General features: G+C 71.3%; 60 protein-coding genes, 1 tRNA gene and 1 pseudogene (1 of these 62 cut by a window edge). 30 read left to right on the forward strand and 32 right to left on the reverse strand.

Features of this window, described 5'->3' with window-relative positions:
• Positions 1–128: 128 nt before the first annotated feature.
• A complete protein-coding gene (locus AZE13_RS12750) occupies positions 129–1,484 on the reverse strand; it encodes a dipeptidase (protein ID WP_066930507.1) in 1,356 nt (451 codons plus the stop codon).
• A gap of 180 nt (positions 1,485–1,664) precedes the next feature.
• Between AZE13_RS12750 and AZE13_RS12755 the strand changes: the two genes are divergently transcribed.
• Positions 1,665–2,870 (forward strand): geranylgeranyl reductase family protein, encoded by a 1,206-nt coding sequence (locus tag AZE13_RS12755; RefSeq protein WP_066930508.1) that lies wholly within the window; start codon positions 1,665–1,667, stop codon positions 2,868–2,870.
• Between the two features lie 23 nt (positions 2,871–2,893).
• Here AZE13_RS12755 and AZE13_RS12760 read toward each other — a convergent pair whose 3' ends face one another.
• Entirely contained in the window at positions 2,894–3,661 is a 768-nt protein-coding gene (locus AZE13_RS12760; RefSeq protein ID WP_066930509.1) for a maleylpyruvate isomerase family mycothiol-dependent enzyme, read from the reverse strand.
• 156 nt (positions 3,662–3,817) lie between these two features.
• Here AZE13_RS12760 and AZE13_RS12765 point away from each other — a divergent pair, with 156 nt between their 5' ends.
• Positions 3,818–5,038 (forward strand): ROK family protein, encoded by a 1,221-nt coding sequence (locus AZE13_RS12765; RefSeq protein ID WP_066930510.1) that lies wholly within the window; start codon positions 3,818–3,820, stop codon positions 5,036–5,038.
• 106 nt (positions 5,039–5,144) lie between these two features.
• Here the strand turns inward: AZE13_RS12765 and AZE13_RS12770 are convergent, their stop codons facing one another.
• From AZE13_RS12770 to AZE13_RS12790, 5 genes are all read right to left on the reverse strand, one after another.
• Entirely contained in the window at positions 5,145–6,065 is a 921-nt protein-coding gene (locus AZE13_RS12770) for a phosphotriesterase (protein WP_066930649.1), read from the reverse strand.
• A 38-nt stretch (positions 6,066–6,103) separates the two neighbouring features.
• Positions 6,104–6,691: a DUF4865 family protein gene (locus tag AZE13_RS12775; RefSeq protein WP_066930511.1), complete on the reverse strand. Its 588-nt coding sequence runs from the start codon at positions 6,689–6,691 to the stop codon at positions 6,104–6,106.
• Positions 6,692–6,769: 78 nt separating this feature from the next.
• Positions 6,770–7,456, reverse strand: coding sequence for a TetR/AcrR family transcriptional regulator (locus AZE13_RS12780; RefSeq protein WP_079123960.1), 687 nt, complete (start codon positions 7,454–7,456; stop codon positions 6,770–6,772).
• A gap of 84 nt (positions 7,457–7,540) precedes the next feature.
• Positions 7,541–8,038: an ATP-binding protein gene (locus tag AZE13_RS12785; RefSeq protein WP_066930651.1), complete on the reverse strand. Its 498-nt coding sequence runs from the start codon at positions 8,036–8,038 to the stop codon at positions 7,541–7,543.
• 182 nt (positions 8,039–8,220) lie between these two features.
• Entirely contained in the window at positions 8,221–8,508 is a 288-nt protein-coding gene (locus tag AZE13_RS12790; protein ID WP_066930512.1) for a hypothetical protein, read from the reverse strand.
• Positions 8,509–8,892: 384 nt separating this feature from the next.
• On the opposite strand from AZE13_RS12790, the gene AZE13_RS12795 reads away from it, so the two are divergent.
• A complete protein-coding gene (locus AZE13_RS12795; RefSeq protein ID WP_066930652.1) occupies positions 8,893–9,990 on the forward strand; it encodes a PLP-dependent cysteine synthase family protein in 1,098 nt (365 codons plus the stop codon).
• 6 nt (positions 9,991–9,996) lie between these two features.
• Here the strand turns inward: AZE13_RS12795 and AZE13_RS12800 are convergent, their stop codons facing one another.
• Positions 9,997–10,866, reverse strand: coding sequence for a DeoR/GlpR family DNA-binding transcription regulator (locus tag AZE13_RS12800; RefSeq protein WP_066930513.1), 870 nt, complete (start codon positions 10,864–10,866; stop codon positions 9,997–9,999).
• Between the two features lie 437 nt (positions 10,867–11,303).
• On the opposite strand from AZE13_RS12800, the gene AZE13_RS12805 reads away from it, so the two are divergent.
• Positions 11,304–13,604, forward strand: coding sequence for a hypothetical protein (locus AZE13_RS12805; RefSeq protein ID WP_258527780.1), 2,301 nt, complete (start codon positions 11,304–11,306; stop codon positions 13,602–13,604).
• Here AZE13_RS12805 and AZE13_RS12810 read toward each other — a convergent pair.
• Positions 13,574–16,021 carry a right-handed parallel beta-helix repeat-containing protein gene (locus AZE13_RS12810; RefSeq protein WP_107288323.1) on the reverse strand — a complete coding sequence of 816 codons (2,448 nt, stop codon included), beginning with the start codon at positions 16,019–16,021 and terminating at the stop codon, positions 13,574–13,576. The two genes, AZE13_RS12805 and AZE13_RS12810, sit on opposite strands and share 31 nt — an antisense overlap.
• A 53-nt stretch (positions 16,022–16,074) precedes the next feature.
• On the opposite strand from AZE13_RS12810, the gene AZE13_RS35580 reads away from it, so the two are divergent.
• Both AZE13_RS35580 and AZE13_RS12820 read left to right on the forward strand, forming a co-directional pair.
• Positions 16,075–17,631 carry a recombinase family protein gene (locus tag AZE13_RS35580; protein WP_107288324.1) on the forward strand — a complete coding sequence of 519 codons (1,557 nt, stop codon included), beginning with the start codon at positions 16,075–16,077 and terminating at the stop codon, positions 17,629–17,631.
• 386 nt (positions 17,632–18,017) lie between these two features.
• A tRNA-OTHER gene (locus AZE13_RS12820) sits at positions 18,018–18,089 on the forward strand.
• A 1-nt stretch (position 18,090) separates the two neighbouring features.
• Here AZE13_RS12820 and AZE13_RS12825 read toward each other — a convergent pair.
• Both AZE13_RS12825 and AZE13_RS36315 read right to left on the reverse strand, forming a co-directional pair.
• Positions 18,091–18,366, reverse strand: coding sequence for a recombinase family protein (locus AZE13_RS12825; protein ID WP_066930515.1), 276 nt, complete (start codon positions 18,364–18,366; stop codon positions 18,091–18,093).
• A 397-nt stretch (positions 18,367–18,763) separates the two neighbouring features.
• On the reverse strand, positions 18,764–18,964 hold the full coding sequence (locus AZE13_RS36315; RefSeq protein ID WP_147264651.1) for a hypothetical protein: 201 nt from the start codon (positions 18,962–18,964) through the stop codon (positions 18,764–18,766).
• 763 nt (positions 18,965–19,727) lie between these two features.
• Here AZE13_RS36315 and AZE13_RS12835 point away from each other — a divergent pair.
• Entirely contained in the window at positions 19,728–20,159 is a 432-nt protein-coding gene (locus AZE13_RS12835; RefSeq protein ID WP_066930517.1) for a hypothetical protein, read from the forward strand.
• A gap of 100 nt (positions 20,160–20,259) precedes the next feature.
• On the opposite strand, the gene AZE13_RS36860 is transcribed toward AZE13_RS12835, so the two are convergent.
• Positions 20,260–20,433 carry a hypothetical protein gene (locus AZE13_RS36860; protein WP_181690333.1) on the reverse strand — a complete coding sequence of 58 codons (174 nt, stop codon included), beginning with the start codon at positions 20,431–20,433 and terminating at the stop codon, positions 20,260–20,262.
• Between the two features lie 224 nt (positions 20,434–20,657).
• Here AZE13_RS36860 and AZE13_RS39245 point away from each other — a divergent pair.
• Positions 20,658–20,753: pseudogene (locus AZE13_RS39245) on the forward strand (hypothetical protein); the annotation flags it as partial.
• Between the two features lie 14 nt (positions 20,754–20,767).
• Here the strand turns inward: AZE13_RS39245 and AZE13_RS38010 are convergent.
• Positions 20,768–20,908, reverse strand: coding sequence for a hypothetical protein (locus AZE13_RS38010; protein WP_258527765.1), 141 nt, complete (start codon positions 20,906–20,908; stop codon positions 20,768–20,770).
• A 38-nt stretch (positions 20,909–20,946) separates the two neighbouring features.
• Between AZE13_RS38010 and AZE13_RS12840 the strand changes: the two genes are divergently transcribed.
• From AZE13_RS12840 to AZE13_RS12845, 4 genes are all read left to right on the forward strand, one after another.
• Positions 20,947–21,384 carry a hypothetical protein gene (locus AZE13_RS12840; RefSeq protein WP_066930518.1) on the forward strand — a complete coding sequence of 146 codons (438 nt, stop codon included), beginning with the start codon at positions 20,947–20,949 and terminating at the stop codon, positions 21,382–21,384.
• 74 nt (positions 21,385–21,458) lie between these two features.
• Positions 21,459–21,668, forward strand: coding sequence for an HNH endonuclease (locus AZE13_RS39250; RefSeq protein ID WP_398780144.1), 210 nt, complete (start codon positions 21,459–21,461; stop codon positions 21,666–21,668).
• Positions 21,656–21,784, forward strand: coding sequence for a hypothetical protein (locus AZE13_RS38015; RefSeq protein ID WP_258527766.1), 129 nt, complete (start codon positions 21,656–21,658; stop codon positions 21,782–21,784). Before AZE13_RS39250 ends, AZE13_RS38015 begins: the two co-directional genes overlap by 13 nt.
• 56 nt (positions 21,785–21,840) lie before the next feature.
• On the forward strand, positions 21,841–22,311 hold the full coding sequence (locus AZE13_RS12845) for a hypothetical protein (RefSeq protein ID WP_066930519.1): 471 nt from the start codon (positions 21,841–21,843) through the stop codon (positions 22,309–22,311).
• 108 nt (positions 22,312–22,419) lie between these two features.
• Here AZE13_RS12845 and AZE13_RS12850 read toward each other — a convergent pair whose 3' ends face one another.
• A complete protein-coding gene (locus AZE13_RS12850; RefSeq protein WP_066930520.1) occupies positions 22,420–22,611 on the reverse strand; it encodes a DUF397 domain-containing protein in 192 nt (63 codons plus the stop codon).
• On the reverse strand, positions 22,608–23,456 hold the full coding sequence (locus tag AZE13_RS12855) for a DUF5753 domain-containing protein (RefSeq protein WP_066930521.1): 849 nt from the start codon (positions 23,454–23,456) through the stop codon (positions 22,608–22,610). Before AZE13_RS12855 ends, AZE13_RS12850 begins: the two co-directional genes overlap by 4 nt.
• A gap of 1,199 nt (positions 23,457–24,655) precedes the next feature.
• On the opposite strand from AZE13_RS12855, the gene tgmA reads away from it, so the two are divergent.
• From tgmA to AZE13_RS36865, 4 genes are all read left to right on the forward strand, one after another.
• On the forward strand, positions 24,656–24,916 hold the full coding sequence (tgmA, locus tag AZE13_RS12860; protein WP_066930522.1) for a putative ATP-grasp-modified RiPP: 261 nt from the start codon (positions 24,656–24,658) through the stop codon (positions 24,914–24,916).
• Positions 24,916–25,878 (forward strand): ATP-grasp ribosomal peptide maturase, encoded by a 963-nt coding sequence (gene tgmB, locus AZE13_RS12865; protein WP_066930523.1) that lies wholly within the window; start codon positions 24,916–24,918, stop codon positions 25,876–25,878. The genes tgmA and tgmB overlap by 1 nt, the downstream gene beginning before the upstream one ends.
• A complete protein-coding gene (tgmC, locus tag AZE13_RS12870) occupies positions 25,875–27,113 on the forward strand; it encodes an ATP-grasp peptide maturase system methyltransferase (protein WP_066930524.1) in 1,239 nt (412 codons plus the stop codon). Before tgmB ends, tgmC begins: the two co-directional genes overlap by 4 nt.
• A gap of 100 nt (positions 27,114–27,213) precedes the next feature.
• Complete coding sequence (locus AZE13_RS36865) at positions 27,214–27,387, forward strand: hypothetical protein (RefSeq protein WP_181690335.1); 174 nt, start codon at positions 27,214–27,216, stop codon at positions 27,385–27,387.
• A 148-nt stretch (positions 27,388–27,535) separates the two neighbouring features.
• Here AZE13_RS36865 and AZE13_RS36320 read toward each other — a convergent pair whose 3' ends face one another.
• From AZE13_RS36320 to AZE13_RS12905, 9 genes are all read right to left on the reverse strand, one after another.
• Positions 27,536–28,132: a hypothetical protein gene (locus tag AZE13_RS36320; RefSeq protein ID WP_147264653.1), complete on the reverse strand. Its 597-nt coding sequence runs from the start codon at positions 28,130–28,132 to the stop codon at positions 27,536–27,538.
• Positions 28,133–28,155: 23 nt separating this feature from the next.
• Positions 28,156–28,515 (reverse strand): hypothetical protein, encoded by a 360-nt coding sequence (locus AZE13_RS36325; RefSeq protein ID WP_147264654.1) that lies wholly within the window; start codon positions 28,513–28,515, stop codon positions 28,156–28,158.
• 933 nt (positions 28,516–29,448) lie between these two features.
• On the reverse strand, positions 29,449–29,700 hold the full coding sequence (locus AZE13_RS12875; RefSeq protein ID WP_066930525.1) for a hypothetical protein: 252 nt from the start codon (positions 29,698–29,700) through the stop codon (positions 29,449–29,451).
• An 854-nt stretch (positions 29,701–30,554) separates the two neighbouring features.
• Positions 30,555–31,157, reverse strand: coding sequence for a hypothetical protein (locus tag AZE13_RS12880; protein WP_066930526.1), 603 nt, complete (start codon positions 31,155–31,157; stop codon positions 30,555–30,557).
• Between the two features lie 49 nt (positions 31,158–31,206).
• Positions 31,207–31,698: an ATP-binding protein gene (locus AZE13_RS12885; RefSeq protein WP_066930527.1), complete on the reverse strand. Its 492-nt coding sequence runs from the start codon at positions 31,696–31,698 to the stop codon at positions 31,207–31,209.
• Complete coding sequence (locus AZE13_RS12890; RefSeq protein ID WP_066930528.1) at positions 31,692–32,582, reverse strand: MEDS domain-containing protein; 891 nt, start codon at positions 32,580–32,582, stop codon at positions 31,692–31,694. The genes AZE13_RS12885 and AZE13_RS12890 overlap by 7 nt, the downstream gene beginning before the upstream one ends.
• A gap of 97 nt (positions 32,583–32,679) precedes the next feature.
• Entirely contained in the window at positions 32,680–33,507 is an 828-nt protein-coding gene (locus AZE13_RS12895; protein WP_066930529.1) for an MOSC domain-containing protein, read from the reverse strand.
• Positions 33,508–33,622: 115 nt separating this feature from the next.
• Positions 33,623–34,084: a DUF6643 family protein gene (locus tag AZE13_RS12900; protein ID WP_066930530.1), complete on the reverse strand. Its 462-nt coding sequence runs from the start codon at positions 34,082–34,084 to the stop codon at positions 33,623–33,625.
• A 425-nt stretch (positions 34,085–34,509) separates the two neighbouring features.
• Positions 34,510–35,673: a glycosyltransferase gene (locus AZE13_RS12905; protein WP_066930531.1), complete on the reverse strand. Its 1,164-nt coding sequence runs from the start codon at positions 35,671–35,673 to the stop codon at positions 34,510–34,512.
• A 185-nt stretch (positions 35,674–35,858) separates the two neighbouring features.
• On the opposite strand from AZE13_RS12905, the gene AZE13_RS12910 reads away from it, so the two are divergent.
• The 3 genes from AZE13_RS12910 (at position 35,859) to AZE13_RS12920 (ending at position 38,146) form a co-directional block, all read left to right on the forward strand.
• Positions 35,859–36,656 carry a glutamate racemase gene (locus AZE13_RS12910; RefSeq protein WP_066930532.1) on the forward strand — a complete coding sequence of 266 codons (798 nt, stop codon included), beginning with the start codon at positions 35,859–35,861 and terminating at the stop codon, positions 36,654–36,656.
• Between the two features lie 173 nt (positions 36,657–36,829).
• Entirely contained in the window at positions 36,830–37,462 is a 633-nt protein-coding gene (locus AZE13_RS12915) for a hypothetical protein (protein WP_066930655.1), read from the forward strand.
• Between the two features lie 162 nt (positions 37,463–37,624).
• A complete protein-coding gene (locus AZE13_RS12920) occupies positions 37,625–38,146 on the forward strand; it encodes an NUDIX hydrolase (RefSeq protein ID WP_066930533.1) in 522 nt (173 codons plus the stop codon).
• Positions 38,147–38,208: 62 nt separating this feature from the next.
• Here AZE13_RS12920 and AZE13_RS12925 read toward each other — a convergent pair whose 3' ends face one another.
• Positions 38,209–38,751 carry a hypothetical protein gene (locus AZE13_RS12925; protein ID WP_066930534.1) on the reverse strand — a complete coding sequence of 181 codons (543 nt, stop codon included), beginning with the start codon at positions 38,749–38,751 and terminating at the stop codon, positions 38,209–38,211.
• A gap of 386 nt (positions 38,752–39,137) precedes the next feature.
• Here AZE13_RS12925 and AZE13_RS39255 point away from each other — a divergent pair, with 386 nt between their 5' ends.
• Complete coding sequence (locus AZE13_RS39255) at positions 39,138–39,215, forward strand: 50S ribosomal protein bL37 (RefSeq protein WP_370594982.1); 78 nt, start codon at positions 39,138–39,140, stop codon at positions 39,213–39,215.
• Positions 39,216–39,364: 149 nt separating this feature from the next.
• On the forward strand, positions 39,365–39,688 hold the full coding sequence (locus AZE13_RS12930; protein WP_066930535.1) for a putative quinol monooxygenase: 324 nt from the start codon (positions 39,365–39,367) through the stop codon (positions 39,686–39,688).
• A gap of 87 nt (positions 39,689–39,775) precedes the next feature.
• On the opposite strand, the gene AZE13_RS12935 is transcribed toward AZE13_RS12930, so the two are convergent.
• The gene (locus AZE13_RS12935) at positions 39,776–41,158 is read right to left on the reverse strand and encodes a phosphoribosyltransferase family protein (RefSeq protein ID WP_066930656.1); all 1,383 of its coding nucleotides are present in this window, start codon (positions 41,156–41,158) and stop codon (positions 39,776–39,778) included.
• Between the two features lie 160 nt (positions 41,159–41,318).
• Here AZE13_RS12935 and AZE13_RS12940 point away from each other — a divergent pair, with 160 nt between their 5' ends.
• Positions 41,319–42,149 (forward strand): HAD-IIA family hydrolase, encoded by an 831-nt coding sequence (locus tag AZE13_RS12940; protein ID WP_066930536.1) that lies wholly within the window; start codon positions 41,319–41,321, stop codon positions 42,147–42,149.
• Positions 42,150–42,199: 50 nt separating this feature from the next.
• Here AZE13_RS12940 and AZE13_RS12945 read toward each other — a convergent pair whose 3' ends face one another.
• On the reverse strand, positions 42,200–42,940 hold the full coding sequence (locus AZE13_RS12945) for a histone deacetylase (protein WP_181690336.1): 741 nt from the start codon (positions 42,938–42,940) through the stop codon (positions 42,200–42,202).
• 64 nt (positions 42,941–43,004) lie between these two features.
• Here AZE13_RS12945 and AZE13_RS12950 point away from each other — a divergent pair, with 64 nt between their 5' ends.
• From AZE13_RS12950 to AZE13_RS12960, 3 genes are all read left to right on the forward strand, one after another.
• Positions 43,005–44,618 carry an ATP-dependent DNA ligase gene (locus AZE13_RS12950; RefSeq protein ID WP_079123937.1) on the forward strand — a complete coding sequence of 538 codons (1,614 nt, stop codon included), beginning with the start codon at positions 43,005–43,007 and terminating at the stop codon, positions 44,616–44,618.
• Between the two features lie 3 nt (positions 44,619–44,621).
• On the forward strand, positions 44,622–45,119 hold the full coding sequence (locus tag AZE13_RS12955; RefSeq protein ID WP_066930537.1) for an NUDIX domain-containing protein: 498 nt from the start codon (positions 44,622–44,624) through the stop codon (positions 45,117–45,119).
• A gap of 121 nt (positions 45,120–45,240) precedes the next feature.
• Positions 45,241–45,648, forward strand: a complete 408-nt coding sequence (locus AZE13_RS12960) for an STAS domain-containing protein (protein ID WP_066930538.1) — start codon at positions 45,241–45,243, stop codon at positions 45,646–45,648.
• A gap of 42 nt (positions 45,649–45,690) precedes the next feature.
• Here the strand turns inward: AZE13_RS12960 and AZE13_RS12965 are convergent, their stop codons facing one another.
• Positions 45,691–46,443 (reverse strand): hypothetical protein, encoded by a 753-nt coding sequence (locus AZE13_RS12965; protein ID WP_079123938.1) that lies wholly within the window; start codon positions 46,441–46,443, stop codon positions 45,691–45,693.
• A 2-nt stretch (positions 46,444–46,445) separates the two neighbouring features.
• Positions 46,446–47,135 (reverse strand): RNA polymerase sigma factor, encoded by a 690-nt coding sequence (locus AZE13_RS12970; RefSeq protein ID WP_066930539.1) that lies wholly within the window; start codon positions 47,133–47,135, stop codon positions 46,446–46,448.
• Between the two features lie 509 nt (positions 47,136–47,644).
• Here AZE13_RS12970 and AZE13_RS12975 point away from each other — a divergent pair.
• Positions 47,645–48,469, forward strand: a complete 825-nt coding sequence (locus AZE13_RS12975; protein ID WP_066930659.1) for an SAM-dependent methyltransferase — start codon at positions 47,645–47,647, stop codon at positions 48,467–48,469.
• A gap of 23 nt (positions 48,470–48,492) precedes the next feature.
• Here the strand turns inward: AZE13_RS12975 and AZE13_RS12980 are convergent, their stop codons facing one another.
• The 3 genes from AZE13_RS12980 to dhaK form a co-directional block, all read right to left on the reverse strand.
• A complete protein-coding gene (locus tag AZE13_RS12980) occupies positions 48,493–48,942 on the reverse strand; it encodes a PTS-dependent dihydroxyacetone kinase phosphotransferase subunit DhaM (RefSeq protein WP_066930540.1) in 450 nt (149 codons plus the stop codon).
• On the reverse strand, positions 48,939–49,535 hold the full coding sequence (gene dhaL / locus AZE13_RS12985) for a dihydroxyacetone kinase subunit DhaL (RefSeq protein WP_066930660.1): 597 nt from the start codon (positions 49,533–49,535) through the stop codon (positions 48,939–48,941). Before dhaL ends, AZE13_RS12980 begins: the two co-directional genes overlap by 4 nt.
• Before the next feature lie 94 nt (positions 49,536–49,629).
• Positions 49,630–50,622 (reverse strand): dihydroxyacetone kinase subunit DhaK, encoded by a 993-nt coding sequence (dhaK, locus tag AZE13_RS12990; RefSeq protein WP_066930541.1) that lies wholly within the window; start codon positions 50,620–50,622, stop codon positions 49,630–49,632.
• Positions 50,623–50,921: 299 nt separating this feature from the next.
• Here dhaK and AZE13_RS12995 point away from each other — a divergent pair, with 299 nt between their 5' ends.
• From AZE13_RS12995 to AZE13_RS13010, 4 genes are all read left to right on the forward strand, one after another.
• A complete protein-coding gene (locus tag AZE13_RS12995; RefSeq protein WP_258527767.1) occupies positions 50,922–51,995 on the forward strand; it encodes an iron-containing redox enzyme family protein in 1,074 nt (357 codons plus the stop codon).
• Between the two features lie 92 nt (positions 51,996–52,087).
• Positions 52,088–53,221, forward strand: a complete 1,134-nt coding sequence (locus AZE13_RS13000) for an EamA family transporter (protein ID WP_181690337.1) — start codon at positions 52,088–52,090, stop codon at positions 53,219–53,221.
• Positions 53,218–53,481, forward strand: a complete 264-nt coding sequence (locus AZE13_RS13005) for an acyl carrier protein (RefSeq protein ID WP_066930543.1) — start codon at positions 53,218–53,220, stop codon at positions 53,479–53,481. The genes AZE13_RS13000 and AZE13_RS13005 overlap by 4 nt, the downstream gene beginning before the upstream one ends.
• Positions 53,478–54,905: the 5' portion of an amino acid adenylation domain-containing protein gene (locus tag AZE13_RS13010; RefSeq protein ID WP_066930544.1), read on the forward strand. The gene runs 66 nt beyond the window's last position; 1,428 of the gene's 1,494 nt are visible here — the first part of the coding sequence; it begins with the start codon at positions 53,478–53,480; its stop codon lies beyond the right edge, outside the window. The genes AZE13_RS13005 and AZE13_RS13010 overlap by 4 nt, the downstream gene beginning before the upstream one ends.

Below are 54,905 nucleotides of genomic sequence, written 5' to 3' on the forward strand. Positions count from 1 at the left end.
ATCCCCGGGAGGGGCCGCTCCGCAGGACGTCAGTCCGGAGGAGCGGACCCGCGCCCGACCAACCCACGCCCGCCGCAGGCGCAACGGCGAAACGGAGGTACGGCGGGAAACCCGACAAACGGAGGGGCCTAAAGACCCGCAAACCTCCGGAGGAACACCGCTTCGGCGAGCGACAGCCGCTCCAGCTCCCGCGGTGAGACGCTCTCGTTGACCGCGTGGATCTGGGCCTCCGGCTCGCTCAGGCCGATCAGCAGGATCTCCGCGTCCGGGTAGAGCCCGGCCAGCGTGTTGCACAGCGGGATGGAGCCGCCCATACCGGCCGTCTGCATCTCCTCGCCGTCGTAGGCCTCCTGGAGCGCGGCCGCCATCGACGCGTAGGCCGGGCTGTTGGTGTCCGCGCGGAACGGCTGGCCCTGACCGACCTGCTCGACGGTGACCCGTGCGCCCCACGGAGCGGCGTTCTCCAGATGCGCGGACAGCAGCTTGGTCGCCGCCGCGGCGTCGGTGCCCGGCGGCACCCGCAGGCTCACCAGTGCCCGCGCACCGGCTTGTACGGACGGCGTCGCGCCGATCACCGGCGGGCAGTCGATGCCGATGACGGTGACCGCGGGCCGGGCCCAGACGCGGTCCGCCACCGAGCCGTCGCCGATCAGCCCGACGCCGTCCAGGACCCTTGCGTCCTTCCGGAACTCCTCCTCCGGGTACTGCAGGCCCTCCCAGGTGGCGTCCGCGGCCAGCCCGTTCACGGTCGTCGAACCGTCCGCGGCGCGCAGCGAGTCCAGGATCCGGATCAGCGCCGCCAGTGCGTCCGGGGCCGCGCCGCCGAACTGGCCGGAGTGCAGATTGCCCTCCAGGGTGTCGACCTGGACCCGCACCAGCGTCATTCCGCGCAGGGTCGAGGTCACCGTCGGCAGCCCGGCCCGGAAGTTGCCGGTGTCGCCGATGACGATCGCGTCGGCCGCGAGCAGCTCAGGGTGCGCTTCGGCGTACCGCTCCAGGCCGCCGGTGCCCTGTTCCTCCGAGCCCTCCACGATCACCTTGACGTTCACCGGTATGCCGCCGTGCTCCTTCAGGGCGCGCAGCGCCGTCAGGTGCATGATCAGGCCGCCCTTGCAGTCCGCGGTACCGCGGCCGTACCAGCGGCCGTCGCGCTCGGTCAGCTCGAACGGCGGGGAGTCCCAGGCGGCCTCGTCCAGCGGCGGCTGCACGTCGTAGTGCGCGTACAGCAGTACCGTCGGGGCACCGGCCGGGCCGGGCAGGAAGCCGTACACCGACTGTGTGCCGTCCGGGGTGTCCAGCAGGGCCACGTCCTGGAAGCCGTCCGCCCGCAGGGCGTCGACGATCCAGCGGGCGGCCGCCTCGCACTCGCTCCTGGGGAACTGGGCCGGGTCGGCCACCGACTTGAAGGCCACCAGCTCGGCCAGCTCGGTCCTGGCGCGGGCCTGCAGTGCGGCGACGGTGTGCGCGAGCGGGCTGTCAGACATGGAACGCTCCTTGTGGGCGCGGCGTTGTGACGGTACGGCCGTCCCGCCTCGTGAGCCGGACGGCCGGACGGAGGGCGTGGCTCCCGGCCTCCGAATCTTCCCACAGGCCGTCCGCGCGGCGGCGGCCCGTAGGATGCGGGCGGTACGCCAAGCCGGTCTCGAACGGGAGCAGAAGCACAGGTGAGCAGCGAGCGGGCAACGGAGGACAACCAGCGGGTGTGGGACGTCGTGGTGGTGGGCGCGGGGCCGGCGGGCGCCTCGGCCGCGCATGCCGCGGCCTGTACGGGGCGTCGGGTACTGCTGCTGGAGAAGGCGGAGCTGCCCCGCTACAAGACCTGTGGCGGCGGCATCATCGGCCCCTCGCGGGACGCGCTGCCGCCCGGTTTCGAGCTGCCGCTGCGCGACCGGGTGCATGCCGTGACGTTCTCGCTGAACGGACGGCTCACCCGTACCCGCCGCTCCAGGAGCATGCTCTTCGGGCTGATCAACCGCCCCGAGTTCGACGCCCGGCTGGTCGAGTCGGCCAAGGACGCGGGCGCCACGGTCCGGACCGGCGTCACGGTCTCCCGGGTGGAGCAGCACGGCACCGAGGTCCCCGACCGGCGCACGGTCGCGGTCGTCCTGGGCGACGGCGAGGTGGTGCTGGCCCGCGCCGTGGTGGGGGCGGACGGCAGTGCGGGACGGATAGGGGCCCACGTCGGCGTCAAGCTCGACCAGGTCGACCTCGGGCTGGAGGCGGAGATCCCGGTGCCGCCGCCGGTCGCCGAGGACTGGGCGGGCCGGGTGCTCATCGACTGGGGACCGATCCCCGGCAGCTACGGCTGGGTCTTCCCCAAGGGGGACACCCTCACCGTCGGCGTCATCTCGGCGCGCGGCGAGGGCGCGGCGACCAAGCGTTATCTGCAGGACTTCATCGGGCGGCTGGGCCTGGCCGGATTCGAGCCGAGCATCTCGTCCGGGCATCTGACGCGCTGCCGTGCCGATGATTCGCCGCTGTCCCGTGGCCGGGTGCTGGTGTGCGGCGACGCCGCGGGGCTGCTGGAGCCCTGGACGCGGGAGGGGATCTCCTTCGCACTGCGCTCCGGGCGGCTCGCCGGGGAGTGGGCGGTCCGCGTCGCGGAGGCGCACGACGCGGTGGACGCCCGACGTCAGGCCCGCCAATACGCCTCCGCCATCAAGGCCGGCCTCGGTGTGGAGATGGGGGTGGGCCGCCGGATGCTCAAGGCGTTCTCCCGCCGTCCCGGACTGCTGCACGCCGCGGTGACGACCCTCCGTCCGGCCTGGCGGGCCTTCGCGAAGATCACCAGCGGTACGACCACGCTCGCGGAGATCGTGCGCACCAACGCGCTGGCACGGCGGACGCTGGAGACGCTGGACCGGGCCTGAGCCCGGCGCCGGGGGCCGGTGGCCTACACGCCTCCGCGCTCCCGCCACAGCTGGGCCAGTGTCCCGTCGCCGGTGACCGTGATCGCGTCCAAGGGGAGGCGGTTCCACAGGGCGAGGTAGAGCTCCTCGGCCGGGCCTTCGAAGGTGCAGTCGGCCGGCTTGCCGGCTTCCGCCGCGGAAGCGTTGCCGCCGGTGCCGGTGCGGACCGCGTGCGGTGGGGCGGGGGAGAGGTGGACGGTCCACTCCGCGCCGGGGGCGTCCGTCGCCCGCACCCGGAGCGTCCGGGGAACGTCCGTGCGCAGGCCGCTGCGGTCGAGGTGGTGAAAGCCCGTCAGGAGTTCGTCCACGCCGTCGGCGGCGAAGGCGGAGGGGAGTGGGGTGAGCGGGGTGCCGGCCGCCTGCTGGGCGTCCGCGCGGTGTATCGAGGTCTCGTGTGCCTGTCGGCGTGCCCAGAAGGCCAGCGGGGACGGGCTGGGCCAGAACGACCAGGCCCGCAGGTCCTGCGGGGCGGAGTGCAGCGCCAGGACGAGGTGGTGATGGCCTTCGCGGAGCCAGCCGGCCAGTTCCTCGTCGGCGAGATCGGGCGCCTCGGCGGAGCGGCTGGGCTGCTGCGCCTCCTGCGTCACGATCTCCGTCGCCCAGCGGTGGACTCGTCCGACATGGCGGATCAGATCCCGCATCCGCCATTCCGGACAGGCCGGCACGGGGGCGTCCGGCCCCGCCTCCTCGGCGGCGTCGGCGAGCAGGCCGCCGTCGAGGCGCAGCGTTTCGATGAACTCAGTGATCTCCATGCCGTCGAGTGTGCCAGCCGCCACTGACAATCGCCTCTGCGGTCACGGCCGTTGGCCGTCGCCCGGCATCGTACGCGGTGCGGTCCTCCGCCGGCGTCGCGTCACGTTGCCGGACAGGTGTTTTGTTCAGTGGCGACACAAAGTCAGAATAGGGGGGTGACCCAGACTCGGACAACCAGGTTGGAGCGAGGCCGCAGCGCCCTCGGCCCCGCACTGGAACTCGTACACACCGGACGTGCGCCCACCCGCGCCGTCCTGACCTCCGAACTCGGCGTGACCCGTGCGACCGCGGGCGCGGTGGCCGCCGAGCTCGAGTCCCTCGGCCTGATCACCGTCGACTCCCGGCCCACCGCCTCGGCCGGCTCCCAGGGGCGCCCCTCCCACCGGCTGTCCGTCGACGCGAACGGGCCCGTGGTGCTCGCCGCACAGATCCACGCCGACGGTTTCCGAGTCGCGCTGGTCGGTCTCGGGGGCCGCATCGTCGCCACGAGGAGCGGCTGCGAACCCACCCCCGCCGACCCGGCCGATGCCCTCGCCGACGTGGTCGCGGCCGGGTCGGACCTGTTGCGCGAGACCGGACGGCGCTGCCTCGGCGCCGGCCTCGCGGTGCCCTCCGCGGTCGCCGAACCCGACGGGGAGGCCCTCAACCCGCTGCATCTCGCCTGGCCTTCGGGCGCGCCCGTACGCGCCCTCTTCCTGCGCGCACTCGCCGACGCCGGCATCCCCGGCGTCACCGAGGCGATCGGTTTCACCGGCAACGATGTCAACCTCATGGCTCTCGCCGAACACCGGCACGGCGCCGGCCGGGGCGCCCGCGATCTGCTCTGCGTGGCCTCCGGCCACCGGGGCGTCGGCGGGGCGCTGGTGCTCGACGGCAGGCTGCACAGCGGCAGTTCCGGCCTGGCGCTGGAGGTCGGCCATCTGACCGTCCACCCCGAAGGCGCGCCCTGCCACTGCGGCAGCCGCGGCTGTCTGGACGTCGAGGCCGACCCGTTGGCGTTCCTCGTCGCGGCCGGGCGCGCACCGGGCCCCGAGGGCTCGCTGCTCCAGCAGGCCGCCGATCTGCTCCGGGACGAAGGCGCCGACCCGGGTGTACGCGCCGCGGCCGACCTGCTCATCGACCGCCTCGGCCTCGGCATCGCCGGACTCGTCAATATTCTCAACCCCGACCGGATCATCCTCGGCGGGCTGCACCGCGCCCTGCTGGAGGCCGACCCGGAGCGGCTGCGCGCGGTGGTCGCCGACCGCAGCCTGTGGGGGCGCAGCGGCGGTGTGCCCATACTGCCGTGCAGCCTCGACCACAACAGCCTGGTCGGCGCCGGAGAGCTGGCCTGGCAGCCGGTGCTGGACGATCCGTTGGTGGTGCTGGAGCGGTAGCCCTGGGTGGCCGATTGGCCTCGGAGGCCCTGTGCGCCGGCCGCCCGGCCCTGGAGGCCCTGTGCGCCGGCCGCCCGGCCTCGGAAGCCCGGCGCGGCTGCCTGGCCTACGGACGGGAATCCGGCCACACGGCGGCGAACGCCCTCGCCGGATTGGTGGTCAGAAACCGTGTCACCAGCTCGGCGCCCAGGGTGAGTTCGAGCCGCCGCCGGTGGCCGCGCAGCAGATGAGGCATCCCGGGGCCGCCGTTGACCGACCGGGCGTCGGCCGTCGTGGTGTCCCCGCCGAGCAGGATCCGGTCCTCGAAGCCCGCTTCGGCGAGCGCGGCCAGCGCGTCGGGCAGCCGCCAGTCGGTCGCGTGATGCGCCCGGGAGGGCCCGTCGAAGGCCAGATAGGCGCCTGCCTCGGCGGCCGCCCGGTGTACCACGGGGTCCGGCGAGCGGTTGAGGTGGCCCAGGATCACCCGGTCCGGCGGTACCGCCAACTCCCCGCAGAGCAGGCCGAGTACGTCCAGGGCGCCGGTGCCCAGCTCCAGGTGGACGCCGATGACCGCGCCGGTCGCACGCTGGGCCTCGGCGGCCGCGGCCATCGTGTGACGGGCGTGCCGGTCCAGGCCGTGGAACCCTCCGGCGACCTTGATCATCCCGGCGTGGGGGCCGGTGCCGCCGATCCCCTCGGTCAGCTCGGCGACGAACCGCGCGGCGGGATCCGGACGGAGGCGGTCCAGTACCTCCGGCGCGTAGTGCACCGCCTGGTGCAGTCCGGTGGCGGCGACGATCGCCACCCCCGACTCCCGTGCCAGCCGCGGGAGTTCGGTCGCGCCCCGCCCCATACCGTACGGCGTCCACTGGACGACGGCGGCGCCGCCGGCCGCGCGGAAGGCGGCCAGCTCGGCCGCCGCGGCCGCGGGGTCGGCCAGCTCCTGGCCCGGCAGCCGGGGGCTGCGGAGGAATAGGTGGTCGTGTGCGTCGCAGACGCCGAGGGCGGCCGGCGGAATGTCGCCGAGGACCGTGCGGACGGTGGCCACGGCGGGGCGGCCGGTGCGCCCCCGGGCGGAGGCCGCCGTCACCACTGCCGCTCCGTGGCAGTCCGCCCCGCACCGGGGGCGGACAGATGCAGCACCTGGAAGCGGTCGCCCGCGGAGCGCGGCGCGGCACCGTCCGCCCAGAGGGTGAAGTGGACCAGTTCCCAGCGCCGCGGGTCGAGGCCCAGGGCGGTGGTGTGCACTCCGTCCGCCGTGGCCAGCGCTTCGTGCCCGGCCACCGCGTCCGCGACCGCGGTGGCCACGTCGGCGCCCTCGCGGAGGGTCTCGGTCCGCCGGGTGAAGGTGCGGGGCGGCGCCCCGGCGGCCGGTCCGGACCGGTGGTACAGCCCCTGCCAGTGCTGTACGGCCGGCCGCCCGAAGTCGCGGACCAGACCGCGGAATCCGTCACCGAGAAGGAAGCGGTTCATGGCCGTCGGATCGGCCCACAGGTAGAACGGCGCATATTGGTTGACGGGGGAGCCGTCGGTCCCGCGCTCGCGGATTCCGTACGCCTTGAGGCCGAGCCCCTCGAAGTCGTCCAGCAGGTGGCCCTTGGACCGCACGCGGTGTCGGATGATCCGCATGTCGTAGTCGGCGGGCAGGGTGAGGGCGTACTGCATGGCGTGCATGGGGAACTCCGTAGGGCGGTGACGGGGACGGTGCCGGCGGCGGGGATGGTGGAGGCCGGTCGGCGGTGGTGGCGGCGGTCAGTCGGCGGGGGTGGTGGCGGGGCGGTCCGCGGTCGACTGCGCGGAGAGCAGCGCCAGTACGCCCTGGACGGCCGCGTCGAACGGCGCGGGGTCATCGGCCGCGCGGGCCAGTACGTAGCCGCCCTGGACCACGGCCGTGACGGTCGCGGCGGTCGCCGCCGGAGCCAGCTCCCCGGACAGCTCGCCGCCCCGCTGTCCCTCGGTGAGGATGTCGGTGATCCGCCCGCGCAGCCAGTCGAACATCTCGTCCAGCGGTGCCCGCAGTGCGGCGTTCCGCACCACATCGCGGTCCTGCGTCATCCGCCCGATGGGGCAGCCGCGCAACGCCTGCCGTTCGCGCAGCAGATAGGCCGCGATCCGGTCGTACGCCGTACCGGGCGTCGCCAGGCACTCCTCGGCGGCGGCCGTCAGCTCCTCCGCGGTGCGCCGGATCGCCGCCAGGGCGAGGCCGGACTTGCCCGAGAAGTGGTGGTACATGCTGCCCTGGCCGACGCCGGCGCGCTCCAGGATCGCCTTGGGGCTGGTGCCGACGTAGCCCCGCTCCCACAGGAGTTCCTGGGTGCTCCGCACCAGCCGTTCCCGAGTGCCGAGCGATTCCGGAACGTCCCGCGGTTCCGGGGCGTCGAGTGGTTCCGGTACGTCGTCGTGCCGTTCATGCCTGCCGGACTTCTCCTCCGTGCTCATGATCGCACTGTACATACCAGTAGTTACAGTGATCAAGGAGAGTGGCTGAGGAGGGCGATCAAGGGGAGCGGTCAGGGGGAGCGGTCAAGGAGGGGGTGCGCCGGTCGCCCCGACGGCCGCCGTGCGGACGTCCTCCAGCGGCGGTGGGTCCCAGTGGGTGTGCACCGCGGGAACTCCCCCGGGGGTGGCGGTCAGGGCCGGGAGGGTGAACCACACGGCCTTGCCGGTGCTCTCCGGGCGCACGCCCCAGCTCTCGCTGAGTGCCGCGATCAACGCCAGGCCGCGGCCGCAGGTCTCCCAGTCGTCGGCGGCCCGCAGCCGTGGCAGCCGCGGATCCTCGTCATGCACCGAGACCGTCAACTGGTCGAGCAGCGCGCACAGTTCGACGGTGCAGTACTTGCTGGGGCGGGCGTGCCGGTGCACATTGGCGAGAAGTTCGGTCACGCCCAGTGCGGCCGGGTCCACCAGGGCGTCGAGGTGCCAGTGCCGCAGCTGCGCCGAGACGATTCTTCGCACCTGCCCGATGCGAGCCGGAGCGGCCTGGAGCTCCACCGTGCAGTACCTGCTGGGCTGCCTGATCACGACCACGACTCCCTGCTGAGGCCGGGCGCCCCTCCGTGCCGGCAGGGGCGAAGATCGGATCCAGCGATGCCGACGTGCCGCATACACCGCAGTGTCACCGCTGGTGAACCCTCAGTGATACGAGTCCAGGGTCGGCCAGGCGGTGTGCTCCCGCAACCGCACCGGCCCGGCGGGGGAAGGCCTCAGGCGTGTGGTGGACGCGCCGCCTCGACGGCCTTGAGGAAGAGCTCCGGGGCGCCGAGGGTGAGCGAATAGCGGTGCCCGTTGAGCGTGGCCATGGCCCGGTCCCGCGCCGCGAACAGCGGCCGGTGGGCCTGCACTGCTTGCAGTGGGGCACTGTCGATCTCCGTGCCGTAGCTGGTCAGCAGGGCCAGCCGGCCGTCCCTGATGACGACCTGACCGGCGCGGGTCAGGGACCTCAGCCAGCGTTCGATCCGTACGCCGGTCGCGTTGAACTCCGGCTCCGCCATGGCCGGTACCTCCTCGGTGAGACGGGCAGCTGCCCTTCACCGCCCCGTGGCCCCGTCGCCCCTTGTCGGACTCCACCACCCCGTGCGGGACTCCGCCGCCCCTTGGGGGAAGTGTGCCGTCACCCGTGCCCGATGCACCAGTGCCGTCGGCGTCCGGTGGGGGCGCCGGAGGGCGCAACGAGCGCTCCCCAGGGCCTCCTTGGGGTCTCCCAAAGTGATGTTTATGCAGGTGAGAAGGGTGCGGAGGGTGGTTATAGTCGGAATCGGCCCGGCGATTCGCACGGGCTTTCCCACCACCCGAGGAGAGCACCCGTGAGCACCGCACAGCAGCCGCAGAGCCGGCCCGGCCGCGAGGCCGCGGCCGAGGCCCCGGCCCCCGTCCCGATGCCGACCGCCGACGTCGACCGTTCGGATCCGGACTACCGGAGCTGGCTGAAAGAAGCCGTACGCAAGGTCCAGGCGGACGCCAACCGCACCGCCGACACCCACCTCCTGCGCTTCCCGCTGCCCGAGGAGTGGGGCATCGACCTCTACCTGAAGGACGAGTCGACGCACCCCACCGGCAGCCTCAAGCACCGCCTCGCCCGGTCGCTCTTCCTCTACGGGCTGTGCAACGGCTGGATCCGTCCCGGGAAGCCCGTCATCGAGTCCTCCAGCGGCTCCACGGCCGTCTCCGAGGCGTACTTCGCCTCCCTCATCGGGGTGCCGTTCATCGCGGTGATGCCGGCCACCACCAGCCGGGAGAAGACCCGCCTGATCGAGTTCCACGGCGGCAGCTGTCACCTCGTCGAGGACCCGCGGACCGTCTACGAGGTCTCCGCCCGGCTCGCCGCCGAGTCCGGCGGGCACTACATGGACCAGTTCACCTACGCCGAGCGGGCCACGGACTGGCGCGGCAACAACAACATCGCCGAGTCGATCTACCAGCAGCTGCGGCTGGAGCGCTACCCCGAGCCGGCCTGGATCGTGGCCACCGCGGGCACCGGCGGCACCTCCGCGACCATCGCCCGCTACGTCCACTACATGCAGTACGACACCCGGATCTGCGTCCCCGACCCGGAGAACTCCTGCTTCTTCGACGGCTGGCTCACCGGCGACACCACGACCCACTGCACCACCGCCTCCCGTATCGAGGGCATCGGGCGGCCCCGTATGGAGCCGAGCTTCGTGCCCGGTGCCATAGACCGGATGATGAAGGTCCCGGACGCGGCCAGCGTCGCCGCCGTACGCGCCCTGGAGACGGCGATCGGCCGCAAGGCGGGCGGCTCGACCGGTACCGGCCTGTGGAGCGCGTTGAAGATCGTCTCGGAGATGGTCGCCGAGGGGCGTACGGGATCCGTCGTCACCCTCCTGTGCGACCCCGGTGACCGCTACCTCGACAAGTACTACTCCGACGACTGGCTGGCCGCCCAGGGCCTGGACATCGGCCCCTACGCACGCACCATCGAGGAGTTCCTGGCGACCGGCTCCTGGCCGTCCTGACCGGCGTCAGCTCTCCGGGTCCGCCGGCCGCTCGCCCGCCACCACCAGCTCCGGCGGCAGCTCCACGAACTCCGCGCGCGCCTCGGCCGGCAGCCCCGCGTCCGTCACCAGCACATCGACCTCGTCCAGCGTCGCGAACGAACTCAGCCCGACCGTGCCCCACTTGGTGTGGTCGGCGACCACCACCACCCGCCGCGCCGACCGTACGAAGTGCCGGTTGGTCTCCGCCTCCGCCAGATTCGGCGTGGACAGCCCCGCCTCCACCGATATCCCGTGCACCCCGAGGAACAGCACATCGAAGTGCAGCGACCGGATCGCGGCATCCGCCACCGGTCCCACCAGAGTGTCCGACGGTGTCCGCACACCGCCCGTCAGCACCACCGTCGCGCTCCCCGTGCCCGGCCCCGGTCCCGCACCCGCACCCGGCCCGGGGCCGCCGCCGGCCGCCGCCCGCTGCGCCGTGTAGAACACCTCGGCGACCCGTACGGAATTCGTCACCACCGTCAGGTCCGGTACGTCCAGAAGCCGCTGCGCCAGCGCGTACGCGGTCGTACCGCCCGCCAGCGCGATCGCGCTGCCCGGGGCCGCCATCGCGGCCGCCGCCCTGGCGATGTCCTCCTTCGCGCTCAGCTCCAGCGCCGACTTCGCCTCGAATCCCGGCTCGTGCGCGCTCGGCTCGCCCACCGGCACCGCGCCGCCGTGCACCTTCTCCACCATGCCCTGCCGGGCCAGTGCGTCCAGATCACGGCGGACCGTCATGTCCGACACGTTCAGCTTGCGGGTGAGCTCATTGACGCGCGCTCCGCCGCGGCGCCTGACCTCGTCGAGAATCAGGGCCCGCCGCTGCTCCGCGAGGAGGTTCTGGTTGTCGCTCACCCCGGCCCGTCCCTTCCGCCCGGCTCGTCTTTCGGGTCGTACACGCCGGCTCACACCCGCGATCACTGGTTCCCTCATCCTCGCACGAGGCACTGACAGGGACGCCGTCCCGTCGGCCCGCCATGCCGGGAAGCATGACGACACCGACCATCCATCCGCCCGGAACGGTGGCTGCCGCCCCGGTCCGCACGAGAGAATCCCCGGGGCACCGCACCGCACGGTGCCGTACAGAACTCGGGGGAAAACCAGTGGAGATCGTGGAACCGACGCCGTATGCCCGCTCAAGGGGCCGTGAGGTGACGGGAGATGGGGCGACGGCCCCGTCGTCCGGTGAGCCGGGCGGAACGGGCTCACCACCAGGAGCGGCACCGGACGCCGTACCGCGGCTGTCGCTGGAGCTGCTGGTGCACGGCGTCGGCGGCGCCACCGCGCAGGAGATGCTCGGCGATCCTCGCGTCCAGCTGATCACCGGCGACGACACCGCCGCCTGCTACCGCCGTACCGACGACGCGGACGCGGAGGAGCGGCCCGAGGACTACCGCGCGGAGCCGGTCCGCGAGGCCTACTGCTGGTCCAACCTCACCTCGGGCAACGGCGCCCGCGCCCTGTGGCTGATCCTGCTGCCCTTCATGGTCGCCAACCTCGCCCACTGGATGCGCCCGGCCGCACCGCCCGGCCACTGGGCGCAGCGGATCTACGACCTGCTGGTCCGGATGATCGCGCTCACCCTCACCGTCCTGCTCGCCGCCGCGTCCTGCGAGGTCGCCCTCGACCTCACGGCCTGGCAGTGCGCCGGCACCACCGCCTGCGCGACCGGCAAATCCTGGCTGGTCTTCCTCAGCCCGGACCACGACGGCTGGTGGAGCGCCCCCGGCCGCCGTCTCGCGCTCGCCTCCGTGATGCCGCTGCTCGTCATCGGCTTCCTGTGGTGGCTCTCGCACCGCACCTGGAGCGCGTACGAATCCGCCTCCCCGCCGCCCCGGCAGCCCGGCAGCTCCCGCTACACCCCGCACGCCGAACGCACCGCGCTCAGCCTGGAGGGCTTCTGGTACGGCCGCCGGCTGGTCGCCCGGCTGCGTGCCGCGCACAGCACGGCGGGGGTCCTGACCATCGCGGCGGTACTGCTCGCGGCCGGCGCGAAGATCGACGGCGGCGAGCGGAGCGGCGCGGGCGAGGGCGGCGGGGGAGTCCTCGCGGCGGCGGGCCCGGTGCTGAGCGCCGTGGTGATCGTGCTGGCCGCCGCCACGGTCGGCGTCGTCTGGCGGACCGCGCGCAGCGAGGCCGCACCGGACGACACCTCCGACCGGCTCGTCGTGCGGGCCCTCCCGTACGCCGCGCTCGGGGTGCTGGCCCTGACGGTCGTGCACCTCGGCTGGGTGCGTCCGGGATCCCGCAGCGACGGCCCGCTGCCCGGCGCCGCCGCGTTCGGCGGGATCGCGGTCCTCCAGGGCCTGCTGGTCCTGGCGCTGGCGGTGACCGCCTGGGTGCTGCAGCGCACCGTCCGCCACGACGGCCGCACCGCGCTGCGCGGCATGGGCGGACCAGCCGTCGCCCTGCTGGCCTGCGCGGTCGGCGGCGTGCTCTCCGGGGGAGCGGCCCAGCGCTTCGCGGACTGGATCGACGGCGGCGCGACGCCGGGCCAGGCGCATGCGCCGATTCCCGGTCCGCCGGTCCTGCTGTCCTGGCAGGCGTCCGTCCTGCCGGTGCTGCTGGTCGTGGTGGCGGGCGTCGCGGCGCTCGCCGCCGTCCGCGTGGTGGTCGTCCGGCGGCGGGTCGCCAAGGACGTCCCCGGGCTGTTCGACCCGGGTGAGCGCCCCGACGAGCGCCGTACGCGGCGGATCGCCGGCACCATCGCCTGCGCCGGGCTCACCGACGCGGCGCCCGTGCTGGTCGCGGCCGTCTCCGTGGTTACCCTCGTCCTCGGCGCGGGCGCGGTGGCCGGCGCCTGGCTCACCGAACGGGCGCCCGGCCGTGCCACGGCCGGCGGACCGCCCGTCGTGCACACCGCCGCCGGCACCGCGGAGTCCCTCGGCTCCTGGCTGATGGGCGCCGGCGTCCTGCTGCTGCTCGCCCTCGGCCGGCGCGCCTACCGCGACCACTCCGCCCGTCGCACCGTCGGCATCCTCTGGGACGTCGGCACGTTCTGGCCGCGCGCCGCGCACCCCTTCGCGCCGCCCTGCTACGCCGAGCGCGCCGTCCCCGACCTCACCTGGCGGATGGCCACCTGGACCGAGCGCTTCGACGGCCGTCTGGTGATCTCCGGGCACTCCCAGGGCAGTGTGCTGGCGGCCGCCGCCGTCTGGCAGCTGGACCTGGTCACCCGCAGCCGGGTCGCGCTGCTGACGTACGGCAGCCCCCTGGAGCGCCTCTACGGACGCTGGTTCCCCGCCTACTTCGGGCCGCCCGCGCTCACTGGACTCCACCGTGAGATGGACGACTGGCGCAATCTGTGGCGGTTCACCGACCCCATCGGCGGCCCGATCCGCCTCACCTGCGAGGACGGGCGGCGGATCGACGAGGGCCCGCTGCGCGACCCGCTGGCCTTCGGCCGCAGCCTGCGGCACCCGCTGCCCGCGCAGATCCTGGGCCATGGCGACTACCAGGCCGACCCGGTCTTCGAGGCGGTCCGGGCCGAGCTGGTCGCCCGGCTCGGACCGGTCCCGGGGCGGGGCCGGTCCGCTGTCGCGGCGTCGGGCGGCCTTCCCCTTCAGGGGAGTTCGGGGAGGTCGTCGGCGTAGAGCAGGGACAGGTCGTCGGTGCTCGGGTCGGCCAGCTGCGCGACCCGGCCCGCGTGCCGCTCGACCATCGCCTCGAACGTCTGCCGCGCGGTGCGGCCGTTGCCGAAGGAGGGGCCCTTGGGGAGCGCGGTGAAGTACTTCAGCAGTGCCTCACCGGCCCCCTCGGCGAGGCGGTACTCGTGCTCCTCGCCCTGCTGCTCGACGATCCGCAGCAGCTCCTCGGGAGCGTAGTCGCCGAAGGTGATGGTCCGTGAGAAACGCGACGCCACACCGGGGTTGACGGCGAGGAAGCGCTCCATCTCCGCGGTGTAGCCCGCCACGATCACCACCACCGCGTCCCGGTGGTCCTCCATCAGCTTCACGAGGGTGTCGATGGCCTCCTTGCCGAAGTCCCGGCCGGAGTCCTCCGGGGAGAGGGCGTACGCCTCGTCGATGAAGAGCACGCCACCCCGCGCCCGGTCGAACGCCTCCTGGGTGCGGATCGCGGTGGACCCGATGTGCTCGCCCACCAGGTCCACCCGCGACACCTCGACCAGATGCCCGCGCTCCAACACCCCGAGGGAGGCCAGGATTTCGCCGTAGAGCCGGGCCACGGTGGTCTTGCCGGTACCGGGGGAGCCGGTGAAGACGAGGTGACGGCGTACGGACGCGGCCTTCAGGCCCGCCTCCTGGCGCCGGCGGCCCACCTCGATCATGTTGATCAGGCTGCGCACCTCACGCTTGACGCTCTCCAGCCCCACGAGGGTGTCCAGCTCGCCCAGCACCTCGGCGGACGGCCGGCCGGCGGCCGCCGGCTCCGCGTCCGCCGTCGCCGCCGCGGGCGCCGGTGGCGGGCTCTGCACCGGGCTCTGCACCGGGACACTGCCCAGCAGCCCGGCCGTCTGTACCGCCGGCCGGCCGGCGGCGGCCGGTGCCCCGGCGACCGGTTCCCGGACGGCGCGGCTCTCGTCACTGGTGCAGTCCCGGACCGCCGGCCCGTCGCCGTACCCGGTGCCGCCGTCGGCGAACTCGTAGCCGCCGCGCGCACACCGCTCCGTACGGCACCGCGTCAGCGTCGTACGGCACCCGTCGATGATGTGGAAGCCGAAGCCGGAGCTTCCGGTGACCCGGCAGCCGTGGAAGGTGCCACGTCCCTCTGCCGAGACGTAGAACCCGGCCTCGGCCGGTGCGCTGACCGTGCAGCCCTCGATGGTGGGGTCGGCGCCCTTGGTGACGATCACGCCGGTCTGCGCCCCGTCGATGGCGCAGTTGGCGAGCGTGCCGCCGCTGCCGTGGTCGCGGAACCAGGCGCCGGTCGTCGCGTCCCGGATCCGGCAGTCGTCGATCTGTACGGTCGCCCCGTCGCTCACCGACACCGCGGTGTTGCGGACGTCCGCGAGGTCGCAGTCGACGACATCGGCCCGGGAGCCGCGGTCCAGCACGAACAGCGCGTCCGGGACGTCGTGCACCCGGGTCGAGTCCAGCACGGCGGTGGCGCCGTCGCTGACCCACACCGCGGGGTAGTCGCCCGTACTGTCGTGGATCTCGCACTGGTTGGCGTCCACCCGGGTGCCCGGGTCCCAGACCGACAGCCCGTTGCGCCCGAAGTGCCGCACCGTACTGCGGGTCAGCGTCAGCACCGACCGCGACCGCAGGTCGATCGCGTTCTCCGGTACGTCGTGGATGTCGCAGTCGGCCAGGGTGAGCACCGCGTCGGTGTCCAGGGTGATGCCGTCGGCGGAGGTGCGGTGCACCGTGCAGTCCGTGAGGTGGGCGGTGGCCCGGGCCGCCACCTGGATGCCCGCGCCCTTGATCTCGTACAGCTCGCAGCCGGTGGCCTCGACCGCGCTGCCCTCGCCGTTGACCGACAGACCGGCCCCCGAGGCGTGGTGGATCCGGCAGCTCTCCAGCCGCGGATGCCCCCCGCCGCGCACCGCCACGCCGACCTGCCCGGCGGCCAGCACCTCGCACTCCTCGAACAGCCCGCCGGAACCGTCCAGGACGCTGACGCCGACGCCGCCGGCGTTGTCGACCGTGCAGCGCCGCACCGTCGGCCGGGCCCCGCCCCGCACCTCGATACCGGACGCGGAGCGCGTCACCACCCGCAGGCCGGTCAGCTCCGGGGCGCCGTCCTCCACCAGCAGCGCGGGCGAGGCCGAATCCGTCGCCTCCAGGTGCAGGTCGTGCACGGACGCCGAGGCCCGTATCGTCAGCGCCACCCCGTCCGCCGGGGCGATCCGCACTGCGCCCCGCGCCCCGTCCGCACCGCGCAGCGTCACCGCGCGCTGGAGCACCAGGTTCTCGCGGTACGTACCGGCCGCGACGGTCAGCACATCACCGTCCCCGGCGGCCTCCAGGGCGGCGGCGAGCGAGCTGTACTCCCCCGTACGCCGCCGCCAGCGCGACGTTCCGGAGTGCGTCACCTGGACGGAACCCACACCCTTGGACCGTACGGATTGCGGACCGTTTCCGCTGGTCAGAGGATTGAAAGATGAGTGACGCTCGCCCACTGGTGGACCTCCTCCTTCGGAAAAGCAAGATCGTTCGGGAGGGAGAACAGGCCCTCAGCTTGCGTGCACAAGAGGATAGGGGGCGGCGATGGGCCGACGAGAACGGCTATCAGGTGCGCAGGGTTTGGAAGGAGAACCTTTCAGCCTGGTCTGACGTGGAACGCCCGCAGTACGACGCCGCCATGGCTGCCGTCCTCGGCGGTGAGACCAATGCGTTGTGGTGTGCTTTCCTGGACCGGTTCAGCCGCAAGGGCGCCGAAGCTGTTGTCCCCATCCTGGGAACCGCCCGTGTCATCTTCGACTACGAGCGTCTGGACAGCTCGAACGAGCGTGACCGGCGCTGGATTATTCAGCGGGCGGAAGACGCGTACGAGTACAGCCAGCGTCTTAGCCACAACGTACGCACCACCAAGGATCGCCAGCGACGAGAGGGCCGATGGCTGTCCGCTGCACCCTTCGGCTTGGAGATCAACGACCCAAAGGATCGGAAGATACGCCCGGCGGAGCGCTGGGGCGTCATCGAAGACGTGTTCTATCAGATAGCCGGAGGCAAGGCCGCCCGCGCGCTGGCCCGCGAGTACAACAGCGCAGGCATGCGCACGGCCACAGGAAAGGACTTCACCGCTGGCACGGTCCGAGACATCGTGGACAACCCCGTGTACGAGGGTTGGCAAGTCGGCAGCGGCGGCAAGAGCCAGAAGCGGCGGCAGGCGTACCGAGATGAAAAGGGCCAGAAGGTCAGCGTTGCTGAAGATATGGCCCGCATGATCCCCGCTGACGTGGCGGAGCGGGCGCGCAGAGTTCTGCACGGTCACCAGTTGCCGGAAGGGTTCCGCCCCGGCCGAACTCTGCACCTCCTTACGGACCTTGTGCGCTGCGCTGGTTGCGGCTCCGCCATGACAGCGTCGGGGCAGTCCATGGCGTGCTCCCGGAACATGCACGGCGGAGTGTGCCCGGCCCCGGCGAGCGTCAAGCGAACGACCCTGGAGCAGTACGTGGCGGGGGAGTGGCAGGACCGTATTGGCGGGTTGGAGATGGGCGACCCGCTCGTGGTCGCTGTGGCGCAGCGCTGGCAGGCCCTCAACGCCCCGGAGGAGACGGAGGAGGCGCGAGAGGCCGTGGCGGCTGTGAAGGCTGCTGAGGCGGCCATTCAGCGGCTTGTCGAGGACCGGCAAGCGGGCCTGTACGACGGCGCGGCAGGCAAGCACTACCCACGTCTGCTGAAACAGGCTGAGGCGGACCTAGCGGCAGCTCAGGAGAGGCAAGCGAAGTTTGCCGGGCCGAGGATCGATCTGACGATGTTCGACGACTGGATGGTGTTCCAGGATAGGTGGGAGGCGTCCGACCTGTCCGCCAAGCGTGACCTACTGCGCCTTGCCATCGACCGCGTAACGGTCACCAAGGCTCGGGCCAGGGGCACAAGTTCGTGGGCAAGGAGCGAGTCTCTATCGAGTGGGCAGAGCCCGAGCAGGCCGCATAGACGACGGAGAAGGCGCAGAAGGTCGAGGAATTCACCGAAGCTGCGTAGCGCCGAATGATGCCCAAGGGCCCGCCCCATCTCCCAGGGGTGGGCCCTCTTGCGTTGTCCCGCCGGGCCCGCCGGGGGTGTGGCTCCCTCACGTTGTGTTCCTGCCGGCCTAGCGGAGTGTGACGGTTGGGGGCAGAAAAAGTGTCCTGGGAACCTTCTTTTTCTGTGTGAGGAATGTAGAGAAAGAAGGAACGTAGGACACTTTTTGTGCCCCCAGAGGGCGGAGCCCAGCCGGTGGCGAACGAGGCTGTCACGGGCCCCAGTTAATGCATATAGAGGCAGGTCCCGCGCTTCGGACTCCAGCGTCTGACGTGGAGGCGAGAGCGCCGCGCCTGCCCAGCTCCTCCCGCGCGCCCCGCTCTCTCCTCCGGGATGCCGCGCGGGGGTTGAGCGCCTGGTCCCGTAGCTCAGTGGTCAGAGCGCCCGATTTCGATCGGGTGGCCGCCGGTTCGAATCCGGCCGGGGTCGCTTACGGCTCCAGGGTTTCCACCTGGACGCCCAGGTCCGCGAGGGATGCGCGGATGAATTCGTGGGTGCGTACGTCTCGGGTCAGGTAAGGCCACGAGAGGACGCGCACGGCGTCCCCGGCCTTGACCGTCTCCACCAGCTCCCGCCATCCGTCCCCCGGGGCGTCGGTGGAAATCCGGAAGTCGGAGAAGACGGTGGAGCACCCGGAGGCGTAGAGCTTCTCCGTCTGATCATCGATCTTGTGAGTCACGGCGCGCGCGTAGCCGTACACGGTCATGCCCCCAACGTACCGGCACCCACTGACAGAACATGTTCCGTCTGTGGGGGTTGTGTGGCCTGGCATGGCAGTGACCGGCGTTCGCGTCTACCGAATGACTGGCCCGTGAGGCGCCTGTCCGTGTTGAAGCGGGACGGTTTCCAGTGCGTGGCCTTTCCGTGGGACACGGGGGCGCGGTGCACGGCGCCGGCCACGGACGTGGACCACATCCTTCCGGGCGACGACCACGACCCGGTGAACCTTCAGGCGCTGTGTCGTTGGCATCACGCCCGGAAGTCCAGCGCGGAGGGTGCGGCGGCCAGGGGGCGGCGTCCGTCGCGTAGGCGGCCGGAGAGGCCGCACCCTGGACAGTTGTGATGTATGGGCTCTGCTGGTGTGAACTGTGCCTGGCGGCTGGTCAGTGCCCTTGCTGTTCTTTCTCGTCCAACTTCTGATTCAGCGCGCGGGTTAGTTCAGGCGCCATTTCGGCGGAAAAGGCTTCGGCTGAATTCCCGCTCAACTTGGAAATTTCGGTGTCCTTAATGGCGCGCATCCGTGATGCGAACGCACTCGTAAGGGGGCTCGTAACGTCCTCTTCTGTGAGTCTGGCTCCGCTCATGATTGGCCTCCTTTTGCCTGGCCGCCCGTTGCGGCCCTGTGGTTTCAGCATGCACAGTGTGGGGCGGTTGGCATGCCCGTTAGCACCGTGGTTGGCCCGATCGGCTGATGGCTGTGATGGTGGCCTTGGGGGGCGGCCACACGGCGGAGACATGTGTCTAGGCGGAGGCCAGCGGAGCGGCGTCCGGGTGACTTGGCCTGATGTGTCACGGTCCCCAGTTCATGGGGAAGGTGCGGGGCTGACTACCCTGGGGAGGGCCCTCGGTCTGGCCGGGCCGGAACATCGAAGCGTGATAGCGGCTCGGAACCTGTACGGGTTCCAAGGTCGTCAGGGGCCTGCGCGCTCCACCTGCGGGAGCCCTGACCAGGCGCGACCGGAAGTAGCAGGGCGTTACGTTGTAACTTCCTCCAAAATTCGCACCATAATGTGCGAATTCTTTTGTGCTACGTTACGGCGCCATGGAGCTGACGTCATCGATGTTTCCGATGTCTGGGTTTATTGCTGTTCTGACTGCTGTCGTCATCACGGCAATTGCCAACCCTGACCCTCGGGTGAGAGATCGCGCTCTTGCCGTCTTAAAGGTAATGTTCGGAGGGCGCCTCTGATTATTCCTCTGTTTACCGAGCCCCGGTTAATTTGATCGGGGCTTTGGTATGCCCGCTCCTATTAGACGTCCGAAAGCCCCTGCCCCTGGTGCAGGGCCCTCGGGGGCCCATAGCTGACCTCGGGCGGACCCCGCGTGCGCAATGTCATTGGAGGTGCCATGCCGGGCCCTGTCCCGAAGCGAAGCGACCAGCGCCGAAGGCGCAATCAGCCGGACGGCCCGGCCCTGGTGAAGGCGGAGGCCGGCAAGGCTCTGACGATTCCACGGGCGTCCGGCGACTGGCACCCCATTGCGAAGCGGTGGTTTCAGTCGCTGAAGGACTCGGGCCAGGCCCAGTTCTACGAGCAAAGCGACTGGCTCACGGCGGTGTACGTGGCGGAGGCCATGAGCCGGAATCTGGGCCAGTCGAAGTTCTCCGCCCAGCTCTTCCAGTCGGTCATGTCCGCGATGACGGATCTCCTGACCACGGAGGGCGCCCGGCGGCGGGCGCGTGTGGAGCTGGAGCGGGAGGCCGGTGGAGAGGACCCGGCGGAGGTGGCCCGGGTGACGCTCATGGAGACGTACCGCAAGGTTGCTGGCAACCGGGACTGAGCCTGGACATAGGCCAAGCAGCGGCGTGCCGTGTGTGGCTTGTCGCTCTTGCGGGGCGGTGGCGTGTGTCTGTCACTGCTTGGCTGGGTTGGGAGGTGGGCTATTGCTGCTGCTCGTCGCTCTGCTTGCTCTTCCCAGAGGCCTGATCAGCGATGTCGGTGAGTGCATCGTTGAGGTTCTTGCCGTCTTCGATGAAGGCGTCGTCCAATGACCGTTCGCGGCTGCTGCGGGTCTTGTCCTCGTCGTTGTTCTCGTTTTCTCTGTTCCGTGGCATGGAGCTCTCCATTTCGTGACGTGCTGGACTCTTGTCCAGGGCGCCACAGCAGTATGGGAGTTGCCAAGTCGACCTACTCCGTCCGAGGGGTCACCGCACCTACCTCGCTGACGTGATTCCTGGGGGAGGTGGAGTGCACCGATGGTCCTCACGCTGGAGCCAATTCGTACGTGGCCGGACACAGTGCCGCCGGAGAGTCGCACTTTGGGGTGGGAAGTCCTTGAATGGACTTCCCGCTACCTGTTGCAGCCAGACGGCCCAGAGGCCGGGTGGCGGCTCTGGAGGCCCTGCACCGATACGACTCTGACGGCGGAGCGAAGTTCTCCACCTACGCCTACACCCGGATCAAGGGCGCTATTTGGGACGGCTCCACCAGCCGCTCCGGCCCGGCCGTATCGGCGGACGCCGTGATGACCTTCAAAAAGTGCATCGGCATCGTCGGCGGTGACATGGAGGCCGCGGAGTACCTGGTCACCCTCCCGCCATCACCGCCTGAGCGCCGGCACCGCACACATGGTCCGTCTGGCCCTGGAGGGCACGGAGTCCCTGGATGCCCCGTACTCCACCAGGCGCGAGTCCGGCTCCCTTGCTGAGTCCGTGGTGGACCCCAACAGCTGTGGCGTCCCGGACGACTTGGTGGAGCCCTCCGACATGGCCCGCCAGGAGCTGGAGCGGAAGTGCGCCCTGGCGCACGCCCTTCTAGAGACGCTGCACGGCAACGCGGAGCGCATCGTCCGCATGGTCTACGGGTTCGACCCGGAACCCCACCTGTTCAACGGCTACGACGCCGACGGCCTCCCGATACCCGACCACTCCGCCATAGCGGAGGCCCTGGGCGTCACCGTGGCCACCTCTCGCCAGACGCTGAAGAGGGCCCTGGACCGGCTCCGCGTGGCCGTCCAGGAACTGGTCCTGGAGGGCGCGGAGCCGGACATGGAACTGGCCGCGTGAGCCGACGCCGAAGGCGTCTTCCCCTCCCCGTCAGCCGGGCCCCCCGGCGACCCCGCCCCGCGCCGTACGACCGCGTGGAGATCCTGGCCCGCTGGGCCGGGTGCGCCTACTGCGACGGCCCGGCGGAGGAGCTGGACCACGTGCTCCCTTTCGCGCGGGGCGGGCGGGACGTGGCGGCCAACGTCGTGGCCGCCTGCCGGAACTGCAACGCAAGCAAGTACACCCACACCCTGGCCTGCTGGGCCACAACCGGAGGACACGCCCCGTGCGTATGCGATTCATGACCCTGGAGGACGCCACGCTGGCCGGGGCATCCATGACCGACCTCGGCCAGGACCTGGACCTGGAGATCGACGCGGACGACCGGGCCCCCTGGCGCCTCGACGACACCGACGAATGATCACGCCCGGTAGATGCCGGCGGACCAGATAGCAACGATCCCTGGAGGCACCACAGATGGCTGAAGAGTTCGAGTGTGACTACGACGGCGGGACGCGCGCCACGGTGCAGGCGGACCCGGACGGTTACGTGGAGGTGGAGGTCCAGCGCCTGGACGACGGGCACGAACCCCCGGCGTACCTGTACCTGACCCCGGAGGCCGCCCGCCGGTTCGCACGTACGATCGCCCTGGCGTCCATCACGGCGGAGGGAGAACAGGCCCCGAAGATGCCGACCACTGCCACCTCCGACACCTTCGAGCCGGCCCCCGCGCCGTGCCCCGAGGGCAACGGGGGTTGCTCCGCGGAATGCGCCGAGCGGTCCGAGTGCCACCGGGCAGCCGTGGCGGATCTGTTCCGCCCCGTCGAACCGCCTGCCCGGGGCGGCGGGCGGGATAGGGAGGCGCTGTTCCTCGCAGCCCGGGGGCTGGCCGGTCCGGCGGCCGGCTTGGACGACGTGCTGAAAGTGGCCGCCTACTTGGCAGCCTGAGAGAACGGCCCCGTTACCGTCCTTCGGTAACGGGGCCGTCCTGTCGGGGCAGAGCAGAAAGCCCCGCCGCTCCGAAGGTGTGTGGAGTGGCGGGGCCCCTAGGGAGGATTACGCATCAACGCTGGCCGTGCCCTTGATGAACGTGGACCAGGCGAACGGCGTCACCCTGATCACGGGGCTGGCGTCGCTCAGTTTACTGTCACGGACGAGGACGCTGGGCTGGTTGTCGGCGACCTCGATGCACGCATCGTTCTGGCCTCCGCTATAGGAGGACTTGCGCCAGTTGGGAACAGTGCTCATTTGAACCTCTTCAGTGCTTCGTTCAGTCGGTCGGTAGTCGCCTCAACCGTCAACGCGCTGTCGGCGAGGCGATCATAGACTCTCTGGCACCGTAGGACGCTTTCGGTGTCTTCTGTGTAGCTACCCGTGCTATAGCCCTCTGAGTAGGCGCACCGGCTACCGTTTGGCATCGTCAGGACTGCGATCATGGTTCCGAGCACATGCCCGGCAGCGTCGAACGGCAGCACCCGAAGGCTAATGTTCGGCTTCTCCTGGTCCGTGAGCAGGCGTTCGAGCTGCTGCTTGGAGCACTTGAGCAACGCCGACTCGTCGAGCACAACGGACAGCCAGAGAGGGTCCGGGCGCTGCCATACCTTCTGCCTCTCCATTCGCTGTTCTACGTATCGCTCTATATCCGTAGGGTCTCCCGCCTGCCCTGACAGCAGCAGTGCGCGAGCGTAGTCCGGAGTCTGGAGCAGACCAGGCACGATGTACCCGGCCGTGTGGATCATCTTCGCCTTCTGCTGACGTGCCAGGTAGGTCTTCGCGTAGTCGCGAACGGTGTCCTGCTCCAGGATGCACACCAGTGCCGTCAGGGACTCTCGGGGTAGATCCAGGACGGTCTCCAGATGGCCCGCCAAGTCCCTCTCCGGCGGCACTTCTCCTGTCTCTACCTCCGAGATCCGCCTCTGACTGGTGAACACCCTCCCGGCTAGGTAGGTCTGGGACCACTCTTCGTGCTCCCCCTTGGTCCCGGCCTTCGCGGCGCGGGCGGCCCGAGCCTTCGTTACGCGGGCGTCCCTGACCATGGCGCCGATGTACTGCTCCAGCCCCTGGGTTCGATCCACTTCCCGGATGCGTGGCATATGCCCTTTACTCCGATCGCATGCGGATACTCAACTCCTAGTCACAGTACCGCTACTGGAGGACTGTGAGGGGTCAAAGCAGACCAACGAGGAGAGCAGGACCTATGGCTGCCCCCATGCTCAGAACGCCGCACCAGGCCGCACTAGACCTCAGTCGACGCCTGGACGATGCGCTGCACCTGGCGGGGCTTACCACCGAGCCGTCCATCGCAGCGCGCGACGAGATCGAGGGGCTCAAGATCGTCCGCATCCGGCCCGCCGCACTATCAACCGATCAGGCTGGTGGAAGTACTCGGCGGCCGGGTGTGGTGGACCGACACCTACGAAGTGGCGAGGGCACTGGACGTTGCACTCCGCGCCGCAGGCATCATCGCGAATCCGTCGCGTGTGGTGTGAGGAACGTCGGGCAATCGGATCATCCCGCCGTGGTTCTCATTTGGTCAGACCGAACATCTGGTGAAGAAGCTCGTTCAGGGGGCACAGCCGTGAGCGGCTACCAGGAGAAGCCCGTAGAACTTCCCTGGCCATACAGTGATCTGGCCCCTGAGCCTGTCTCCGGCTGCCCTCGGTGCGCCGAACTTGGCCAGATGCGGTACGAGGCGCGAAAGCGCAAAGAGTCCGCCGTTGCTGCCGTCTCCAGCGCGATGATCCGCAACCACGAACGGGGACACCGTGTCTGAGCGGCAGGTGGTCAACGTGGAGGAAGAGCGGGCCAGCGATCCGCCGGTGATCCCGCACGCAGTACCCGCTGTGCGTTACGTCCCCGCCTCCGAGGCTGTACCGCCATGCTCGGTCCCCTGCTGGGTGTGCGTGGAAAGGGGCCGGCAGTGAGTACGACGGTGTACGTCGCCGTGGGGGAGGGCCGCTACCACAAGACGCCGAAGTGCGAGGAGATCACCAAAGCACCCGTGGTCGTCGTTACGCAGACCAAGGCGCAGAAGGTCAACAAAAAGCCCTGCTTGCGGTGCTTCAGGCACCCCCTTAGCCCCCGACTGGATCACGGTCGGGTGCGCCCTTGGGCCGAAGTCCCCCGCGCTGGCTCTAGAGCGCTGGGCGGTCGTCCGGTTCTTGGGCGGGGCCGGGCGACCGCCACAAACTCCCGCGCCAGTGGCCGGATCTTGGCTCTGGAGCGGGCCAGCAATCCCAGTAGGAAAGAACGCTGAAGCGCTCACAGCGCCTCACAACCGGAAGGGAAGACTATGCAGACCACTGCAACGGAAACCCCGCGCATCCCCTGGGGAATCGGTCGGATGCGCCCCTACCCCAGCGTTCACCGACCCGGATACACCACTGCCGAACTGGACCCCGCTACTCAGGTCACCGTGTTCCGTGACGAGCGCGGCGGCGTCGTGGAGATGGGCAAGCACGGCACCTCCAAGGGAACCGAGACCAGCCCGCAGTCCACCAACCAGGACAGCCGCAACGACACCGACCACGACCAGGACGACGAGCAGGACTGATGAGCGACGCTGAACCGGTCGCGGTCGTTACCGAAGTGGACGACGTAACCGCCGACATGGTGATCACCGAACTGAACAAGCGCGGTGTCCCCGTCGTGCGATTCGACCCCTCCGACATGGGCGACCGTCTAACGCTCTCGGCCCGGTTCGGCGCCGGTCCGGCCACCCCGGCCGGCATGCTTCGTACCCCCTCCAGAATCGCCAACCTGGAGGGGGTACGGGCCATGTACTGGCGCCGCCCCACCTGGCCCCACTTCGATCACCTAGACGCCCAGGACGCCCGGTACGCGGAGGCCCACGTCCGTCACGGTCTCGGCGGGACGCTGTACGCCCTGCCGAACTGCCGCTACGTAAACCACCCCCTGAGCAACCGCGCCGCCGAACACAAACCCCTCCAACTGGCCGTGGCTCAACGCCTCGGCCTTACGGTTCCGCCCACCCTGATCTCCAACGACCTGGCCACCATCCGGGCCTTCATCACCGAACACGCCCCAGTGATCTTCAAAACGCTTCGCTGGACCCCCTACCGCCGGAGCGACGGCGTGGGCCTGACCACCTGGACCGAACCCGTCTCCGCCGCCGACGTGGACGACAGCGTGACCGTGGTCCCGCACCTCTTCCAGGCACAGGTCCCCAAAGTGGCGGACGTGCGGGTGGTCGTGGTCGGACAGCGGGTGTTCGCCGTCCGCATCGACTCCGACCTGTTGGACTGGCGCGCGGACTACAGCGCCTTGACCTACACCCCCATGACGCTCCCCTCCGACGTGGAAAAGGCCCTGACCACACACCTGGACCACTTCGGCTTAGCCTCCGGCAGCTACGACCTGTGCCTCACCCGTGACGGTGACCTCCACTGGCTGGAGCTGAACCCGAACGGCCAATGGGGTTGGCTCGAAGACGAGACCGGGCTACCTATCGCTGCCGCTTTCGCTGACCTCCTGGAGCAAGGAGCCACACCGTGACCCGTCCCGATCCCACCGCCCTCCGCCACGGACTGGCGGACCACCTGGAACAAGGGGGCAACCTCAAGACCGCCGCGTGGCGCAAGGCGGTCGAACAAGTACCCCGGGAACATTTCCTCCGCTCCTTCTTCAAGGCCGCCCCCGGTCCTGACGGCCACCTCCTCTACACACCCATCAGCCAGGACACCGACGAGGACGAGTGGCTGACCCTCGTCTACCAGAACGAAACGTGGGTGACCCAGCTGGACGGCCACGTGACCGCCGACACGGCAGACGGCCCGCTGACCGGCTTCCCCACCTCCTCCTCCACAATGCCCGCAACTGTGGTGGGGATGAGTGAAGCCCTGGACGTAGAAGACGACATGACCGTCTTGGAAATCGGCACCGGGACCGGCTACTCCACGGCCCTACTGTGCCACCGTCTGGGGGAGGACAACGTCACCAGCGTGGAAGTGGACCCCGAGGTGGCCCGGCGGGCGGACGATGCCCTGGAGGCCACCGGATACTCCACCTGGACCGTCACCGGGGACGGCCTCCTGGGCCACCCCCGACGGGCCCCGTACGACCGCACCATTGCCACCTGCGCACTCCGCCGCATCCCCTATGCCTGGGTCAGGCAGACCAAACCCGGCGGCATCATCCTGGCCACCATCGGCCCCAGCGCCTGGTCCTACGGCACCGGTCTGGCCAAACTCACCGTGAAAGACGATGGCACGGCGGAGGGCCGCATCATCGGCCGTACCTCCTTCATGCCGGCCCGCGCCGAGGCCGTCGTCCCCCTGTCCGGCGACCTGGCCGCCCGCGCCGCCTACGCCGACACCGAGCGGAAGACCAGCCTGTCCCCTGACACGCTGAACGACTGGATGCCGGCCTTCCTGGCCCAGCTCGCCGCCCCTGGCGCCCAACTACTCCGCGCCGTCAGCGACAGCCGAGAGACGGTCTACCTGTTCGACACCGGACGGGAGGCGTTCGCGGCCCTCACCGCCGACGGGGACCAGTGGAACGTGCGCCAGGGCGGCCCGGTCGCCATCTGGGACGCCATCGAAGATGCGGTAACCGCCTGGCGAAAGGCAGGGGAGCCCGACATCACCTCTGTCCGCATGGCGATCACGCCGGAGGCACACGCCTACTGGATCGGCGGCCAACAGATCACCAACGACCAACGGTCGTACTGGCTCGGAGCGAAAGAACCAGCCCTTCGCTGGAAGCACCGCCACCCCCCGCTAACCGCCTAAACCATCGGTCCAGACTGCCGCGTCCGTCTGCCGTTCCCCCGTGGCAGGCGGGCGGGGCACTCTGCACCCGTTGTCAGACCCCCCACCTATCCTCCGCAGCATGAACGACGCACCCGGCGCCAAGATCAACCAACGCATGTACGAACTACGCGCCGAAGGGCTCACCGTGCCCGAGATCACCGCCCGCCTGGAAGCCGAGGGCTACCGCGTACCGGGCAACACGCTGCCGAAGGACCCCCGAGAACACCCGGCCGGCGACCGGCCAGCCTCATAACCTCACCATGGCCCCGACCGTGCACCTCCCCGTGGCGTGTGGGCGGGGCTTTCCACTCATCGAGGTGAGACTTCAACGATGACTGGCCCTCGCTAGCGGCGGGGGCCAGTCACCATTTAGAGCAGCTCTAAGCCTTGGGTGTCCAAGCTCAGAGCTGCTTCATGATCCTCTTGCGGGCAGCATCCGAACCGGTCACCACGACCAATGACTCAGGGTCAGAATGGCGCTTCTTGGTCGAAACATGGCCTTGCTGTCCAGACGTTGAGGCCTCTTCTCCGGGCGTAAATTCTACGACCATCGCCTTCTCGCTACAGTACAGCGAGGCACGTGAGCGAGAACTTTCTGAACCCGCGCCCGAAGCAAAGTTGTACGGCCCGGCAGCGTAGCGCTGACTGCCCTCTGAGACATTCTTCGGCCATGCCGAAACAAGGTTGATCAATGGCCGCTGTGAGGTCTTCGCGTCGACCACCAGGAGTCCGCAGGAACTTCCTTGGGTATACACAATCATGCGATAGCGTTCCGTGCTAACTTCCCCTAGCGCTCGGGGCGTTGGACGCGTATCAAACGTTTCAGCTCCAGAGAGCGGGTCACCGTCAAGATTGATCGGCTTGAGTTGATCGAGCGGTGTGAACTGGTCCACCGGAGAAGGGGTGACAGGAGCATCGCCCTCGCCGTTTGCAGTACAGGAGACGCAGGCAATAGAGAGAGCGGCCCCAATGGCTAGCTTCCGGATTACTTGCGCCATGGGGCCACTCCTTTGAATTTAGGCTACTTCGCCCACTGGTTGAAACATACGCCAACCGGCTTCAGTGCCGTAATATTTCCCATGAAAATGCCGAGAGCGTCCGACACACGAGCACTGTACCTGTTGTAGAGGGGGTATGCCTCAACATACCCCCTCTTCCCTGCGGGAACCTCGAAACGCGTTTCGTTCTTCACAGTGTAGGACTTCGTTACGTTAAAGCCCATACCCGCGTTGACGTACTTTGCGTCGATACTGAGGCTTTTGTCCCACGATGCCGATACGCCCTTCTCAACCGTCAGCACTAGCGTGGTCTTGCCCTGGCCGCTCGTCTTCGACAGTACCGTGGTGCCGCAAACCTCGCCCAAGTACAGGCGGTTCGTCACGTGGTAGGGGGGAGGGTTGGGTCCGCCGTAGAGCTGAATGCCATTGTCGCTCGGGGAGGTGCTCGCCGAGGGGTCAGCGTAATCAGCGTTGCGCTTTACTATGGTGTGAGGGCCAGGATTAAAAAAATTTACCTGAGGCCTCGACCCCAGGATTCCCGTCCTTGCCTTGTGCTGCTGCTGGGGTAGTTGAAGTAATTCCAGCTCCCAGCGCACTGATAGCGAGCGCGCCAACGAGCGCGCCAAGCTTCGCTGTGCGGTTCATGCATTCCCCCCAAGGGTTCGCTTTTAGCACTCCGGTCTTGAGTGCGCATAGCCATGAACTTAATTAGCTTCTACGTTCGCTGCCACTGGATATGTTCGATTCGGGTCAGATCTGGCGTGACGGATGGTCGCTCCGACGTTTCGGCGCAAAACGTCAGTGGTGTGGCGAACTGCTTCATCGCCTCGACTTGGTTCCACAACCGAATCAATGCCAGCGGGGCCCTCAAAGTCACATAAAGTGGGGCAAATTGAGGTGCTGCCGTTCCTCCTGCGTATTGAAACGGCTACCACGGGTAGGGATGAGGGCTCACTGGACACGCCGAGCGGGCCAGCACGCCGGAGTGGCTTGAAATTGCGTCGGAATGCTCTGAGCTGTCCATGTGGTGTGTCCGTCCTTGACCTTCTAGGGCGGCCGCTGATACGCGCAGCGGACACTGGCTGTCCAGACGCCCACGACATCAGCCCGGCCGGAGGGGGGCGACATCACGGCGTTAGGAACTGGCGGCGGAGTCTCGCCCGTCCCGGACATGCGAATGATCGAGCTTCTTCCGCAACTCATCCGCGCCCACCTAGAACGCGCCGGTGATCCTTGGATTAAGGCCCGCGCCGATCACCTGGTGGGCAAGGTGTTTGTTCAGTGCTAGACGATGCACCCCAACAATCTGCGGAAGCTCATGGGTTAGATCTCGGCCCCTCGACATCCCTCCGGCTGGACACTGCAGCCCGCGCGATCACCGACAAGGACAGCTCCCGCTCCTCGTTCACCACCAGCCAGCCCTTATCAAGAAGAGACTGGAGAACTGGACGCACCTCTTCGCCCAGCTCCTCCGCCAGGTCATCATCCGTGGGGGAACGGCCGGCCCGGAGGGCGGCGGCCACGTGGAATACGACCGCTTCCTCCTCAGTGGTGATGTTGAAGTTCATGGTGCGAAGGTATGCGCGCCCCTGGTCTGCGGCGCCCTCAAACCCTGGGCGCCCTCTCCTCCTACTCATCCGAGACGGCCGCCGGCCCGACGCAGGAGGCGAAAGGGGATTGGCTGCCAGGCCTAACAGCGGGTGTCCGGGGCAAGGAAACAGGGCCGCAGCTGAGCGAACCTCTGTAGATCGTTTTGCGCAGAATGTCCACCTTGGGTAAGGATGGCGAATCTTTGGCTCACCCTTAGGGAGGAATTTGCTTATGCGCCTCGGATGTAGCGTTGCTGGCGTTGTTACGGCTGTTGTCCTCAGCGTGCTCGTCGTGATGGGTCTAGCCGTGGGGGCTGGTCTGCTGATGTTCGCTGGCGCCGAATGAAGGGCCCTGCGGGCGCCCTGTGAACGGCCTGTACTGACGCCTTGTCCGGCGGTGGAGTTTCACCCGACCCAGATATGCCCACAAACATCCTCCTGCGGAACCTGGTGCCGCCCGCTCGTTCTCCTCATCCGCGATGCCCGGCCCGGTGACGGAAGGCCGGACGCGGCCACCCCCGCTCCCGAGGGCAGCCACCCCAGCGGCAGCCCCGTCCGTGCGTCTCTGCCGGCGCATGGCGGGGCTTCCTGCTGCTGACCTGCGGGTTTCAGGGCTTACCAGGGTGTAGGGTCCACCTGGACCGGGCCCTGTGCCATGGCGATGTCGTGCCCCCACCTCGTGCGGCTGTTGTCCGCCCGGTAACCGTCCGTCCGCGGATGTCCGCGGCCGGGTCCTCCAGGCCCCAGCCGAGAGGCTGGCGCCACCACCGTAGCGCGCCCGGCGGGGGCGAGTTGACACGGTCAGCACCTGGTCAGCAGCGGAGGGCCGGCGCTCAATTCCCGGCGTCCGCCCGGCCCCAGTCCTGGCCCGCGCGCTCCCACGCCAGATCCCAGCCGCGGAAGCGGCGCACCATCAGGTGACCGACGACCAGCCGCCGCCCGCCCTCGATCAGCCCGCCGGCCGCCACCGCGGTGCCCAGACCGGCCAGCGCCGCATGCGTACCGGCCGTACCGGCGTCCATCGGCCGCGGCATCACCCGGCCACGGTCGTCCGTCCAGATCCGGAACCGCTCACCGGGCTCCACCGGACGCGGCGCCGGGATCCGCCCGACATGCGCGGTGCCGTCCGCGCCCGTCCACCGGCCGATGACCCGGAGCCGCGCATCGCGGTGCGAGGCGGTCTCCGGATCGGGGTCGAGTGGGGCCCGGGAGACCGGCCGGTCGACCGTGACCCACACCTGATGCCGCTGCTCGAGCTGTGCCCGTACGGTCTGCAGCAGCGCGTCGTGTGCCGCCCGGCCGACGAACCAGCCCACCGAGGGCGCTCCGAGGGCGATCAGGAGCGCGGTGGCGAGCCCCACCCAGGCTTCGATCCGGTCGGTCCGGCGGAGCAGTGGATTGTGCCGCCGGCGCCATGCGTCGCGTACCGCCCGCATCGTCGCCCCCCTCCCGCGTTCCCGCTCCCGCTCCGCGTCGTGTCATACCTCATCGCGGGTGCTCCGGGCGAGAGGTACGCAGGGGGAACACCCGTACCGCCAGGGTGACCTCGGCGCCCGCCGTCCCGGTGTCCGTCCGCGGAGCCCCCGGGGCGACCGCGAACCGGTCCGCCAGCCGGCGCGCCAGCCACAGCCCCCGGCCGTTCGCGCCGCGCTCCAGGTCCGGCGGCAGCTCGGGGATCACCGCCGCGCTGAACCCGGGGCCCGTATCGCTGATCCGGCACTCCAGTTCATCGCAGACCCGGCGCAGCTCCAGACGCCCGGAACCGCCGCCGTGCCGGACGGCGTTGCCCGCGATCTCGTCCACCGCCAGGACGAACTCGCCCCGCCGTGGCGCGGACAGGCCCTCGCGGGCCGCGCACTCCTCGACCAGGAGCCGCAGCTGGGGCAGCAGACGGGCGGTGAAACGCCGCTGCAGCAGCCGGCGGCCGGGCTCCTCGGCCGGCTCCCCGGAAGGGCCCGCCGGATCGGGGTTCACCACGGGCGAGCCACCTCCGTCAGCACCAGCAGCGGTACCGTCCCACCGCCCAGCCGTCGCAGCAACCCGTGGTGTTCAGGGGCGCAGCGCACCTCGACACGGTCGTGGCCGGCCGCCCGGCGGGCCAGCGTGAGCAGGCTGACGGCGCAGCCCACCGACAGGAAGTGCAGCCGGGTCAGATCCACCGTCAGCCGCCGGGCCGGTGCCGTGTGCGCCAGCGCGATCCGCAGCGCGGTGGTGAACGCGTCGCGGTTCGCGGCGTCCGCCTCGCCGATGAGGCGCAGTGTGCCGTCCGGGTCGCGTACCGTCCGCAGACTGCCCAGGCGCTCCAGCAGCGTACGGGGGTGCGCCCGTTCCATGGCGGCGACCACCGCGCGGTCGAAACGGCGGCGGTCGTAGGCGCAGATCTCCGTGTACGGCCGGCCGGCGAAGAGGGCGTGCGCGGAGGTCTCGCGGGCCATCATCGCCTCGACGGCGGTGCCGAGCGCGGCCACCCAGCCCATGTCGATGAACGCCCGCAGCCCGGCGTACCCCTCGGCCACGGCCCGGTCCGTCTCCTGGCTCAGCCGGGCCAGCTGCCGGGCGGCGGTGAACTCCGCGTCCGGCCGGACCACCTCGCGCATACTGCTGACGACCAGCTGGCCGCGCTCGCGCGCCGACACCGTGCTGTGACTGGGGAAGTCGATCCTGGCCAGCACCTCGTCCGCCGGTACCTCGGGGCACGGCAGGACCAGCACCTTCTCGCCCCGCGCCAGCCCGAGCCGGACGAACGCCGTGGCGGTCTCCCAACGCACCTCGTCGTCGCCGTAACTCACGAAGGCGTGGTCCCCGGGCCCCAGCTGCTGGACAGGGATGAGCGGGCCGTCCCCGGCGTCCCTCGCAGGCATCGACACGCGGCCTCTGTCTCCCGTCGCCGTGCCGCGCCGACGACCGGCGTCGTCGCGACCACCCCCGACACAGGCCCCAGGGGGCTGCGCCGACCCGTCAGCCGAGTATCTCGAACGGGTCGCCGATACGGATCGTGCCGGTGGTGCGAGGTATCAGATTCTGGCCGAAGACCAGCCGGTCACCGAAGCGGCGATGGCGGGCCAGGGTCCGCAGCGGCTCCTTGCCGCGCTCGGCGGTGTACTGGTCGGTGGTCGTGACCACGCAGCGCGCGCTGGGCTTGACCACGGCGAACTCCACCTCGCCGATACGGACCCGCCGCCAGCCGTCCTCTGCCCAGGGAGCCGTGCCGTCCACCACCACATTGGGCCGGAAACGGTTCATCGGCAGGGGGCCCTCGTCGGCGTGGTCGCCCTGTGCGACAAGGGAGTTGAGGGCGTCCAGCGACGAGGCGGCGGTCAGCAGCAGCGGGAAGCCGTCGGCGAAGCCGACCGTGTCACCGGGCCGTGCGTACTCCGGGTCGACCGGCCGGCGCTTCTCCGGCGCGTCGAGGTGGACCAGCCGGCACTCCACGCCCAGGAACCCGCTGAACCACTCGGCGGCCGCCGCGCCCGCGGGCACGGCCTCGACGACGTCCTTCCAGACCTCGACCGGGACGGTCCGGCCGCCGCTCCCGGGCACCTCGACCGTCAGCGGCGGCATGCCGGGCGCGGTGACCCGGAGGACACCGTCCGGCAGCTCCTCGGCGCGCGCCAAGGCGAGAGTCGGCTGCTGACGTTGGGTGAGCTGTCCGTTCTCGGCATCGACCAGCAGCCACCGTCGGTCCCCGGCGAGCCCCCACGGCTCCACGACCGCCTCGCCGGGATCGGACCCCGCCAGAGATTTGACCGGATAGCGGTGGAGGGACCGGAGCGCAGGTTTCGGCATGCGGTCCATCCTGCCAGCCGCCTCGGACAGTTGACCGATGGTCCGGGGCCGTTCCCGGTCCGTACCCGGTCGGCGCCCGCGCTCAGCACCCTCCCCGTACCGGATCAGTACCCGATCAGTACCCGCGCGGATACTGCCGGCCGTACGGGTCGTCGTACGGCGAGGCCGGCCGCGGAGCGACGGGGGCGGCCGGCCGCATCGCCTCGTACCCCGTCCCCATGCCGGGGGCCGGGCGCTGCGGCTGCTGCGGGGCCGGGTAGCCGCCGCGGGTGCCCGCCTGCTGCGGGATGTAGGGCGCCGGGGTGTGCTGCAGCGGGGTGACCGGCTGCGCGGCGGCGCCCGGGTAGCCGTGGCCGTGGCCCGGCGAGGGCTGGGAGGGCGCGGCCGGCAGAGCCGGAAGTGACGACGGCAGCGCCGGCAAATAGGACGAACCCGTGTCGTAAGGAGACGGATTCACGCGAATCGGGGCGATCTGCGGGGTGCCGCGTTCGGCCACGAGGCGGTCGTAGATCGGGGTGTCCGGGAAGGGAGGCGAAGCGTAGTAGCCGCCGCCGTAGGTGGAGCGGGGGGAGGTCATGCCTCATAAGTTAAGCCCACGATGTGCAGATTGGGGAGCCTGAAAAGCGGGTTGTTTCACGTGTTCGGAGAGGCTCTCGATCGCCAATGCGAGCGAACTTGGGAAAATCGGTCGCGATCGCCCGTAGGGATCGTGTAAAGGCCTCACTTTTCGCCTCACTTTTCACCTCGCTTCTCGCGGGTGAACGAGGGGTGTTCGGGGCCCGCGGCCTGCCGGGCCAAGTGGTCCGAGCCGGGTCCCTGCCGACAGGTCAACCGGCGGCGTCAATCCGGCAGCCGCCGGAGCACTCCGCGGCCGCCTCTGCGCCGCTCCCGTTCGTCCGACAAGAGGCACCCGGAAAATCACCCTGACGGAGAAGGTTGCGCCGTCCCGTTGACGCGGCAGGGCGGCGCCTGGCGGTGCGATACGGGGCGCCACGCCCGTGCTCACGGCGCCCCGTACGTCCGGCCCTTCCACGCCGCACCGCGCCCCCGGTGGTGCCGCACCGCCGAGTCCACCGTCATCAGGAGGTACAGCAGTGCCGTGCACGGCAGCAGCGGAGCCGACCACCACGGCTGCCCGTAGTAGCGCAGCATCGGCAGGTACGTTCCGCACATCACCGCCCAGGCCGCACCGCCCGTCGCCGCCGCCACCGGAGCGCCGCCCGCCAGTCCCGACACCAGTGCGGCCGGCGGGACGAGGTACACCAGCGCCAGCCCGAGGACCGTGCCGAGCAGCAGCGGCGGCCGGTACCGCAGCTGGGCGTAGGCGCTGCGGCTGACCATCCGCCACAGCTCGGCCAGCCGCGGATACGGCCGCACACTGTCCACCCCGTCCGCCAGCCCCAGCCAGATCCGCCCGCCGGACCGCTTGACCGCCCGCGCCAGCGCCACATCGTCGATCACCGCGTGCCGGATCGCCTCCGGGATCCCCGCCCGCTCCGCGGCCTCGCGCCGCAGCAGCACACAGCCGCCGGCCGCCGCCGCGGTGCGCGCCCCGGGACGGTTGACCCAGCGGAACGGATACAGCTTCGCGAAGCAGTACACGAACGCCGGCACGATCAGACGTTCCCACGGCGTCGCCACCCGCAGCCGCGCCATCTGGGACACCAGATCCAGCTCCGCCGAGCGGGCCGCCGCCGCCAACTCCCGCAGCGATTCCGGCCGGTGCGCGATGTCCGCGTCGGTCAGCAGCAGGTACTCCGGCGCCATCCGCTCCCGCGCCAGCGCCACGCCGTGCCGCACGGCCCACAGCTTCCCCGTCCACCCGGGCTCGGGCTCACCGGGCGAGGCGACGGTCAGCGGCAGCCCGCCCCGCCCGTCCGCCAGCCGCCGGGCCAGCGCGCCGGTCCCGTCCGTACTGCCGTCGTCGATCAGGAACACCTCCGCCCGGCCCGGATACTTCTGCCCGAGCAGCGAGGGCAGGCTCGCCGGCAGCACCACGGCCTCGTCCCGCGCCGGGACCACCACCGCGACCGACGGCCAGCGCTCCGGGTCCCGGCACCCGGGGTCCGGGCGGTCCGGCAGCCGGACGTCCGTCCGCCAGAAGAAGCCCTGCCCCAGCAGCAGCCACACCCAGGCCAGCAGCGACCCGGCACCGATCCACTCCATCGCTCCCACGGCCGCAGTCTGCCCCAGCGCACGGCGTTGTCCGCGCTCCCCGGCCGTACGTGTCCCGCCCCCCCGGAACCCGGGGTCCAGGCTCCCTCCGTGACGCACCCGGGGCGGCCCGCCTCCGTGCCGAGCCGGTATGACCGGTATGACAAGTCGGGCGCCCGACCCGGTAAAGTGTCCGGGTGAAGATCGCGCTCATGGACTCCGGGACCGGGCTGCTCCCCGCGGCCGCCGCCGTACGCCGACTGCGTCCGGATGCCGATCTGGTGCTGTCCACCGACCCCGACGGCCTGCCGTGGGGCCCGCGCACCCCCGACGATGTCACCGCCCACGCCCTGGCCACCGCCCGCGCCGCCGCCGAGCACCGGCCCGACGCGCTGATCGTCGCCTGCAACACCGCGTCCGTCCACGCGCTGCCCGCGCTCCGTGCCGAGCTGGAGCCGGCCCTGCCGGTCATCGGCACCGTCCCGGCGATCAAGCCCGCCGCGGGCGGCGGCGGCCCGGTCGCCATCTGGGCCACCCCCGCCACCACCGGCAGCCCCTACCAGCGGGACCTGATCGAACGCTTCGCCCGTGGCGTGGACGTCACCGGCGTGCCTTGCCCGGGCCTCGCCGACGCGGTCGAGAACGCGGACGAGGCCGCCATCGCCGCCGCCGTCGAGGCCGCCGCGGGCCGCACCCCGCGCGACATCCGGGCCGTGGTGCTGGGCTGCACCCACTACGAGCTGGTCGCCGAACGGATCCGCGCCGCCCTCCAGCAGCCCGCCGCCCCCGCACTCGTCCTGTACGGATCCGCCGACGCCGTCGCCGCCCAGGCGCTGCGCCGCATCGGGGCCGAGCCGGCGCCCGCGGCCGCCCCGACCGGCGGACTCAGCGTGATCCACAGCGGCCGCCCGGCCGGGCTGTCGGACGCCGCGCTCGCCTATGCCGAGGGCCGGCTGCTCGCCTCCGGCCGTGTGGTGACCACGGGGACGGCCTGAGCCGCAGGGCCTGAGTGGGGTGGCCTCCAGGGCCTGAGTCGCGTGGCCTGCAAGGCCTGAGTCGGTGGTCTGAGCCCAGCCGGCCGTACCGGCCCGTCCACGTACGCCCTGAGCGGCCGAACGACGCGTCCGGGGTGCTGCCCCGAAGTGCGAAGGCGCGTACGCTGCGTTTCATGAGGGACCACCCCCACGAGGGGGCAGCAGCCCCCGACAACCACGGCAGCACCGACCTCACAGACCTCGCCGACCGCGGCGACGGTACGGCGACGCCCACGGGCGGCCCCCGCACGGACGCTCCCGAGGTCTGGTACGGCAGCGCCACCAACCGCGTCCAGTGGCTCCTGGCCGCGGCGGGCGCGGGCTGTCTGGCCCTGGGCATCGAGCTCGCCGTGAACAGCAGCTGGTCCTCCGGCCTGGCCGCCTTGGTGATGGCGGTGGTCGGTCTGCTGGCGGTCGGCCTGCTGGTGCTCTTCGGTACGCTCGCCTTCGTCCGTGTCGCCGTACGGGTCGACAAGGACTCCCTGGAAGTGCGGTGCGGCCACATCGGAGTGCCGCGCCGCCGGATCCCTCTGGCCAACGTCATCGGCGCCGATGTCGCGCCCCAGGTCACGCCGCGCAACTGGGGCGGCTGGGGTTACCGCTGGCGCCCCGAGCAGGGCACGGCCGTGGTCGTCCGGCGGGGCGAGGGCCTGGTGCTGAAGCTCGGCGACGGGCGGACGTTCACCATCACCGTCGATGACGCCGAGGGCGCCGTCCGCGCCATCCGCCGCCGGCTCACGGGGAAGGGGACTCCGGCGGGCGCCTGAGGGCGGGGTGCGTGCGCGGTTCGGGGCGCGTGCGCGATGTCGGGGTGTGAGCGGTGTCGGGGGTGCGGGAAACGGGGCGTGGGGGTGAACCGGGGCGTGCGCACGGGGGCACCACCGCACCGTTGTCCGGGGTATTTCCGGGAGGTGCCGTAGGGTCGGGGCATGGGAACCCCCGACTTCATCCGGGACCTCCGGAGCTCCATCGGCCGGCAGTTGCTGTGGCTTCCCGGGGTGACCGCGGTGGTCTTCGACGACCAGGGCCGGATCCTGCTGGGCAGGCGGTCCGACACCGGCGGCTGGGCGGTGATCGGCGGGATCCCCGAGCCCGGTGAACAGCCGGCCGAGACCGCGGTCCGTGAGGTCTTCGAGGAGACCGCGGTACGGGTCGTGCCCGAGCGGGTGGTCCTCGTGGAGACCACACCGCCCATCCACTACCCCAACGGTGATGTGTGCCAGTTCATGGACGTGACACTGCGCTGCCGGGCGGTCGGCGGCGAGGCGCGGGTCAACGATGACGAGTCCCTGGACGTGGGCTGGTTCCCGCTCGACGCGCTGCCGCAGCTGGACGATCACGCGCTGACGCGTATCAAACGGGCGCTGGACGACGGGCCGGCGTGGTTCCACGGGACGGATGAGCCACCGGCCGAGGACCCCGCGGTCGCACGGCAGGGGGCGCAGGGCTGAGGACCGACGACTGAGGGCCGACGACGCCGACGACTGAGGGCTGACAGTCCAGCGCTCAGCGCTCACAGTTCTTCCGTCGACGGCTCGTCCATCGGGAGGGACGGCTCACCTGGCAGCGTCGGCAGCTGGGACCCGGAGTCGTCCGGAGCGTCCGGTCCGGCCGGCTGCTCCGTGTGCATTTCGCGTCGGCCGGACCGGCAGGCCGTGATCCACGTCCCGGTGGGTCCGCTGTCGTACCGGCAGAGCCAGCCGCGCACGGAGAGCTCCGCCGGGCCGCCGCCGGATCCGGGTGGCGCCCGGAGGAAGAACTCCGTCATCACGTCGCGCGCCTCCGGGCACTCGACCGTCCCGTCGGCGCCCGGGTCCGCGTAGAGCGAGACATCGCCGGCCGCGCCGAGCGCGCCCTTGATCTCACCGCAGCCCACCGGCTGCCCGGGGACGGCGGGTGAGCCGTCGGTGCCGGGGTCCGAGCGCTGCGGGTCCGGCACCGTACCGCTGCCGCCGGACGGCGACCCGGCGGCCGGCCCCTCCCCCTCCCCCGCCGCGCCGCACGCCGAGGCGGCCAGGCCGAGCAGCACGGTCGGCACGACGATGAGCCTGCGCATGTCGGTCTCCCTCGTGGCGCTTGTGGCGGCGGCGCGCCGACGGCACGCTGCGTCGTATGACGCTAGGAGGCCCGCGGGGCGGTGGCGATCCGGGGCGGCCGTTCAGGTGAACGGGGTTCCGCTCCGGATGCGGGGCGCGCCAGGGTGCGGCAACGTGGATCCATGCCCGGCCGGCGCCCGGCTCAGGCGCCCAACTGGTGCTCGACCGGCGCCCGGTGGGAGCACGGCGGGCCCGTTCGCCCGTCTCCCGGAGCGTCGTCCCACGGTCCGCCGTGCCCCCACCGGACATCGGATTGCGCCGGACACCCTCGGGGGCCGGGGCTCCGCCAAGTGGTAGAACAGCGGCGCAACGCACAGTCGCAGCAGAGCGGAGAAGGGAGACCGCGATGTCCTCGAAGCGCCGTCGCAAGAAGAAGTCCCGTCGCAAGAACGGGGCCAACCACGGTAAGCGTCCCCAGTCCTGAGCCGAAGACCGGCGACTGGCCCACGATCGGTCCATGACCGGTCCTCGACCGGGGTCGCCTGTGGGGGTGGCCCCGGTCCGCGACGGGCGCCGGAAGCCGGAGAATGCCCCGCTTCACGGCAAATTTCCCCGGTCGCCTATCATCGACGGATGATTTTTATCGTCGTCAAGTTTTCCGTAAAGCCCGAGCACGCCGAAGAGTGGCCCCACGCGGTCGAGGCCTTCACCCAGGCCACCCGCGCCGAACCCGGCAACCTGTGGTTCGAGTGGTCCCGCAGCATCGACGACCCCCACACCTACGTCCTCGTCGAGGCCTTCCGGGACGGTACCGGCGAGGCGCACGTCAACTCCGACCACTTCCGTGCCGGCCTCGAAACCATGCGCCCCCTCCTGCGCCGCACCCCCGAGATCGTCAGCACCACCATCGAGGGCGCGGACGGCTGGAGCGCGATGGGCGAGCTCACCATCGACTGACGCAGACGGCGCAGACCGCGCAGACCGGCTGGTGACTCACCAGTGACCGGCCGGAGACCGGCGGGCACCGGCCTATCCGAGCACCGGCTATCCGACCAGATGCCCGAGGAACCAGTCCCTGGCCAGGTCGGCCACCTGGTCGAGGGCCCCGTGCTCCTCGAAGAGGTGGGTGGCGCCGGGAACGATCTCGAGCTGGGTCTCGCAGCGCAGCGCCTCCTTGGCCTCGCGGTTGAGGTCGAGGACCAAGGGGTCGTTGCCGCCGACGATGAGCAGCGTCGGCGCCCGCACGCCGACCAGCAGCGGACCGGCGAGATCGGGGCGGCCGCCGCGGGATACCACGGCGCCGATGTCCGCGTTGGGGGCCGCGGCGGCCCGGAGCGCTGCTGCGGCCCCGGTGCTCGCGCCGAAGTAGCCGATCGGTACGGAGACCCGGCCGCGCAGCCATTCGGTGGCGTCGGTCAGCCGCCCGGCGAGCGTTTCGATGTCGAAGACGTTCGCCCGGTCGGCCTCCTCCGCCGGGGTGAGCAGATCGAAGAGCAGTGTGCCCAGCCCCGCCCGGTTCAGGGCGGCGGCCACCCGCCGGTTCCGCGGACTGTGGCGGCTGCTGCCGGAGCCGTGCGCGAACATCACCACGGCCTTGGCGCCGGACGGCAGGTCGAGGTCACCGGTGAGCCGGACGCCGGCAGCGTCGATCGCCACTTCTTCCGTCACGTCGCCATCGGCCTCCGTGCCCGCACCCGTACCCGTGCCCGTATCCGTATCCGTATCCGTATGCGGAGTGTCCGGGGCATCCGGAGTGTGTGGGCCCGTGGGTGCGTCCGAGCCCGTGTCCGTCCCGCTCGCGGCCTGCTCCAGCAGGGAGATGACCTCGTCGTCCGGTGTCTGGGAGAAGTCCCGGTACCATTCGCCCACGGCGGAGAACCCGAACGGCGTGGACAGACAGACGAGTTCATCGGCCTGGGCGCGGAGCCGCTCGGCCGCCTCCGGCGGCGCCACCGGGGCGGCCAGCACCACTCGGGCCGCGCCCTGTGCCCGTACCACCTGGCACGCGGCGGCCGCCGTGGCGCCGGTGGCGATCCCGTCGTCCACCACGATCGCGGTCCGTCCGGTGAGGGGCAGCCGGGTCCGCCCGGCGCGGAACCGGTGGGCCTGCCGGGTGAGTTCGGCTGCCTCGGCCTGCTCCACGGAGTCCAGATCGTCCTGGCCGAGCCGGCCACGGCGGACGATGTCGTCGCTGATCACCCGTACGCCGCCCTCGCCGATGGCGCCGAACCCCAGCTCGCGCTGGTAGGGGACCCCCAGTTTGCGGACCACGATCACATCCAGTGGCGCGTGGAGCGCGCGGGCCACTTGGAAGGCCACCGGGACTCCGCCCCGGGGCAGGCCCAGCACGACCGGATTCTCCCCCTCCAGGTGCCGGAGCGCTTCGGCGAGGCGCTGCCCCGCGTCCACGCGATCGGTGAACAGCACAGTGCGCACCCCCTAGCCAGGGGAGACGGTAGCCACGTCCACACCTCACTTCGACGAAACCGCAGATGCCCGGGGTCCGCAAGTCGGCGCCGCGGGCCGCGGAGGCCGCGACGGGCGCGCGGATCGTACGGCCGGCGGCTCCGGTGGTTACGGTCGGCATATGGCAGGAATCCGCGCGGTGCTGATCGATATCGACGGTGTGCTCACGGTGTCCTGGAAAGCGCTGCCCGGCGCGGTCGAGGCGATGGCACGGCTGCGCGCCGCGGGGCTGCCCTTCGTGCTGGTCACCAACACCACCTCACGGACCCGCGCGGTGATCGCCGGGCGACTGGCCGGCGAGGGGTTTCCGGTCTGCCCCGACGACATTCTCACCGCCCCCGCCGTCACCGCGGCCTACCTGCGGGAACACCATCCGGACGCGCGCTGTCTGCTGATCAGCAGCGGTGATGTCCGGGACGACCTGGAGGGCGTGCGGATCGTGACCACCACCGTGGACGCCACGGAGCACGCCGGTGCGGGGGCGGGCGGGGACGGGGGAGGGGCGGCGCCGGACGTGGTGGTCTTCGGCGGCGCGGGCGAGGAGTTCGGCTATCCGGCGCTCAACGCCGCCTTCCGGCATCTGCAGCGCGGTGCCCGGCTGGTCGCCATGCACCGGAACCTGTACTGGCGCACCGCCGGCGGGCTGGACCTCGACACCGGCGCGTTTCTGCTCGGGCTGGAGCGGGCGGCCCGGGTCGAGGCGGTGGTCACCGGCAAACCCGCCGCGACGTTCTTCGCCACCGCGCTGGCCCACCTCGGCGCCGACGCCTCGGAGACGCTGATGGTGGGCGACGACATCGAGTCCGACGTGCTGGCGGCCCAGCGGTGCGGGATCACGGGGGTGCTCGTCAAGACCGGCAAGTATCTGCCGGAGACCCACCGGGCGGCCGACGGCACCCCGGACCATGTGCTCGACTCCTTCGCCGATCTGCCCTCGCTGCTCGCACGCTGATCCCGCACCGCGCCGTGCTCACTCTTCGACCGGTGCGCGGTGCGCGGTGCTCACGCCTCGCCGCGCCGTACGGACTCCTCGCCCGCCGTACGGACCAACGCCGCGATCCGCGCCGCCGTCCAGTGGCCGCGGGCTCCCGGGCAGTCCGCCAGGTACGCGGCGGCCCGGTGCGGGCTCCATCCGTGCGCCGCGACGATGCCGGCCGCGATGTGCTCCAGATAGGCCGCGGCGGGCGGATTCAGGCCCACGGTGCCGTCCGCGCTGCTCCAGGGGGCCGTGAAGGTCAGCACCGGATGGCCGTCCAGCACCCCGGCGCACACCAGGGTTTCGTAGTGGCCCGGGCCGAGCCGGGCCCGGCCGTGTACGAGGACCTCCGTGAGGTCGAGATCCCCGACCGGGGCGCGGTCCATCTCCTGGGTCGCGATATCGGAGAACTGAGAGAGCGTCAGGAGGTAGGCGCGGGCCGGGATTCCGGGCGGCTCCGGGGCGCCGGACGGCTCGCGGCCGGGGTCGTAGAAGGCCCGGCCGCCGGTCCAGGTCTGCGACTCGGTGGCGAAGTACAGCAGCCCGGGCAGCATCACCGGGACGGAACGGGCCGGGGGGCTGGGGTCCCGGCAGCCGGGGTAGTCGCGCAGCCCGCCGCTCGGCCGTCCGCCGGCGAGGTAGCAGGCCAGCCGGGCCGGATCCATGTTGGAGCCGTACGCGGCGTACCAGAGCCGGCCGGTGCGGCCGAGCCCACGGGCGGCTTCGGGCGAGCCGTGCAGCGCTTCGAGGCGTCGGGGCCTGGTCACATGCCCACGTTACGTGCGGCCGGGCGCGGCTGCGACGGCACCGCCACGGAGGGACCATGGCACTGTGCTGCTGGCCGATCTCGCACACGTCTCGGGCGCGGTCGCCGCGACGTCGGCGCGTTCGCGGAAGATCGCGCTGCTGGCCGGCCTGTTCCGGGCCGCCGCGCCCGAGGACGCCCCCGTGGTCATCCCGTACCTGGCCGGGCGGCTGCCCCAGGGGCGGATCGGGGTCGGCTGGAGCGTGCTGCGCGAGCCGGTGCCGGCCGCCGGCCGCGCCACCCTGACCGTGGCCGATGTGGATGCCGCGCTGACCGGCCTGGCGCAGGTCTCGGGGCCCGGGGCGCAGGCGGAGCGGCGCCGGCGGGTGCGGGAGCTGCTGGCCGCGGCGACCGGGGAGGAGCAGCGGTTCCTGGCCGGACTGCTCACCGGGGAGGTGCGGCAGGGCGCGCTGGACGCCCTCGCCGCCGAAGGGCTCGCCGCGGCGGCCGGGGTGCCCGCCGCGGACCTCCGGCGGGCGGTGATGCTGGCGGGGTCGCTCCAGGACGTGGCACGGGCGCTGCTCGCCGACGGCCCGCCGGCGCTCGCGGAGTTCCGGCTGACCGTCGGACGGCCCGTCGGGCCGATGCTGGCGCACACCGCCGCCTCGGTGGCCGAGGCCATCGACAAGCTCGGCGCGTGCGCGGTGGAGGAGAAGCTCGACGGTATCCGCATACAGGTGCACCGGGACGGCGCGGACGTACGGATCCACACCCGGACGCTGGACGAGGTCGCCGGCCGGCTCCCCGAGGTGACCGCCCTCGCCCGGGATCTGCCGGCGGCCCGTTTCATCCTGGACGGTGAGGTGATCGCCCTGGACGACGCGGGCCGGCCGGTGCCGTTCCAGCGGGTCGCGGGCCGCTTCGGTTCACGGGTCGACGTCTCCGCCGCACGGGCCGCGCTGCCGCTGTCCCCGGTCTTCTTCGACGTGCTCCACGTCGACGGCCGCGAGCTGCTGGAACTGCCCGTCGCGCAGCGGCACCCGGAGCTGGCGCGGCTGGTCCCGGAGCATCTGCGGGTACGCCGCTGTGTGGTCGAGGACCCGGCGGACGCCGGTGCCCGCGCGGCCGCCGAGGAGTTCTGGCACCGGACCCTGCGCCGGGGCCACGAGGGCGTGGTGGTCAAGGCGCTGGACGCCCCGTACAGCGCGGGCCGCCGGGGCGCCGCATGGCTGAAGGTGAAGCCGGTGCACACGCTCGACCTGGTGGTGCTCGCGGCGGAGTGGGGGCACGGCCGGCGCACCGGGAAGCTGTCCAACCTCCACCTGGGCGCGCGCGGGCCGGACGGCGGATTCGTCATGCTGGGCAAGACGTTCAAGGGGCTCACCGACGCCACCCTCGGCTGGCAGACCGCGCGGCTCCAGCAGCTCGCGGTGGTGGACGACGGCCATGTGGTGACGGTGCGTCCGGAACTCGTCGTGGAGATCGCCTACGACGGACTACAGGCCTCGACGCGCTACCCGGCGGGGGTGACCCTGCGCTTCGCCCGCGTGGTGCGCTACCGGGAGGACAAGACGGCGGCGGAGGCGGATTCGGTGGAGACGGTGCTCGCCGCGCGCGGGGAAGCGGCCGGGCGGCCGGGCGGGGACGAGGCAGGGCGGATGGGCGGGGACGAGGCAGGGCGGATGGGCGGGGGCGAATAGGCCGTGGCGGGCAGGCGCAGTGCCGGGCTGCTGCTGTACCGGCGTGGCGCGGACGGCGTCGAAGTGCTGCTGGCCCACATGGGCGGGCCGCTGTGGGCCGGGCGGGACACGGCCGCCTGGTCCGTGCCCAAGGGCGAGTACGTACCGCCCGAGGAGGCGTGGGACGCGGCGCTGCGGGAGTTCGAGGAGGAGCTGGGGATCCCGCCGCCCGAGGGGCCGTACGTACCCCTGGGGGAGGCCCGTCAGCCGAGCCGCAAGGTGGTGACGGTCTGGGCGGTGGAGAGCGACCTCGATCCGGAGCGGATCGTGCCCGGCGGGTTCGAGATGGAGTGGCCCCGGGGGTCCGGCGAGATCCGCAGCTTCCCCGAGATCGACCGGGTGGCGTGGTTCTCGCCGGAGGAGGCCGGGGAGCGCCTGGTCCGGGGACAGCGGGTCTTCCTGGAGCGGCTGGCGGACCGGCTCCCGGACGAGGCGGACCGGCTCCCGGACGAGAAGGACTGAACGCGCCGGCGACGCGGACCGCGGCGGGACGGCGATCACGGTCCGTAACGGATGATGGTCGTCCCGTGGTGACCGGCCGCCCTCGGTGAGGCTCCCGGCCGTGGCGCTTAGGCTGGACGCCATGAGCTCGGACAAGCGGTCGTTGGCCGTCACTGCGATCGCGGAGGCGGAGGAGTGCGCGGTACTGCGCGTCAGCGGGGAACTGGACCTCCGCACCGAGCAGGCCTTTCTCGCCGAGGCGCGGTCGGTGGTCTCGGCCGGCCACCGGTTCCTCGTGCTCGATCTGACCGCCCTGCGCTTCTGCGATTCCCGGGGGCTGAGCTGTCTGCTCGCCCTGGAGTGGCTGTGCCGCCGGCTGGAGGGCCGCCTGCTGCTGGCGTCGCTCGGCGTACGGATGCTGCGGCTGCTCGTCGGCACCCAGTCCCTCGGCGTCTTCTCCTGCTTCCCGACGGTCGGCCATGCGCTGGCCGCCGTCCCGGACGGCAGCCGCCCGGCGTGGCCGCCCACGGCGGAGGGCACGTCCGTGTGACGCGACGCGGCGTCCGGCTGACGACTCCGGACCCGCGTCGGGTCAGATGGTCCGGCCGAGGTCCTGGACGAGGGTCGGGGACGGGTGCGGGATCTCGCCGAAGTCCTCGTCGTCGCCGTCCACGACGAGCTGGTTGATCACGTTCTCCAGGGCGGTCGGCAGGGTCGGCGCGAGTCCGCTGTGCCACTGGACGAGCAGATTGTGCCGGGCCGCGTCCGGCAGCAGGTGCTGGTCGTCGAAGGCCGCCGCGGCCGGGCGTTCCTCGTCGGGCGCGTGCGCGGCCTGCCGGCGCCAGTACGCCGCGTCGCGGTACTCGCCGTCGCGGCGGTGGGAGAGGTACAGGCAGTACGCGGCCGTCCGGCTGCCCGCGCCGGCGCCGAAGTGCCACCAGAACCGCGCCGCGTCGCCGCGCCCCGCGATGTGCAGCAGGCAGGCGAAGACCAGGGCGCCCTCGGGGTCGATGTGGTGGTCGTTGACCAGCCGCTCGAGGCTGGACGCGGCCGCCGCGGCATTGACGACCAGCGCACAGGCCAGCTGGAGTTCATGGGTGGCCTCGTCCCGGGCGCTGGGGTAGGCGCTGGGCGCGCCCAGGCCGGGGTGGGCCGGCAGTACCGCCGTCCGGGGACCGTCCCCGGCCTTCGCCCCCGGCCGGCCGGGGATGCCGAGGGCGCCGAGCGCCCCGGCGCCGTCGAGGTCACGGAAGCCGGCCAGCCCGTCGATCCCGGACACCGCGGCGGCGGCGCTCAGCAGTGTCTCGACGGTCTCCCGGCGGTCGGCCGGACGGTGCTGCGACATGGTCAGTTCCCCCTGGTGTTGCCCTGATCGCCGGTGTTGCCCTGATCGATGCCGAGCGCCGCGGCGAGTTTGCGCTTGCCGCGGCTCGCGTAGGAGCGGACGGTGACTTCGTCGACGCCCAGCAGCGCCCCGATCTGCGCGTCGCTGTACCCGATGACATGCCGCAGCACGATCACATCGCACTGCCGCTCCGGCAGCCGGGCGATGGCCGAGTACAGCCCCAACTGGCTTTCCAGCATGGCGAACTGCTGCTGGCACTCGCGCAGCAGGGCGTGGGTGACGACGGCGAACGCGGCGGTCTCGGTGAGCGCGGTGGGCTTCTGGTGGTCGTAGAGCCACTCGACGACGCTCTCCTTGAGGACCGACCAGGCGTACGCGTCCACCGACGCCTCACGCAGCGCATGGGACCACAGCCGGCCGAGCCGCTCATAGGCCGCCAGCGTGACGTCGCGGGCCGCGGCCTCGCTCCCCGTGTGCAGATAGGCGTACGTCAGCCACTTGCGGGCATGGGTCGCCAGGAACGCCTCGAAGGTGAGGGACAGCTGCCGGTCGGACGGGACCGGCGCGAGAACCGGCGGCGGGCTGGGGCCGCCTCCCGGCGGTAGCGGGGGCAGGGCGAGTGCGGCTAACTCCGCGGTGCGGGCGTGCGCCGGGGCGCACGCCGGTAGCAGTCGGTCGTGGTCTGCACTCACGAGCCGTCCTCGTTCCGTTCGACGTGCACCGCTGGCGGGGCGCCGGGGCGCCGGCAGCAGCGGGAGGACGGTTTGCCCTCACTATCCAATGAACAGGAAAACGGGGCCGTATGTGGCACGGGGGGCGCAAAAATCTTTCGCTGCGTATTCATATGACTACCCGCGATAATGGCATGTGACGAACCGTGACATCTTCCTGGTCCGGTGTCACGCCCCTTGTCGGCCATGCGCCCGGTGCGATCCGGCGTCTACCGGCCAGTGGTCGAGCGGTCCGGCGCCGGGAGGCGTGTGGTACGCACCAGGGGGCGCACGTTACTGGGGATGCGCCCCCTTTCTCCTGCCGGGTTACGTCGGAGCGCGGCAGGCATGCCTTACTGGGGGGAGTGGCGCGGCACCAGTAAGCGCAGTGCCGTACGTACCGGGGGAGGCGGCGAACGATGCGCGAGGACGGACGCACGCGGGAGGACCGGCGCCGGCGCGAGGACCTGCCCACATGCGGGGACGCGCGCATGGGCGGGCCCGTGGTGGACCTACAGCTGGACCGGGCACACTCGTCCCGCATCTACGACTACTTCCTGGGCGGCAGGACCAACTTCCTGGCCGACCGGGTGGCGGCCGCCCGCGTGCTGCGCGTCTTCCCCGCCGCACAGACCGCCGCTCGCATCAACCGCGCGTTCATGCACCGCACCACCCGTGTCCTCGCCGCGGCCGGGCTGCGGCAGTTCCTCGACATCGGCACCGGCCTCCCCACCTCGCCGAACCTCCACGACATCGCCCAGGGCGTCGCCCCCGACGCGCGGGTCGTCTACACCGACAACGACCCGATCGTCCTCGCGCATGCCGCCGCCCTCCTGCGCGGCACCCCCGAGGGCCGTACCGCCTACGTCCAGGCCGACGTCACGGAACCCGACGGCATCCTCACCGCGCCCCAGCTTCTCGGCACCCTCGATCTGAGCCGTCCGGTCGCCCTCAGCCTGAACGCCCTGATGCACTTCGTCACCGACGACGGCGAGGACCGCGCCCACACGGTCGTCGAGGCCCTCAAGTCCGCTCTGCCCAGCGGCTCCGCCCTCGTCATGACCCATGCGACGGCGGATTTCGCCCCCGCGGCGATGCGGCAGATCACCAGGATCTACGCCGATGCCGGCACCGTGCTCCAGTTCCGCCCTCGTGCCACCTTCCTCCGCTTCTTCGATGGCTGGGAACTGCTCGAACCCGGCGTCACCCTGTCCCACCAGTGGCGCCCCGACCGCCCCGAGGGCGCCACCCGGGCCACCCACCACGTCATCGACGCGGAGGCCTCCTGCTACGCGGCGGTCGCCCGCAAGCCCTGAGCGAGACGCCTCCGGCGGAGAGGTCACTCCTTCCGGTAGCCGTACGCCTCCCCGGCCGCCGCCGCGACCGCGTCCAGATCCGCCCCCGCCGAGGCGGTGACCACCGCGGCCACCGCGCCCTCCACGAACGGCGCGTCCACCAGCCGTGCACCCTCAGGGAGTTCATCCCCCTCCGCGATCAGGGCCTTCACGGTCAGCACCGCGCTGCCCAGATCGACGAGGACCGCCACTCCGGCGCCCCGGTCCACGCTCCGCGCCGCCTCGATGATCAGGTCCGCGCTCGTCCCGAGCCCGCCGTCCGGTGTGCCGCCCGCGGCGGCCACCGGTGCCGTGGCGCCGCCCCCGGCCAGCCCGACGGCGAGGGCCGACACGGAGTCGGCGACCGGTCCGCTGTGCGACACCAGCACCACCCCCACCGGCCCCCGCTCGCCGCCCGCAGGCCCCTGCTCGCCGCCCGCCGTCTCCGTGCTCACCCGGCCACCTCCGCGAGCGCCGCGAACAGCAGCGCCGACGACGTCGCCCCCGGATCCTGGTGGCCGATGCTGCGCTCGCCCAGATAGCTCGCCCTGCCCTTCCTCGCCTGCATCGGTACGGTCGCCAGCGCGCCCTCCTCGGCCGCCGCGGCCGCCGCCCCGAAGGACGTCTCCAGCGCCGCCACGGCCGGCACCAGCGCATCGAGCATCGTCTTGTCGCCCGGCGCCGACGCGCCGAGCTGCGCCACCGCGTCCACCCCGGCGCTCAGGCCCGACCGCAGCTCCGCCGCGGACACCTCCGGCGCTTCGCCCAGCGTCTTCCCGGCCCGTCGCAGCAGCGTCCCGTACAGCGGGCCGGACGCGCCGCCCACACTGGAGATCAACTGCCGCCCCGCCGCTACGAGTACGGCACCCGGCGTGGCCGGCGGCTCCGCCTCCAGCACCTTCCGCACGGCCGCGAAGCCGCGCTGCATGTTCCTGCCGTGGTCGGCGTCCCCGATGGGCGAGTCCAGCTCGGTGAGCCGGTCGGCCTCCCGGTCGATGACGGCGGCGGCCGCCGCCATCCACCGCACGAAGAACGCGGCATCCAGCACAGCTTCGGGCACGGCCCTGCTCTCCTTCATGTCGTTCACTTCAGCCATTTCCTGTCGTTCGGTCCGGTGCTTCCTGCTGGTTCGTCCGCCCCGCTCACCGTCCCCAGCGAAGCGCCGCCGTCTGCACCGGCGCGTCCCACAGCCGCAGCAGTTCCCCGTCGACCTGACATAGCGTCACCGAGCAGCCGGCCATGTCCAGTGACGTCACATAGTTCCCGACGAGCGTGCGGGCCACGTCCACGCCGCGCTCATCGAGCACCCGGCGCACCTCGGCGTTGAACCCGTACAGCTCCAGCAGCGGCGTGGCCCCCATGCCGTTGACCAGCACCAGGACCGGCAGCTGTGGCCGCAGATCCGCCAGAATCGCGTCCACCGCGAAGTCCGCGATCTCGTGCGAGGTCATCATCGCGCGCCGCTCCCGCCCCGGCTCGCCATGAATCCCCACACCCAACTCCAGCTCACACGACGGCAGTTCGAACGTCGGGCCGCCCTTCGCCGGCGTGCTGCAGGCGCTCAGCGCCACCCCGAAGCTACGCGAGGAGCCGACGACCTGCCGGGCCACCGCCGCCACCCGGTCCAGCGGCATCCCTTCCTCCGCCGCCGCCCCGGCGATCTTCTCCACGAACAGCGTCGCTCCTGTGCCGCGCCGCCCCGCTGTGAACGTCGAGTCGGTCACCGCCACATCGTCATCGACCAGCACGCTGGCGACCTGCACCCCCTCGTCCTCCGCCAGCTCCACCGCCATCCGGAAATTCAGCACGTCCCCCGTGTAGTTCTTCACCACGAACAACACGCCGCTGCCGCTGTCCACGGCCGCCGCCGCCCGCACCATCTGATCCGGTACCGGCGAGGTGAACACCTCCCCGGGGCACGCCGCGTCCAGCATCCCCGGCCCGACGAACCCCCCGTGCAGCGGCTCATGCCCGCTCCCGCCCCCGGACACCAGCGCCACTTTCTCCGCCACCGGCGCATCCCGCCGCACGATGACCCGGTTCTCGGCATCCACTACCAACTCGGGGTGTGCCGCGGCCATCCCCCGCAACGCATCCCCGACGACCGTCTCGGCGACGTTGATCAGCATCTTCACGGGTACCTCCTGGTGAAACCTGTCGGGGTGGGGCACGGCTGGTGAGATCGTTTCAAGGGCAGTATCCGCGCTCACGCCACCAAGGTCACGTGCAACGCCAGGGCGTCGACGTCCGCGCCGGGCGGGGGTTTCCCAAGTTCGGAGCGGGTTCCAGTAAATGGAGAGCAAACCCTGTCTCGCATGGTGATATTCATCGCCCGCGCTCTGGACTCGCGCAGTGGGTGCCTGGCTAGATTCGGAACCGCCGTCGAAACGATCTTGGGATGGCATCCTCTCCCACGGCCCCCTGAGGAGTATGCGTGACTAGCAGTCAATTCGCTTCCGTACCAGTCGACTTCGCGTCGGTCCTCGACGCCGACGGTTCCCTGGCCCTCGTGGAGAGCGTGACGCCGTGGTTGTCCCGGCCCGCCGCCGAGGTGGACCGGGAACTGGTGGACGGAGCGCGGGAGTCGTTACTCAAGGCCGTCACCGCACTCAACCGGCGGGCGGCCGAGGGCGACCGCGACGCCTTCTACGCCCAGCAGTCGCTGCTGTCGCGCAGCTACGAGCTGGTGACCCAGCTGCCGCCGGACGCGGTGACCGCCGAGGGATCCGTCGTCGTCCACGAAATGACCCGCCTCCTGGAGGAGGCCACCGTCGCGGCCGAGGAGCGGCACGTCGACCCCGGGCTGACGGCCGCCGCGCCCACCGAGTCCAAGGCCTTTCTGTCCTGGCTGCGCGAGTACGCCAAGGGCCACCGCGCCTACAAGCACCCGTACTACGCGGAGTTCATACGCCACCAGGCGACCCGCGACGACCTGCGGAAGTACGTCATCCAGGAGTCCGTCGTGGACGGTCGCTTCGACGATCTGCTCGCCATGATGCAGGTCGGCACGACCGGGGCCGCGAAGATGGAGATCGCGGGCAACTACTGGGACGAGATGGGCAACGGGAAGCCGGAGGAGGTGCACACCCACCTCTTCGGCAAGATCTACGACGTCTTCGACATCTCGCCCGAGGACCTGCGCCGTGAGCTCACCGCCGAGGCGCTGCTCTCCGGAAACCTGGCCGTGCTGCTGTGCCGCTACCGGCGCTACTACCCGGAGGCGATCGGCTTCCTGGGGATGACCGAGTGGTTCGCCCCCGACCGCTTCGTCCACGTCGTGCACGGCTGGGAGCGGCTCGGACTTCCGGACGTCGGCATCACCTACCACAAGCTGCACATCACCATCGACTCGCAGCACGCCGCCGGATGGTTCCACAACGTGGTGGTCCCCGCCGCCGATTCGGCCTTCATGCGAGAGGGCATGGCCCGCGGCGCGCTGTGGCGGCTCAACTCCTCGGCCCGCTATCTCGACGAGCGGCTGGCGCGTACCGGGGCGGCAGCCCGCTGATGGGCGCTTCCCCGAGCGCCGCCCGTGACCAGGTGCACGGTGACCAGGGACACGGTGACCAGGGACACGGTGACCAAGCGCACCGTGGCCAGGTGAACCGTGGTCAGGTATACGCCGCGTTGCTCGCCGTCTGGCTGCTGTGGGGCTCCACCTTCCTCAGCATCCGCGTGCTGGTCGGCCAGGTGCCCCCGCTCCTGGCCGCCGGCGGCCGCTTCACGGTCGCGGGCGCCGTCCTGTTCCTCGCGGTCGGCCTGAAGAGCATGCGGAGCGAAGGGCCGGGCGTCCGGGAGCAGTTGCGCGGGCGGATACCGCGGCTGGTGCTGCTGGGCGTGCTGCACTTCGTGGTCGCCAACGGCATGGTGAGCCTCGCCGAGCAGCGCCTGGAGTCCGGCACCACCGGTGTGCTCTTCGCGACCGTGCCGCTGTGGCTGATCGGCGTCCGCGCGCTGAGCGGGCACCGGCCGCGCGCCGTCGAACTGTGCGCGGGCGCGGTCGGCCTGGGCGGCGTCGCGCTGCTGCTCGGCTTCCGTACCGGGCCGCTGGGCCCCTCGCTGATGGTGCTGGCGGCGGCCTGCGCCTGGGCGGTGGCCGGATTCCTCGCGGAGCGCCCCGAGCGGCGGCCGAACCCCGCGCCGCCCGCGGGCGCGGCGCTGGCCTCGGCGGTGCAGATGCTCTCCGGGGGAGTGGTGCTGCTGCTGTGCTCGCTGGTGAGCGGGGAGTGGGCGGAGCTGGACCCGGACCGGGTACGGCCCACGGCCTGGCTGGCCGGGATCCATCTGATCCTGTTCGGTTCGCTGGTCGGCTTCTGGGCGTACACCTGGCTGGTCACCCGCATCGACGCCCGGCTGGCGGCCACCTACGCGTATGTGCAGCCGGTCATCACCATGTTCCTCGGGTGGCTGCTGCTGGGCGAGCACCTGACCGGCGCCGGACTGGGCGGCACCGCCCTGATCATCGTCGCCGTCGCGTGGATGGTGCTGACCCGCAGCAGGGACGGCGTCGCGAAGGCGAAGCCCCGACCGGACGCGGACGACGGTGAACTCACCGCCGGCACCGAGAACGCAGGCAACAAGAACCCAGGCAACGAGAACGCGGGCAACAAGGACGCAGGCACCGAGAACGCGGCGCACGAGCGCCGGAACGCCGAGCACGAGAACGCCGAGCACGAGAACGCAGCGCACAAGAACGAGAACGCAGAGAACGAGGAAGCGGAGACCAGCCCATGAGCACGCGCACCCAGGAAGAGATCAGGGAGAGCCTCCTCACGATCCTCGGCGGCATCAAGCGGCGGGACGTACGGGCCGCGCTGGAGGAGGACGACAACTTCATGCGCGCGCTCCACCTCGACTCCCTGGACGCCGTGGAGCTGACCGTGCGGCTCGGCGGGGAGTTCGGCTTCGAGTTCGGCACCGAGGCGGAGGACCTCGACGCCCTGCAGGGCCTGGGCGCACTGACCGCCCTCGTCGCGCGGCGGGCCACCGCGTGAGCGGGACGAACGGGCTGCTGGTCCGCGCCCTCGCCGAGCACGCCCGCAACGCGCCGCAGCGGGTCGCGCTCGTGGCCCGCGGTGAACAGCTCACCTACGGCCAGTTGTTCACCGCCGCCCGCCGCGTCGCCGTACGCCTGCACGAGCACGGGGCCGGTCCGGGCGCGCGGGTCGCCGTGCTCGGGGAGAAGACCGCCGCGGCGGTCGTCTCCGTCCTCGGCACACTGCTGGCCGGTGCCGCGTATGTGCCCCTCGACCCGTCCGCGCCCCAGGCCCGGCGGCGTTCCCTCGTCGCCGACGCGGGCGCGCGGCTCCTGCTCGCCGCCGATCCCGGGAAGGCGGGGGAGCTCGGGGAGGACGTACGGGTGCTGGACCCGTGGGCGGACGCCGACGCGGACGCCTGGCGGGCACCCGAGCTGGGCCCCGAGGACTTCGCGTATGTGCTGTACACCTCCGGAAGCACCGGCCGGCCGAAGGGCGTATGCGTACCGCACCGCGCCGTGGACGCCTTCTTCGGGGCCGTCGCCGGGCTGATGGACCTGGGCCCCGGGGCCCGCTGTCTGAACACCTCGGCGCTGCACTTCGACGTGTCCGTCATCGACCTCCTCTTCCCCCTCCACCAGGGCGCCACCGTGCACCTCGGCCCGGCGGTCCCGTTGCCCGCCCCGACGCTCCAGCTGATCGCGCGGGAGCGGATCACGCATATGGCGGCCGTCGGCTCCACCCTCACCCTGCTCGCCCAGCACGGCCTGGAGCCGTACGACCTGAGCGCGCTGCGCCGCATCATGACGGGCGCGGAGATCCTCAACCCCCGTACGGTGCAGGCCTGGCTGGCCGCCGCCCCGCACGCCACCGTCATCAACGGCTACGGGCCGACCGAGGCCACCTGCGTGGCGATCGCCGAGCCGATCTCCGCGCGCGAGCCGGAGCGCACCGCCCCGTACCCCGTGGGACGCCCGTTGCCCGGCGTCGGGCTCGGCTTCCTGGGTGCGGACGGCGAGGTCAGCGCGGACGGGCCGGGGGAGATCCTGCTGAGCGGTCCGCAGCTGATGGCCGGCTATCTGGGCCGGCCGGAAGAGGAGGCACGCGCCTTCCACGAAGGCGCCTACCGCACCGGCGACCTGGGGCACCGGGACGAGCGGGGCATCGTGCACTTCGCCGGGCGGAGCGACGACGAGGTGAAGATCCGCGGCTACCGCATCAACCTCAACGAGATCCGCGCCACGCTCGAATCCCACCCGGCCGTGGGCCGCGCCTTCGTCACCGACGTCGAGGACCCGCGCAGCGGCCGCTCCCTGGCCTGCGGGATCCAGCTGAGGCAGGGGGCCTCGGCGGGGGCGGACGAACTCACCACGTACGCCGCCGACGCGCTGCCGCGCTACATGGTGCCGCGCGAGGTGGTCTTCCTCGACGGATTCCCGGTG

This window comes from Streptomyces sp. NBRC 110611 (genome assembly GCF_001590865.1).
Lineage (GTDB): Bacteria > Actinomycetota > Actinomycetes > Streptomycetales > Streptomycetaceae > Streptomyces.

Excerpts from the sequence above, each read along its gene's own strand:
- AZE13_RS12750 (WP_066930507.1), bottom strand. The coding sequence starts at position 1,484 with ATGTCTGACAGCCCGCTCGCGCACACCGTCGCCGCACTGCAGGCCCGC.
- AZE13_RS12760 (WP_066930509.1), bottom strand. The coding sequence starts at position 3,661 with ATGGAGATCACTGAGTTCATCGAAACGCTGCGCCTCGACGGCGGCCTG.
- AZE13_RS12775 (WP_066930511.1), bottom strand. The coding sequence starts at position 6,691 with ATGCACGCCATGCAGTACGCCCTCACCCTGCCCGCCGACTACGACATG.
- AZE13_RS12780 (WP_079123960.1), bottom strand. The coding sequence starts at position 7,456 with ATGAGCACGGAGGAGAAGTCCGGCAGGCATGAACGGCACGACGACGTA.
- AZE13_RS12790 (WP_066930512.1), bottom strand. The coding sequence starts at position 8,508 with ATGGCGGAGCCGGAGTTCAACGCGACCGGCGTACGGATCGAACGCTGG.
- AZE13_RS12795 (WP_066930652.1), top strand. The coding sequence starts at position 8,893 with ATGCCGACCGCCGACGTCGACCGTTCGGATCCGGACTACCGGAGCTGG.
- AZE13_RS12805 (WP_258527780.1), top strand. The coding sequence starts at position 11,304 with ATGCTCGGCGATCCTCGCGTCCAGCTGATCACCGGCGACGACACCGCC.
- AZE13_RS35580 (WP_107288324.1), top strand. The coding sequence starts at position 16,075 with ATGAGTGACGCTCGCCCACTGGTGGACCTCCTCCTTCGGAAAAGCAAG.
- AZE13_RS12825 (WP_066930515.1), bottom strand. The coding sequence starts at position 18,366 with ATGACCGTGTACGGCTACGCGCGCGCCGTGACTCACAAGATCGATGAT.
- AZE13_RS36315 (WP_147264651.1), bottom strand. The coding sequence starts at position 18,964 with ATGAGCGGAGCCAGACTCACAGAAGAGGACGTTACGAGCCCCCTTACG.
- AZE13_RS12835 (WP_066930517.1), top strand. The coding sequence starts at position 19,728 with ATGCCGGGCCCTGTCCCGAAGCGAAGCGACCAGCGCCGAAGGCGCAAT.
- AZE13_RS36860 (WP_181690333.1), bottom strand. The coding sequence starts at position 20,433 with ATGCCACGGAACAGAGAAAACGAGAACAACGACGAGGACAAGACCCGC.
- AZE13_RS12840 (WP_066930518.1), top strand. The coding sequence starts at position 20,947 with ATGGTCCGTCTGGCCCTGGAGGGCACGGAGTCCCTGGATGCCCCGTAC.
- AZE13_RS38015 (WP_258527766.1), top strand. The coding sequence starts at position 21,656 with ATGCGATTCATGACCCTGGAGGACGCCACGCTGGCCGGGGCATCCATG.
- AZE13_RS12845 (WP_066930519.1), top strand. The coding sequence starts at position 21,841 with ATGGCTGAAGAGTTCGAGTGTGACTACGACGGCGGGACGCGCGCCACG.
- AZE13_RS12850 (WP_066930520.1), bottom strand. The coding sequence starts at position 22,611 with ATGAGCACTGTTCCCAACTGGCGCAAGTCCTCCTATAGCGGAGGCCAG.
- AZE13_RS12855 (WP_066930521.1), bottom strand. The coding sequence starts at position 23,456 with ATGCCACGCATCCGGGAAGTGGATCGAACCCAGGGGCTGGAGCAGTAC.
- tgmA (WP_066930522.1), top strand. The coding sequence starts at position 24,656 with ATGCAGACCACTGCAACGGAAACCCCGCGCATCCCCTGGGGAATCGGT.
- tgmB (WP_066930523.1), top strand. The coding sequence starts at position 24,916 with ATGAGCGACGCTGAACCGGTCGCGGTCGTTACCGAAGTGGACGACGTA.
- AZE13_RS36865 (WP_181690335.1), top strand. The coding sequence starts at position 27,214 with ATGAACGACGCACCCGGCGCCAAGATCAACCAACGCATGTACGAACTA.
- AZE13_RS36320 (WP_147264653.1), bottom strand. The coding sequence starts at position 28,132 with ATGGCGCAAGTAATCCGGAAGCTAGCCATTGGGGCCGCTCTCTCTATT.
- AZE13_RS12875 (WP_066930525.1), bottom strand. The coding sequence starts at position 29,700 with ATGAACTTCAACATCACCACTGAGGAGGAAGCGGTCGTATTCCACGTG.
- AZE13_RS12880 (WP_066930526.1), bottom strand. The coding sequence starts at position 31,157 with ATGCGGGCGGTACGCGACGCATGGCGCCGGCGGCACAATCCACTGCTC.
- AZE13_RS12890 (WP_066930528.1), bottom strand. The coding sequence starts at position 32,582 with ATGCCTGCGAGGGACGCCGGGGACGGCCCGCTCATCCCTGTCCAGCAG.
- AZE13_RS12895 (WP_066930529.1), bottom strand. The coding sequence starts at position 33,507 with ATGCCGAAACCTGCGCTCCGGTCCCTCCACCGCTATCCGGTCAAATCT.
- AZE13_RS12900 (WP_066930530.1), bottom strand. The coding sequence starts at position 34,084 with ATGACCTCCCCCCGCTCCACCTACGGCGGCGGCTACTACGCTTCGCCT.
- AZE13_RS12905 (WP_066930531.1), bottom strand. The coding sequence starts at position 35,673 with ATGGAGTGGATCGGTGCCGGGTCGCTGCTGGCCTGGGTGTGGCTGCTG.
- AZE13_RS12915 (WP_066930655.1), top strand. The coding sequence starts at position 36,830 with ATGAGGGACCACCCCCACGAGGGGGCAGCAGCCCCCGACAACCACGGC.
- AZE13_RS12920 (WP_066930533.1), top strand. The coding sequence starts at position 37,625 with ATGGGAACCCCCGACTTCATCCGGGACCTCCGGAGCTCCATCGGCCGG.
- AZE13_RS12925 (WP_066930534.1), bottom strand. The coding sequence starts at position 38,751 with ATGCGCAGGCTCATCGTCGTGCCGACCGTGCTGCTCGGCCTGGCCGCC.
- AZE13_RS39255 (WP_370594982.1), top strand. The coding sequence starts at position 39,138 with ATGTCCTCGAAGCGCCGTCGCAAGAAGAAGTCCCGTCGCAAGAACGGG.
- AZE13_RS12930 (WP_066930535.1), top strand. The coding sequence starts at position 39,365 with ATGATTTTTATCGTCGTCAAGTTTTCCGTAAAGCCCGAGCACGCCGAA.
- AZE13_RS12940 (WP_066930536.1), top strand. The coding sequence starts at position 41,319 with ATGGCAGGAATCCGCGCGGTGCTGATCGATATCGACGGTGTGCTCACG.
- AZE13_RS12960 (WP_066930538.1), top strand. The coding sequence starts at position 45,241 with ATGAGCTCGGACAAGCGGTCGTTGGCCGTCACTGCGATCGCGGAGGCG.
- AZE13_RS12965 (WP_079123938.1), bottom strand. The coding sequence starts at position 46,443 with ATGTCGCAGCACCGTCCGGCCGACCGCCGGGAGACCGTCGAGACACTG.
- AZE13_RS12975 (WP_066930659.1), top strand. The coding sequence starts at position 47,645 with ATGGGCGGGCCCGTGGTGGACCTACAGCTGGACCGGGCACACTCGTCC.
- AZE13_RS13005 (WP_066930543.1), top strand. The coding sequence starts at position 53,218 with ATGAGCACGCGCACCCAGGAAGAGATCAGGGAGAGCCTCCTCACGATC.